The 48,860-nt window shown below is 57.4% G+C and carries 36 protein-coding genes and 5 tRNA genes; 27 read left to right on the top strand and 14 right to left on the bottom strand.

What is annotated here, in order from left to right; genetic code table 11:
* Nucleotides 1-120 precede the first annotated feature (120 nt).
* From DW171_RS07430 to DW171_RS07475, 10 genes are all read right to left on the bottom strand, one after another.
* A tRNA-Ile gene (locus DW171_RS07430) sits at nt 121-197 on the bottom strand.
* Nucleotides 198-201: 4 nt separating this feature from the next.
* Nucleotides 202-277, bottom strand: a tRNA-Ala gene (locus tag DW171_RS07435).
* A gap of 67 nt (nt 278-344) precedes the next feature.
* Nucleotides 345-421: transfer RNA gene (locus tag DW171_RS07440), tRNA-Ile, on the bottom strand.
* Between the two features lie 298 nt (nt 422-719).
* A complete protein-coding gene (gyrA, locus tag DW171_RS07445) occupies nt 720-3,458 on the bottom strand; it encodes a DNA gyrase subunit A (RefSeq protein WP_369832469.1) in 2,739 nt (912 codons plus the stop codon).
* 178 nt (nt 3,459-3,636) lie between these two features.
* Nucleotides 3,637-5,667 carry a DNA topoisomerase (ATP-hydrolyzing) subunit B gene (gene gyrB / locus DW171_RS07450; RefSeq protein WP_118270861.1) on the bottom strand — a complete coding sequence of 677 codons (2,031 nt, stop codon included), beginning with the start codon at nt 5,665-5,667 and terminating at the stop codon, nt 3,637-3,639.
* Between the two features lie 105 nt (nt 5,668-5,772).
* Nucleotides 5,773-6,336, bottom strand: coding sequence for a DciA family protein (locus tag DW171_RS07455; RefSeq protein ID WP_117634713.1), 564 nt, complete (start codon nt 6,334-6,336; stop codon nt 5,773-5,775).
* The gene (locus tag DW171_RS07460; RefSeq protein WP_118270862.1) at nt 6,323-7,429 is read right to left on the bottom strand and encodes a DNA replication/repair protein RecF; all 1,107 of its coding nucleotides are present in this window, start codon (nt 7,427-7,429) and stop codon (nt 6,323-6,325) included. Before DW171_RS07460 ends, DW171_RS07455 begins: the two co-directional genes overlap by 14 nt.
* Nucleotides 7,430-7,438: 9 nt before the next feature.
* A complete protein-coding gene (dnaN, locus tag DW171_RS07465) occupies nt 7,439-8,542 on the bottom strand; it encodes a DNA polymerase III subunit beta (protein WP_099432409.1) in 1,104 nt (367 codons plus the stop codon).
* 238 nt (nt 8,543-8,780) lie between these two features.
* Nucleotides 8,781-10,505, bottom strand: a complete 1,725-nt coding sequence (locus DW171_RS07470) for a DnaA ATPase domain-containing protein (RefSeq protein ID WP_118270863.1) — start codon at nt 10,503-10,505, stop codon at nt 8,781-8,783.
* Between the two features lie 15 nt (nt 10,506-10,520).
* Entirely contained in the window at nt 10,521-11,873 is a 1,353-nt protein-coding gene (locus DW171_RS07475) for an ATP-binding protein (protein ID WP_118270864.1), read from the bottom strand.
* Between the two features lie 345 nt (nt 11,874-12,218).
* Between DW171_RS07475 and rpmH the strand changes: the two genes are divergently transcribed.
* The 9 genes from rpmH to DW171_RS07520 all read left to right on the top strand — a co-directional run bounded on the left by rpmH (nt 12,219) and on the right by DW171_RS07520 (nt 17,258).
* Nucleotides 12,219-12,353, top strand: a complete 135-nt coding sequence (gene rpmH / locus DW171_RS07480; protein WP_019127408.1) for a 50S ribosomal protein L34 — start codon at nt 12,219-12,221, stop codon at nt 12,351-12,353.
* 20 nt (nt 12,354-12,373) lie between these two features.
* Nucleotides 12,374-12,712 carry a ribonuclease P protein component gene (gene rnpA / locus DW171_RS07485; RefSeq protein WP_082435526.1) on the top strand — a complete coding sequence of 113 codons (339 nt, stop codon included), beginning with the start codon at nt 12,374-12,376 and terminating at the stop codon, nt 12,710-12,712.
* Nucleotides 12,709-12,933, top strand: coding sequence for a membrane protein insertion efficiency factor YidD (gene yidD / locus DW171_RS07490; protein WP_117584026.1), 225 nt, complete (start codon nt 12,709-12,711; stop codon nt 12,931-12,933). Before rnpA ends, yidD begins: the two co-directional genes overlap by 4 nt.
* Before the next feature lie 29 nt (nt 12,934-12,962).
* Nucleotides 12,963-13,733, top strand: coding sequence for a YidC/Oxa1 family membrane protein insertase (locus DW171_RS07495; RefSeq protein WP_055251326.1), 771 nt, complete (start codon nt 12,963-12,965; stop codon nt 13,731-13,733).
* 44 nt (nt 13,734-13,777) lie between these two features.
* Nucleotides 13,778-14,347, top strand: coding sequence for a R3H domain-containing nucleic acid-binding protein (locus DW171_RS07500; RefSeq protein ID WP_118270865.1), 570 nt, complete (start codon nt 13,778-13,780; stop codon nt 14,345-14,347).
* A gap of 96 nt (nt 14,348-14,443) precedes the next feature.
* Entirely contained in the window at nt 14,444-15,181 is a 738-nt protein-coding gene (rsmG, locus tag DW171_RS07505) for a 16S rRNA (guanine(527)-N(7))-methyltransferase RsmG (protein ID WP_233539135.1), read from the top strand.
* Between the two features lie 134 nt (nt 15,182-15,315).
* Nucleotides 15,316-16,116: a ParA family protein gene (locus DW171_RS07510; protein WP_055251322.1), complete on the top strand. Its 801-nt coding sequence runs from the start codon at nt 15,316-15,318 to the stop codon at nt 16,114-16,116.
* On the top strand, nt 16,109-17,014 hold the full coding sequence (locus DW171_RS07515) for a ParB/RepB/Spo0J family partition protein (RefSeq protein ID WP_199586908.1): 906 nt from the start codon (nt 16,109-16,111) through the stop codon (nt 17,012-17,014). Before DW171_RS07510 ends, DW171_RS07515 begins: the two co-directional genes overlap by 8 nt.
* Nucleotides 17,004-17,258 carry a hypothetical protein gene (locus DW171_RS07520; RefSeq protein WP_099432405.1) on the top strand — a complete coding sequence of 85 codons (255 nt, stop codon included), beginning with the start codon at nt 17,004-17,006 and terminating at the stop codon, nt 17,256-17,258. Before DW171_RS07515 ends, DW171_RS07520 begins: the two co-directional genes overlap by 11 nt.
* 198 nt (nt 17,259-17,456) lie before the next feature.
* Here the strand turns inward: DW171_RS07520 and rlmN are convergent, their stop codons facing one another.
* Nucleotides 17,457-18,509: a 23S rRNA (adenine(2503)-C(2))-methyltransferase RlmN gene (rlmN, locus tag DW171_RS07525; protein ID WP_117564011.1), complete on the bottom strand. Its 1,053-nt coding sequence runs from the start codon at nt 18,507-18,509 to the stop codon at nt 17,457-17,459.
* Between the two features lie 85 nt (nt 18,510-18,594).
* Here rlmN and DW171_RS07530 point away from each other — a divergent pair, with 85 nt between their 5' ends.
* Together DW171_RS07530 and DW171_RS07535 are read left to right on the top strand one after the other, a co-directional pair.
* Complete coding sequence (locus DW171_RS07530; protein ID WP_117637917.1) at nt 18,595-19,560, top strand: D-alanine--D-alanine ligase; 966 nt, start codon at nt 18,595-18,597, stop codon at nt 19,558-19,560.
* Nucleotides 19,554-22,448 carry a helicase C-terminal domain-containing protein gene (locus DW171_RS07535; protein WP_118270867.1) on the top strand — a complete coding sequence of 965 codons (2,895 nt, stop codon included), beginning with the start codon at nt 19,554-19,556 and terminating at the stop codon, nt 22,446-22,448. Before DW171_RS07530 ends, DW171_RS07535 begins: the two co-directional genes overlap by 7 nt.
* Here the strand turns inward: DW171_RS07535 and DW171_RS07540 are convergent.
* Both DW171_RS07540 and DW171_RS07545 read right to left on the bottom strand, forming a co-directional pair.
* Nucleotides 22,445-23,362, bottom strand: coding sequence for a YafY family protein (locus tag DW171_RS07540; RefSeq protein WP_117716220.1), 918 nt, complete (start codon nt 23,360-23,362; stop codon nt 22,445-22,447). The genes DW171_RS07535 and DW171_RS07540 overlap by 4 nt on opposite strands.
* The gene (locus tag DW171_RS07545) at nt 23,349-24,371 is read right to left on the bottom strand and encodes a YafY family protein (RefSeq protein ID WP_118270868.1); all 1,023 of its coding nucleotides are present in this window, start codon (nt 24,369-24,371) and stop codon (nt 23,349-23,351) included. The genes DW171_RS07540 and DW171_RS07545 overlap by 14 nt, the downstream gene beginning before the upstream one ends.
* Before the next feature lie 198 nt (nt 24,372-24,569).
* Here DW171_RS07545 and DW171_RS07550 point away from each other — a divergent pair, with 198 nt between their 5' ends.
* Nucleotides 24,570-27,767 (top strand): hypothetical protein, encoded by a 3,198-nt coding sequence (locus DW171_RS07550; protein ID WP_118270869.1) that lies wholly within the window; start codon nt 24,570-24,572, stop codon nt 27,765-27,767.
* Between the two features lie 21 nt (nt 27,768-27,788).
* On the top strand, nt 27,789-28,007 hold the full coding sequence (locus DW171_RS07555) for a hypothetical protein (protein WP_118270870.1): 219 nt from the start codon (nt 27,789-27,791) through the stop codon (nt 28,005-28,007).
* 66 nt (nt 28,008-28,073) lie between these two features.
* Here the strand turns inward: DW171_RS07555 and DW171_RS07560 are convergent, their stop codons facing one another.
* Nucleotides 28,074-31,505: a SpaA isopeptide-forming pilin-related protein gene (locus DW171_RS07560; protein ID WP_118270871.1), complete on the bottom strand. Its 3,432-nt coding sequence runs from the start codon at nt 31,503-31,505 to the stop codon at nt 28,074-28,076.
* 297 nt (nt 31,506-31,802) lie between these two features.
* On the opposite strand from DW171_RS07560, the gene DW171_RS07565 reads away from it, so the two are divergent.
* From DW171_RS07565 to DW171_RS07630, 14 genes are all read left to right on the top strand, one after another.
* Nucleotides 31,803-31,877 (top strand) — tRNA-Gly (locus DW171_RS07565).
* Nucleotides 31,878-32,301: 424 nt separating this feature from the next.
* A complete protein-coding gene (gene purB / locus DW171_RS07570; RefSeq protein ID WP_118270872.1) occupies nt 32,302-33,645 on the top strand; it encodes an adenylosuccinate lyase in 1,344 nt (447 codons plus the stop codon).
* Between the two features lie 1,726 nt (nt 33,646-35,371).
* Nucleotides 35,372-37,294 carry an Ig-like domain-containing protein gene (locus tag DW171_RS10180; protein ID WP_158571036.1) on the top strand — a complete coding sequence of 641 codons (1,923 nt, stop codon included), beginning with the start codon at nt 35,372-35,374 and terminating at the stop codon, nt 37,292-37,294.
* A 347-nt stretch (nt 37,295-37,641) separates the two neighbouring features.
* Nucleotides 37,642-38,478: an ABC transporter substrate-binding protein gene (locus DW171_RS07580; RefSeq protein ID WP_158571037.1), complete on the top strand. Its 837-nt coding sequence runs from the start codon at nt 37,642-37,644 to the stop codon at nt 38,476-38,478.
* Entirely contained in the window at nt 38,475-40,274 is a 1,800-nt protein-coding gene (locus DW171_RS07585) for a diguanylate cyclase (protein WP_118270875.1), read from the top strand. The genes DW171_RS07580 and DW171_RS07585 overlap by 4 nt, the downstream gene beginning before the upstream one ends.
* 113 nt (nt 40,275-40,387) lie before the next feature.
* The gene (locus DW171_RS07590) at nt 40,388-40,651 is read left to right on the top strand and encodes a TIGR03905 family TSCPD domain-containing protein (RefSeq protein ID WP_117735816.1); all 264 of its coding nucleotides are present in this window, start codon (nt 40,388-40,390) and stop codon (nt 40,649-40,651) included.
* Nucleotides 40,651-41,862, top strand: a complete 1,212-nt coding sequence (locus DW171_RS07595; protein WP_117806576.1) for a twin-arginine translocation signal domain-containing protein — start codon at nt 40,651-40,653, stop codon at nt 41,860-41,862. The genes DW171_RS07590 and DW171_RS07595 overlap by 1 nt, the downstream gene beginning before the upstream one ends.
* Nucleotides 41,863-42,015: 153 nt before the next feature.
* Nucleotides 42,016-42,738: a response regulator transcription factor gene (locus DW171_RS07600; RefSeq protein WP_006236208.1), complete on the top strand. Its 723-nt coding sequence runs from the start codon at nt 42,016-42,018 to the stop codon at nt 42,736-42,738.
* Between the two features lie 11 nt (nt 42,739-42,749).
* Nucleotides 42,750-44,315, top strand: a complete 1,566-nt coding sequence (locus tag DW171_RS07605) for a cell wall metabolism sensor histidine kinase WalK (protein ID WP_117877336.1) — start codon at nt 42,750-42,752, stop codon at nt 44,313-44,315.
* 118 nt (nt 44,316-44,433) lie between these two features.
* Entirely contained in the window at nt 44,434-45,312 is an 879-nt protein-coding gene (locus tag DW171_RS07610) for a phosphoribosylaminoimidazolesuccinocarboxamide synthase (RefSeq protein WP_035136481.1), read from the top strand.
* Nucleotides 45,313-45,888, top strand: a complete 576-nt coding sequence (locus DW171_RS07615) for a hypothetical protein (protein WP_117774211.1) — start codon at nt 45,313-45,315, stop codon at nt 45,886-45,888.
* Between the two features lie 88 nt (nt 45,889-45,976).
* On the top strand, nt 45,977-47,257 hold the full coding sequence (locus DW171_RS07620; protein WP_118270876.1) for an aminopeptidase: 1,281 nt from the start codon (nt 45,977-45,979) through the stop codon (nt 47,255-47,257).
* 28 nt (nt 47,258-47,285) lie between these two features.
* Nucleotides 47,286-47,361, top strand: a tRNA-Lys gene (locus tag DW171_RS07625).
* A 193-nt stretch (nt 47,362-47,554) separates the two neighbouring features.
* The gene (locus DW171_RS07630; RefSeq protein ID WP_118270877.1) at nt 47,555-48,352 is read left to right on the top strand and encodes a TraX family protein; all 798 of its coding nucleotides are present in this window, start codon (nt 47,555-47,557) and stop codon (nt 48,350-48,352) included.
* Nucleotides 48,353-48,860 lie beyond the last annotated feature (508 nt).

Raw genomic sequence — 48,860 nt, forward strand, 5'->3', positions numbered from 1 at the left:
AATGGCCTATCCGCTCAATGTGTTCGGCTGAGATCGGAAATCAACCCGGGGCTCTTTTGACTACTCCAGCAGGTAAGAAAAAAGCCCCGAGGAAACCCTCGAGGCTCTTCACAGTTTTGATGGTGGACCTGACAAGATTCGAACTTGTGACCTCCCGGTTATCAGCCGGACGCTCTAACCAACTGAGCTACAGGTCCATCATGGTGGAGGTTAGGGGGATCGAACCCCTGACCTCAGGCTTGCAAAGCCCGCGCTCTCCCAGCTGAGCTAAACCCCCACGGAGACAGTAATAAACACCCCAGCGGCGACTCGGCTCTCGCTGGGGTGTTTATTGCGAAAGAAAGTGGTGGACCTGACAAGATTCGAACTTGTGACCTCCCGGTTATCAGCCGGACGCTCTAACCAACTGAGCTACAGGTCCATCGCGCAAGGGATATATTAGACGAGTCGTTACGCGCACGTCAACAACTTTTTTGAAAATCTTTGAGAGGGGTGGTCGCCGGGCTGACGAGATGGTTTTGGTTTGCTGCTCGGACAGTCCTGCGCAAGACGAAGGCCACATTAAGTGGCCTTCTTTGCGTGCGGAACTCGCGACAAACCAAAACCATCTCGTCAGCCCGGCGACCATGGGGTCCCAAGGTTTTCAAAAAAGCGGTCGGCGCGCAGGTGCGCCGACCGCCGATATATGGGGTCTGATATTTTCTACCAGCTAGGGCCTCTTACTCGTCTAGGAGATCCTCTGGCATGTCGTTGCCGTCGCCTAGGTCGACTGGGGCCTCTTCGGCGTCGGTTGCGGCCTCGGCGCCTTCGCCTTCGGGCTTCTCCTTGGCGGCCGTCATGCGGGCTACGGCGCAGATGCGGTCGTTGTCGTCGACGGTCATCATCTTGACGCCCTGGGTAGCGCGGCCAGTCTGGCTAATCTCATCGGTCTTGACGCGAATGACCGTCGCGCCCTCCGTCACGATGAACAACTCGTGCTGCGGGCCCACCGTCTTCATGGCCGCGAGGTTGCCCTTACGCTCGGTCATTTGGATGGTGTAGACGCCCTGGCCGCCGCGATTCTGCTCCGGGTAGTCCGCGACCGGCGTGCGCTTGCCGTAGCCGCGCTCGGTGATGACGAATAGATCGCCGTTGCCGTTAGTGACTTCCATGCCCAGAACGCTCACGCCGTCCTTCATACCAATACCGCGAACGCCGCTAGTATCGCGGCCGGTGGCGCGCACCTGCTCCTCGGAGAACATGATCGCCTTGCCCGCGGTGGTGGCCAGGATAATCTTGTCGCCCTCGCGCACGCGGCGCACGTTCAGCAGCGCGTCGTCGTCACGCAGGTTGATAGCGATCAGGCCGTCGCGGCGGCTGCGGTCATATGCGCTCATTACGGTCTTCTTGACCATGCCGCTCTTGGTGGCAAACATCAGGTACTCGTCGGCAGGGAACTCGCGGCAGCTGATGACGCTCGCGATCTTCTCGCCCTCCTCGAAGGGCAGCAGGTTGACGATTGCGGTACCGCGCGCCTGGCGCGTACCCACCGGCAGCTCGTGCACCTTCAGGCGATAGACCTTGCCCTTGCTCGAGAAGAACAGCACGTACTCGTGCGTGGACGCGATGAACATCTCGTCGATGACATCGTCCTCTTTGAGGTTGACGCCCGAGACGCCCTTGCCGCCGCGCTTCTGGGCGCGGTAGGCGGCCACCGGGATGCGCTTGACATAGCCGGTGTGGGTGATGGTCACGACCATGTCCTCGTCGGCAATGAGGTCCTCGACGTCCAGGTCCTTCTCGACATGGCTGATCTCGGTGCGGCGCTTATCGCCGAACTTCTTGGAGATCTCGCGCATCTCTTCCTTAATGACGCCCAGGATCTTCTCCTCGTGCGCCAGCAGGTCCTCGTAGTAGGCGATGGCGCGGCGCAGGCCGTCCAGCTCTTCCTGAATCTTGTCGCGCTCCAGGCCGGTCAGGCGGCGCAGCTTCATCTCGAGGATGGCCGTGGTCTGCTCGGGCGTAAAGCCAAAGCGCTCGATCAGGCGGCTGCTGGCCTCGGAGTCGGTCTGCGAGGAGCGGATAATGCTGATGACCTCGTCAATATGATCGAGAGCCATCAGGTAGCCCTCGAGGATATGCGCGCGGGCCTGGGCCTTCTTAAGGTCGAAGCGGGTGCGGCGGGTGACGACGTCGACCTGGTGGTCGATGTAGTGCTGCAGCATCTCGCGCAGGCTCAGGCATTTGGGAACGCCGTTGACGAGCGCCAGGTTGTTGGCGCCAAAGGTCGTCTGCAGCGAGGTGTACTTATACAGGTTGTTGAGCACGACCTGCGGAATGACGCCCTTCTTGAGCTCGATGACCAGACGGATGCCCTTCTGGTTGGACTCATCGCGCATATCCGAGATGCCCTCGATGCGCTTGTCGTTGACGAGCTGGGCGATCTTCTCCTGCAGGGTGCCCTTGTTGACCATGTAGGGAATCTCGGTAAAGACCAAGCGGCTGCGGCCGGTCTTGGTGGACTCCACGTGGGCCTTGGCGCGCACGGTAATGGAGCCGCGGCCGGTCTCGTAGCTCTGCTTAATGCCGGCGCTGCCCATGATGATGGCGCCGGTGGGGAAGTCCGGACCGGGCATGATCTGCATGAGCTCGTCGACAGTGGCGTCGGGATTATCGATCAGGTAGCAGGTTGCCTCGATCGCCTCGGTGAGGTTATGCGGGGCGATATTGGTGGCCATGCCGACGGCGATGCCCTGGCTGCCGTTGACCAGCAGGTTGGGGAAGCGCGCAGGCAGCGCCTGAGGCTCGGCGAGCGATTCGTCGTAGTTGGGCTGCCAGTCGACGGTATCCTTCTGCAGGTCACGCAGCAGCTCCATGGCGGGCTTTGCCAGGCGGCTCTCGGTGTAACGCATGGCAGCGGCGCCGTCGCCGTCGATGTTGCCGAAGTTGCCGTGGCCGTCGATGAGCGGCGTGCGCATGGAGAACCACTGCGCCAGGCGAACCATTGCCTCGTAGACCGCGGAGTCACCATGCGGATGGTACTTGCCGATAACTTCGCCGACCGTCCAGGCCGACTTCTTGTGTGGGCGGTTGGGGTAGATGCCGCTCTCGTTCATCGCGTACAGAATGCGGCGGTGAACCGGCTTTAAGCCGTCGCGCACGTCCGGCAGGGCGCGCGCCGTGATGACCGACATCGAATACTCGATGAACGACTGTTTCATCTCACGGCCGAACTCCGAAATCTGGAGCTGGCCGCCATTGATATCCTCGCCGGCCGAGGCGCCACGGTCGACTTCGCCAAAGCTCTCCTCGAGCTCGCCGTCGTCTTCTTCCTCATCATCATCGGCATCGGGGTTATAGGCGTCCGGATCGCCGTCCTCGCCCTGCTCAGCACGGGCAAGCAGGCGCTTCAGATCGTCGGGCATGCCGGCATCGCCGGCCTCGCCCATACCCTCGTTATTGTTGATATCGTCTGCCACGTTACCTCCTCATGGTTTGCGTGGTCCATTAGTTCCCTACCACGGAGACGGATTACCGGGAATGCCGGATAACCCTCCTAGGTTTTCCAGGTGCCCCAGGTTGCCCTGAAGGATGAGGGCGCACGCCTTGCGTGCGGCGCCCGAAATCCTGAAGGGCAAGATGGGGTGCCTGGGAAAGCTAGGCGTCTAGGAAGCGTGCGTCATGCGCGTGCTTCTCGATGTACTCGCGGCGATAGCCGACCTCGGAACCCATCAGCTCGCGCACGGCGCGGTCTGCCACCACGGCATCCTCGATCGACACGCGCTGCAGGATGCGGGTCTTGGGATCCATCGTCGTCGAGGCGAGCTGCTTGGGGTCCATCTCGCCCAGACCCTTGTAGCGCTGGACGGTATAGCCCTTGCGCTTTTTGGTGATCTTGCCGTCCTTGGCCTTGCCGTCCTCGTCGTTATCGTCGGGGTTCAGGCCCAGACTCTGGATGGTGTCGCGCAGGATCTCGTCTTCGGGCTGGCGGCCGTTGGGATACACGTAGTGGATCTTGTTGCGCACCTTAATGCCAAAGATGGGCGGGCAGGCAACATAGACGTAGCCGGCATCGATCAGCGGACGCATGTACTTGTAGAAGAATGTCAGCAGCAAGATGCGGATATGCGCACCGTCGACGTCTGCATCGGTCATGATGATGATCTTGTGGTAACGCGCCTTGGTGATATCGAAGTCGCCGCCGTCGCCGGCGCTCGTCGTAACGCCGCAGCCGATCGCGGTAATCAGCGACTGGATGGTGTCGCTCGAGAACGCGCGATGGTCACCAACGCGTTCGACGTTCAAAATCTTGCCGCGCAGGGGCAGAATCGCCTGGATGTCTCGGCGACGGCCGTCCTTGGCCGAACCGCCTGCCGAGTCGCCCTCTACGATAAAGAGCTCGGTCAGCTCGGCATCGCGCACCGAGCAGTCAGCGAGCTTACCGGGCAGGGACGCCGTCTCGAGCAGGCTCTTGCGGCGGGTCGCCTCGCGCGCCTTGCGGGCGGCGTTGCGCGCTTTGCAGGCCTGTTGCGCCTTCTTGACGATCTCACGAGCGGGCTTGGGATGCTCCTCGAGGTAATCGGTAAGGCCGTCGGTCACGATCTTGAGCGTGAGCGCGCGCATATAGGAGCTGCCGAGCTTGGCCTTGGTCTGGCCCTCAAACTGCGGATCGGGCAGCTTGACCGAGATAACGGCCGAAAGGCCCTCGCGCACGTCGTCGCCGGTCAGGTTGGCGTCTTTTTCCTTGAGCAGGTTCTGCTTGCGCGCGTAATCGTTGATCACACGGGTGAGCGCGGTGCGGAAGCCCTCAAGGTGCATGCCGCCCTCGGGAGTGTAGATGTCGTTGGCAAACGACATGACGTTCTCGCCGTAGCCGCTATTCCACTGCAGGGAAACCTCGACCTCGCCCATCTTGGCCACAGGCGCGTCCGGGTCCGACTTGCCCTCGATGTAGATGGGCTCCTTAAAGGCCTCGGGGACGTCCTTGCCCTCGTTGAGGAACTTGACGAAGTCGATGATGCCACCCTCGTAGCAAAACTCCTCCACGTGGGGAGTCGCCTCGCGCTCGTCGGTCAGCACGATTTTGAGGTTCTTATTGAGGAACGCTGTCTCCTGCAGACGGTTGTGCAGCGTATCGAAATCGTAGATGCAGGTCTCGAAGATCTCGTCGTCGGGCCAGAAGGTGACGGTGGTGCCCGTCGAATCCGAGGTGCCTACGACCTCCATCTTCTTGACGGTCTTGCCGCGCGAGAACTCCATCTCGTAGGTGTTGCCATCGCGACGAACCTGAACGACCACGCGCTTGGACAGTGCGTTGACGACGGAGATGCCCACGCCGTGCAGGCCGCCCGAGACCTTATAGGCCGAGTTATCGAACTTACCGCCGGCGTGCAGGATCGTCATGACGACCTCGAGCGTCGGGATCTTTTTAACAGGGTGCTCGTCGACGGGGATGCCGCGCCCGTCGTCGACGACCGTGATGGAGTTGTCGGCGTGGACCGTCACCTGGATCTCGGTGCAGAAACCGGCCATGGCCTCGTCGACGGAGTTGTCAACGATCTCCCACACCAGGTGATGCAGACCGCTGGCGCTCGTCGAGCCGATATACATGCCCGGGCGCTTACGAACGGCCTCGAGACCTTCGAGAATCTTAATCTCGCCGCCATCGTAATCGTTTTCGTTTGCCACACGTCCTCCTTCAGTCAAGAAAATGTGTACAGCCTTACTAGTCTATCGTAAAAAAATACCCTCGGGAACGAGGGTATTTGGCTCTACAAGGCCGCCAGATGCGATTTAAGGCTCTTTTTTGCTTTGCACGCCCTTGGCCCACTCGGCACTGGCTCTCATGGCGTTCTCGAGGGCCTCGCGCAGTTTTTGGTCTTCGATGGGCGCCACTTGGCGCTCGATCTCGGTACGCTCGGCCTCACTTAGGTCGGCGTGCGGGGCCGGCGATCGCTCGGTCGTCGCCGGGCGCAGGCGCTCCTTGGCGGCGGGCGGCGTGTGACCGGGCGCGGTGGTTTTGAACACCAGGCCGTCCACATGCGCACCGGCGCGCTCCATGCGCGCGCGGATGATCTCGCGCAACAACGTCATTTCCTGCGTCCACGAGGGCGAGTCGAGATACACCAGCAGCTCATTGGACTCGGGCAGGTAGCGCAGTCCCGTCACATGCCGCCCCTCGCGCGTGCCCGAGCACACCGCGTTCCATGCGCGATAGACCGTGCGCGACTCCTCGGCGGCCTCCATCTGCGCACGGCGCTCAGGGGTCGCAGCCGCCAGGATGCGCTGGCGCTCTGCGTTCAAAAACCCGCTGAAGGCGACCGTTTCGCTCTCGCGCTCGTAATTAGCACGTCTCACCCATGCTCACCACCTTGGCTCGATCAAGCAGGTCATCGGTAAAGTACCCCAGGTTGGTCGTAGTTATGACCGTCTGGATATCATCGCCGATCAGCCGCAGGAAAGCGCCGCGACGTTCGCCGTCGAGCTCGCTCATCACGTCGTCCAGAAGCAGCAGTGGGGCGGTGCCCAGGACATCGCGAGCCACGGCAACCTCGGCCACCTTCCAGGACAGCACCAGCGTGCGCTGCTGTCCTTGGCTGGCAAATGAACGGGCGGAGCGACCCGCCACGGTGAACTCGATCTCGTCGCGATGCGGTCCCACCAACGTCACGCCGCGGCGAATTTCCTCGTCGGCATGCTCGTCAAGGGCGGCCAGCATGCGCTCGTACGCCCAGCCCTTCAGCTCTTCGCGATCCTCGACCTGGGGCAAATCCCCCAGCGTGGACGCATAGGTCACGTTGGCGGTCTCACCTGACGCCACTTGCCCGTAGGCAGTGTGCACATGGCCCGCCAGCCGGTCGAGCAGGGCCAACCGGTGCACGAGCAGGGCCGAGCCCGCGCGGGCAATCGAATCGTTCCACGCGCCGAGCATCTCGCGGCAGCACCAGGTCTCCTTGAGCAAGGCGTTACGCTGGGTCACGCAGCGCCCATAGGTGCTCGCAAGATCGGCATAGCGTGCGCTCAGCTGCATGCCAAAGTCATCGAGGGCGGCTCGGCGCACACTGGCGCCTCGCTTAACCATGTCCAGATGGTCGGGGCAAAACAGCACGCTCGGCAGAACCCCGCGCACACCGGCGGCAGAGCATCTCTTGCCGTTGCGGCTAAACGAGCGCTTACCGTCCTCCGCGCTCAATCCCATATCAAGCACGCGGCCGTCGCCCTCGATCCTCAGCTCGACCTTGCACGAGCCCACGCCGTCATGGACGAGCTCGGCTGCGGTCGGATGCCTAAACGAGGCGCCGCTCGTCAGCAGCTGCAGCGCCTCTATGAGATTGGTCTTTCCCGCCGCGTTGGGTCCCGCAAGTATCGTCACGCCCTCGTCCAGGGCAAGGTGATAGCTATCGAAGCTGCGGTAGTGCGCGACGGAAAGATCGCGGGCGAACATGGTCATGGCGCAGCGCTAGATGCGGACCGGCATGACCAGGTACAGGTAGTTGATCTTGTCGTAGGACTTGAAGATGCCCGCCTGCGAGTAGCTCTTGAGCTCCAGCGTGATCTCCTTCTCCTTGGACAGGGCATTGAGGCAGCCGAAGATGTAGTGGTAGTTGAAGGCGATGGTACCCGACTCGCCCTCGGCCTCGACATCGATCGTCTCCTGCGCAAGGTCCTGGTCATTGGAAATGGAGGACAGGCCCATCTGCCCGTTCTCGACATCGATCTCGAACTTGACGGCGGGGTTGGCGCTCGCGATAACGGCCACGCGCTTGAGGGCGGCGTTAAAGGCGGCGACGTCGATCTTGACGCTCGTCACGCACGAATCGGGGATGAGCTGCTTGTAGTTGGGGTACACGCCCTCGATGCGACGCGACACGTAGGTGGTGTTGCCGGCCTCGAAGACGACCTGGGTGTCGGTAGCCCCGATCATGATGGTCGCTTGGCTGGCCATGATGTTCAGCGCGTCGTTAAAGGCGTCAGCCGGAACGTTGAGCTCAAAGGAGCCCTCGAGGGTCGAGGTCTCGACCTGCGTATCGCACACGGCCAAGCGGAAGGAATCGGTCGCTACCAGGCGTACGGTGTTGTTCTCGACCTTCATGTGCACGCCGCCCAGGATGGGGCGAGCCTTGTCGGTCGAGGTGACGCGCCACACGCGGCCGACCATTTCGGACAAGACATCGGTCGGCAGCTCCACGGCACTCTCGATGGCATAGGCCGGAAACTCGGGGAAGTCATTGGCATCGAGCGTGTTCAGGCGGAAAGAGCTCTTCTCGCAACCAATCAGCACCTGGCGCTCGGACAGCTCAAAGGTAACCGGGGCATCGGGGAGGGTCTTGGTGATATTGGAGAGCATCTTACAGGGAATAACCATCTCGCCCTCTTCTTCGACATGCGCCGCGATGCGATGACGGATCGAGATGGTGTAGTTAGAGGTCTGGAATTCCAAGATGCCGTCTTGGGCCTTAACGAGCACGCCCGACAGGATGGGGAGGGTGGATGCCGAAGCGACACCCTTCATAACGACGCCGATGGCTTGTGTAAGCGAGCTCTGGCTGACGGTGAACTTCATCTTTTAATACCTTTCTATAGATATAAATATCTTAATAATAGTAATAGCACTGACGAAACTGTTGATTACTCCCAAAGACGCAGGTCAGACCCAGAAAGAGAATCGACAGCAACCTGTGTGCAACAGGGGTGGTTTTCCACGTTCAAAACCTGCGCAAAACTTTTCATCACCGCGGGTTGGGTTTTAGACACCTTATGCCCGTGGTTTCGACAAGTTTTCAACAGGTGTCTCTATTTCCCTACGAGCGCAGTGTAATTTTATCGCGCAGCGACTTGAGGTCTTCGGTGACGGTGCGGTCTTCCTGGATCATCTTCTGGACCTTTTTGTAGCTCGTACTGACGGTCGAGTGGTTGCGGTTGCCAAATTCGGCGCCCACCGCCGTGGTCGTCATCTCGCACATCTCGATGGCCAGGTAGATAGCGATATGGCGTGCTTTGGCGATATTGGCGTTGCGACGCGGGCCGATGAGCTCCTCGTGCGTCACGCCGTACTGCTCTTCGATGACGGACTGAACCGTCTGGACGTTGATCTTTTTGGCCGATGTGTCGAAGTACTGGCTGGCGATGGCGTCGATATCGTCAAAGGTGAGCTCCCCGCCCTCGCGCTCGCGGTCGCCCGCCTCGCCGGCGCAGCGCTCGCAAAAGCTCTCGAGTTCGCGGATGTTGGTGCCCGAGACCTCGGCCATGTGTTTAAAGTGCTCGTCGGTCAGGTGCCCGCTGTCGCCCCCATAGGCCGCCAGCAGCGAGTCGTCGCCTGCCTCGGGAGCGGCGACGATGGTGTTCTCGTAATAGCGCTGCAAGATCTTGTATTTCATCTCGTAGCTGGGCTCTGCGACCAGGCAGAGCATGCCGGCGTTGAAGCGGCTGGTCAGACGCTCGTCCATGCTCAGGTCCTTGGGGGCGCGGTCTGCCGCGATGACGACCTTCTTGTTGTTGCGGATGAACTCGTCCATGAGCTGGAAAAAGTAGTCCACGCTCGCGCGCTTGCCGATGATGTTTTGGATGTCATCGATGATGAGCACGTCCACGCCGTGGTATGCCTGCATGATAGGGGCGTTGCTCTTCTTTTGGCGGTCGAACTCGGTCATCAGGTCGTCCAGATATGCCTGGGAGTTGGCATACTTGACCTTGATCTCGGGCGACTTCTCGGCGAGCTCGTTTTTGATGGCAAGCAGCAGGTGCGTCTTGCCCAGGCCCGATTTGCCGTAGATGAACAGTGATGTGCACGTGCCGCGCTCGTCCGCGAGGGCGGCAAACTTGAGTGCCGAGCGATAGGCATGGCTGTTCTCGGGGCCGTAGACAAAGTTCTCAAAGGTAAATTTTGAGTTCGCGGCGAGTGGGGCTCCATCCGTATTCTGCTCGGCCGGCACGGTCGGTGCTGGCATGGGTGAAGCGGGGGTCGCGGCTTGCGTGGACTTAGTCGGCGCTCCGCCCTTCATCTGGTTCATCATGCGACGAAAATCATCGGCCGAGAGCGTGTTCTTGATTGCAATGCCCGAATCCGCGCCCGCCGCTGCGTCGTGAGCGATAGGCATGTGCGTGACGGGTGCGTTCGTTGACGTCGCCGCCGCGGTCGGCAACGGTGCCATGGTTTCACGGGAAACATCGCTGTGCTGGTGCTCGATTGCCGGCACGTCGCCTGCGGAGGCCGCCACCGCCGGGGAAGCAGCGGGAGCCGTGGCGGGCGCCGTCGCGGTAGCGGATTCCGTCGCGCCGCCTTGCGGTGCCACGATGTTGAGCGCGATCGGTGCAAAGGCGATTTCTTCCAGATAGGCCTCAATGGTCGGCTGATGCTTTTTGAGCTGCGCGATGGCAAAGCGCGAGGGGGCCTCGATCGTGAGCGTATCTTCGGTCAGGCTTATGGCGCGCGATTGTCCCAGCATGTTGATGAGGCGTGCATCTTGGCCGTCGCGCTGGCAAAAGGCGATGGCATCCCCCAGGATGATGCTTGCTTCCTCGTCCACTATCTCTCCCGTTCTTTAGCTCTGAGCTCGCACGCGAGCGGCGCCGAGTTCGGTCAGATGGTATTTCTGGCCATGCTTGATGACCAAGCCGGCCTGCGCCAAGTCATTGAGCGTGCGTGACCAAGTGGGGGCCGAGTTTCCAAACGCCCTCGCCAGATCGGTAGCACCGCACGCTTGATTTTGCGCCAGATAGCCCAGCGCGGCGTTGCCGCGATCGCTTACGAACACGTCCGGTTGTGGCTGCGCATACTGATTTGCTGCATTAGGATACATCATTTGAGCTGCTGGTTGTTGAGAACTCTGCATCGGCGGCATTTGCTGTTGAAAACTTTGAGGCCACTGTTGGTAAGGCTGCGGAGGCATCTGCTGGGCCCAGGGGTTGTACTGCTGCTGCGGCATCTGCTGGTACGGCTGCTGGTATCCCTGCTGGTACTGCTGCGGGAACTGCTGGCCATTCCCCAGTGGCGGCATCTGCTGATATGGATATCCCTGCTGGTACGGCTGATAGCCCATTTGCTGGCCGCCCGGTGCCCCCGTCGCCTGCTGCATTGCTGCTGCATCCTGATCCGCCAGCGGCATGGCCTCTGGCACGTTTGGCGGCATCGACATCGATGCCGCCTGGGGCTCTTGTACAGGAAGCATTCCGGGCTGCTGCATCTGTCCCATGCGGGGCTGCATCTGCTGCGTTGCCATGGGCTGCTGCGCAAAAGCTCCCGGCAGGGGATATGTGGGCTGCTCCGTCTCGGGCCGCACGGCAGCGCCGCGTCCGCCGGCGCGTTCGATTTCCTGCACGCGTTTAGGGTTCAGGCTTACCGTAACCACGGTGCCGTTGCCCATGTTGTCCTCGATGGATACGGCACCGCCGGCGTTTTCCAAATACTCCTGCACCATGGGAAACCCTGCTCCGGTTCCACGGATGTAGCGCTTCATCTTGCTGTTTGCGCTGGTAACGCCAAAGTCGAAAGCGCGCTCCTTGTCGTCGATGCCGGGCCCCTGATCGGCAAATCGGATGGTGTCTCCGCCGTCCAGAATCGAGATGATGGGCTCGGCAAAGTGTGCGTGGATAAAGTTTTCGACAATCTCGCGGATGACCATGAGCGAGATGTGGCCACCTTGCTCTTTCATGCACTGGTAGACGGTGTTGGTCGTCTCTTCCAAATACGTGCGGACGTCTTGCGGCTCAATGACGATCACACGCGGTGTCGACAGCATGTCGTCATAGACGGCGATGCGCGCGGCGTACATGGCTTTTGGCGCCTGCGTGGTCGTCTGCTCGCCTTCCTCACGCTCTTCGCGCACGCCGGTGATGTGCTCGTTGTCGGGTGCCGGGTCTCCGGAATCGACCATGGTGTAAAAGTCGTCAGACATGCCGCTCGCAATCTTTCAAAAGGTTTCGAACAAATAGTAGCTCACCGTGCAATGTTTCTCATCTTTCGACAACTTTTCAAAACCTGTTGAAAACTCTGGAAAACGGACGAAAAGTTCTCAACATTGCCAACATGACCTGTTGAAAACTCGATGAAATATCGTGAAAAGTTGCCATGCACCGCTAAATCGAGCTCGGCTTATGGGGGAACCGTGTGAACTGCGCAACCTTTTACCTTTGATTTCTTGACATTTGAACATTGATTTCCCTACAATCTTCAAGCTCACGTGTCTATATCTGCGTCCGCGCCCCCGCGGACACTCGAAATGCAGCAGGAGGAACTTAAGATGAAGCGTACGTATCAGCCTAATAAGCGTAAGCGTGCCAAGACCCATGGCTTCCGTGCCCGTATGGCCACTAAGGGTGGTCGTGCCGTGCTCGCCCGTCGTCGCGCCAAGGGCCGCAAGCGTCTCACTGTCTAGCAGCGATACACACATCTCGCATGAAGACTATTAAGTCTCGGCAAGATTTCGAGCATGTGTTCAGTCAGGGGCGTCGTTTCAATCACCCTCTGATTCGAATGACCATATGTGAATCGGTTGGCGAAGGCGACTCCGGAAGGGTCGCCTTCGTTGGTGCTAAACGGCTCGGTTGTGCTGTCGTGCGCAACCGTTCTAAGCGTGTGATGCGCGAGGCCGCCCGCAGCTGTGGATTTCCCGTTGCGGGTTATGACATCATCTTGTTCGCAACTCCCAAGACGAGGGTTTCTTCGCCTCAGGAGATGGACAATGCATTGCGTTCGCTTATGAAACGCGCCGGCGTTGCCGGGGAGGAGCGATGAGCAATCACGTTTTGCGACGTGTTGCCATCGCTCCTATTCGCATATATCAACAGGTTATTTCGCCCTTATTGCCTGACGCCTGCATTTATTACCCAACGTGCTCGCAATACGCCATCCAGGCGATTGAGAAGTACGGTGTTTTGAGAGGCTGCTGGCTTGCCGTGAGGCGCATCGCTCGCTGCAATCCCCTGCACGTCGGCGGTTATGACCCTGTGCCCTAGCGGGCACTCGCTATCGGAGGAAAACTTACATGTGGGATTGGATCGTTAACATCCTTTTCGAGCTGCTCAAGCTCATCCAGACCTTTGCGGTCGACTGGGGCCTGTCCATCATTATCCTGGTGGTCATCATCCGTCTGCTGCTGACGCCGCTTATGCTCAAGTCGACCAAGTCGACGGCTCGCATGCAGGTGCTGCAGCCCAAGATGCTCGAGATCCAGGAGCGCTATGCCGACGATCCCCAGCGTCAGGCCGAGGAGATGCAGAAGTTCTACAGCGAGAACAAGTTCAACCCCATGGCTGGTTGTCTGCCGCTGTTGATCCAGATGCCTGTCCTGTTCGCCTTGTTTACGTTGCTGCGCAACCTGCCTGACTACTTTAACGACGGCACGTTCTCGTTCTTTAATATTCTGCCCGACCTGACCACCACGCCGAGTGCCTCCTTTGCCGATGGCTTTATGGTCGCGCTGCCTGCGCTGGTCTGCCTGATCCTGTTCGCTGTCCTGACCCTTATTCCGCAGCTCTATATGTCGCGCAACCAGACCGGCCAGCAGGCTCAGAGCATGCGTATGATGGCCGTTGTCATGACGGTCATGATGCTTTGGATGGGCTGGAGCCTTCCCGTTGGTGTTCTGCTGTACTACGACGTCTCGTCTGCTTGGCAGGTTATCCAGCAGATTTTTGTGACGCAGAAGGTCATCGACAAGGCGAAGGCCGATGAGGAGGAGCGTCTTAAGAACGCGCCGCTGCAGGTTGAGGTCACTCGTCGCGAGAAGAAGCCGCGCCCGCACAAGAAGAAGTAGCGGGATATCAATCTAATTTAGGTACCTAACTTTTGGAGTACGTTATGTCTGAAGAGATCATCGAGGATATGCTTGAGGAGGTTGCCCCGCAGGTCGCGGGCGATTATCCCGAGATTGCACAGCGCTATAAGGCCGGTGAAGAGCTGACCGACGAGGAGCTCGACACCATTGCCGATGTCGCGATTTCCATCCTGCGTTCCATCCTTTCGCACTTCGATGCTGCCAGCTCTCCTATCGATGAGTATGAGGGCGACGAGGGCGAGCTGATTTTGGATGTAACGGCTCCCGACCTTGCTGTTCTCATTGGCCGTCATGGTCGCACCCTTGATGCCCTTCAGGTTATGTTCTCATTGCTGGTGAGCCGCAAGCTCGGCTTTAGGTATCCGGTTGTAGTGGACGTTGAGGGATACAAGAGCCGCCGTCAGGACAAGGTTGCATCCATGGCTCAGTCTGCTGCCGAGCGTGCCATCCGCACTCATAAGAGTGTTTCGCTTCCGCCCATGAATGCCTACGAGCGCCGACTGGTTCACATTGCACTTCGTGGCAATGATGCCGTCGATACTCATTCTGAGGGTTCTGACCCTGATCGCCATGTGGTGATTGTTGCTCGATAATCTACTCGAGCTTATGCTAAGGGGACGTGGTTTCCACGTCCCCTTTTTTTGTCAAAAGTTCTCGATACACTGATTTTTGTCAGAAAGGAGCTTTCGTTGTTAGTACTTACTGATCAGCAAGCTGACGAGATGTTGACTCGTCTAACTTCCTATTGCAAAGAGTATTCCTTAAGCGTATCTGATGTTGAGCTGAGGAAATGTATTCAGCATTTGGATTTGGTTCTGGAAACAAATAAGACAACCAATCTTACCCGCATTCTTAATGTAGAAGATGCTGCGGTACTTCATATCCTCGACTCTCTTGTTTTGCTCCCCTATATCAATATGGCTCCTGAGGGAGCTTTGCTCGATATGGGGACAGGTGCGGGCTTCCCTGGTATTCCGTTAACCATAACCACGCATCGTAAAGCTACTTATATTGACTCTGTTGGTAAGAAGGTTGATGCCGTCAATTCTTTTGTTCATGCTCTTGGATTGAAATATGCTCATGCGATTCATGATCGTCTTGAAGAATATGCTCGAAGCCATAAGAAGCAGTTCTCTGTCGTAACCGCCCGCGCACTGGCTCCTCTACCGATTCTTGTTGAGTATGCAGCTCCGTTCCTCAAGGATGGAGGGCTATTTGTTATCACCAAGGGCAATCCTTCGGATGAGGAGCTTGCTTCCGGCATGTCAGCAGCTAAGATTTGCGGCTTCACTTTGCTTCTGAATGTCGCAATCGATTTGCCTGAGGGCTTGGGCCACAGGGAGTTTATTGTATTTCAGAAGAGTCATCCAGCATCCGTTTCATTGCCTCGTGCAAATGGCATGGCAAAGAAGAATCCGCTTGCCTAGATGTTTCACGTGAAACATAATGGATACTAACAACTTGCAGTGTTTCACGTGAAACATGGCGGTTGATATCGAATCGGAATGTTTCACGTGAAACATCCTCCGTTTGACAGCTTTAATACACACCAGGAGGGACCGTGGGATTTCGCGACGTTAAGCGTTCTAAGAACGCAAAAGACACGCGTATCATTGCAATCATCAATCAAAAAGGCGGCGTCGGTAAGTCAACGACGGCTGTAAACCTTGCAGCAGCACTGGGTGAGCAGGGTCGTAAGACACTGATTGTCGATTTTGATCCGCAGGGAAACAGTACCAGTGGATTTGGAATTGAAAAAGAAGACCTTGATCACTGCATCTATGATGCATTGTTGAATGATGTGCCGGCAGAATCGCTTGTTCTTGATACAAATTGCAAAAAGGTATTCGTAATTCCAGCTACGATTCAGCTTGCAGGTGCCGAAATTGAGCTCGTAAGCGCAATTGCTCGTGAAACCCGCCTCAAAGATTTGCTTGAGCCGATTCAGGACGAGTTCGATTTTATTTTCATTGACTGTCCTCCTTCGCTCGGCCTGCTTACTATCAATGCCTTGACCGCAGCAGATAGCGTTTTGATTCCAATCCAGTGTGAGTATTACGCACTCGAGGGCGTTACGAAGCTGCTTGAGTCAATGAAGATGGTCAAATCACGTCTGAACAAGGGCTTAGACACCTATGGCGTGCTTATGACCATGTATGACTCGCGTACTTCTTTGTCGAATCAGGTTGTTGAGGAAGTTCAATCGTACTTTGGTGATAAGGCGTTTAAGACGCTGATTCCCCGTACGGTTAAAATCTCTGAAGCTCCGTCTTTTGGAGAACCGGTAATTACCTATGCACCTCAAAACAAGGGTGCAAAAGCGTATATGAACCTTGCAAAAGAGGTGATCAAGCGTGCCTAGTGCAAAGAAACGTGGCGGATTGGGGCGTGGACTCAATGCTTTGGTCTCTGAGGCCGAGTATGAGACCGGTGGTTCGTCTGCATCTGCTTCAAATGCCGTATCTGAAACAAAACTACCTATTGAGGATATCGTTCCCAACCCTAATCAACCGCGAATTCACTTTAATGAAACTGAACTTCGCGAGTTGAGCGAGTCAATCCAAGAACATGGCGTTTTGCAGCCGCTCTTGGTTCGCAAGCATGGAAACGGCTATGAGATCATCGCTGGCGAGCGTCGTTACCAGGCGTCAAGGCTTGCAGGTCTTGAGGAACTGCCTGTCATCATTAAAGATGTTAATGATGAAGAGATGCTGGCTCTTGCTCTTATCGAAAACCTTCAGCGTTCTGATCTGAATCCCGTCGAAGAGGCTAAGGGCTATCGCCAGCTCATCAATGCTAGCGGTATGACCCAGGAGGCATTGTCGAAGGCCGTAAGCAAGTCGCGCTCTGCAATTACAAACTCGCTGCGCCTTCTCGATCTCCCCGAAGTAGTTCAGCAGATGATTTTTGAGGGTAGACTTACTGCTGGTCACGCACGTGCGATTCTTGCAGTTCCCTATGAGGATGCTCGAATTCGACTTGCAGAGAAGGTTGTTGCGGAGGGCCTTTCCGTAAGAGCGACAGAAAATCTTGCTCCATTGTTTTCTGCCGGAGAGACACCTAAGACGCCGCGGCCTGCAACGCCTCAGTCTTTTAAAAAGGCTGCGCGTGTGCTTCGTCAGGTATTTAATACCAACGTTCGTGTGAAGAGCTCGCGTGGAAAGAATAAGATTGAGATTGAGTTTAAAGACGAGGAAGAGCTCTCTCGTATTCTTGGTGAAATGATTCAGTTTGATCAAGGAGGCCAAGATGAGGAATAAGATTTTTACTGCGATTGCATTGGCGACGACTGTCGCGGCTGGTGCCTTTGCTGGCTATAAGATCGCGACAGACGATGAACTTCGAGGTCGTTTGCTTCGTGGTGCGCAAGATATTGTCGATACTTCCAAGAAGAAAATGGATGTTATGACAGAAGATGTTGCCATGCGCACTGCTCAGGTAACAAAAAATCCTAAGATTAATCAAGGTTGGGTTAGCAACCAATGGGAAAATGTAGGCTATTAGGTACCTAACAATTACCCTGCATATTTTGAGCGGCCCTTGTCTGATTCATGAGACAAGGGCTGCTTATTTTGTCCGTAAACAATGGGGAAGCTAGCAGCGGTCCAAAATTGAGGTCAATAAATGAAACGGCCCCTGTTGCATATCCTGCAACAGGGGCCGTCCGATGTTTCACATGAAACGTTTTGGAGTGCGACTCCCCTATGCGCTCTTCTGAACTTTGAAGCGCTGTTTCAGCTGTCCGCAAGCGGCGTCAATATCGTTACCACGGGAGTTACGAATCGTGGTCTCGATGCCACGGGACTCAAGACGACGCTGAAGATCCTCAACCTTATGAATCGGCGACGGCTTGAGCGGGCTGCCCTCGATGTCGTTAAGTTGAATCAGGTTAACGTGGCACAGCGTTCCCTCGCAGAAGTCGCAGAGTGCCTGCATCTCGGGATTCGTATCGTTGACGCCTTCGATCATGGCATACTCATAGGTCGGGCGGCGGCCAGTCTTCTCGGTGTAGAGCTGAAGCGCTTCGTGAAGGCGAAGCAGCGTGTATTTCTTAACACCGGGCATGAGCTTATTGCGCGTCGACTGGATGGCGGAATGCAGGGAAACGGCAAGAGTGAACTGCTCGGGGATATCGGCAAATTTGCGAATACCGGGAATAACGCCGCTGGTAGAGACGGTGAGGTGACGAGCGCCGATACCGATACCATCGGGGTCGTTGAGGATACGCAATGCCTTGAGAACCTCGTCGTAGTTGGCAAACGGCTCGCCCTGGCCCATGAAGACAACGCTTGTGGCACGCTCGCCAAAGTCGTTGGATACATGAAGCACCTGGTCGACGATCTCTTGAGCGGTCAGAGAGCGCTTGAGGCCGTTGAGACCGGTAGCGCAAAAGGCGCAGCCCATGCCGCAGCCTGCCTGGGTTGAAACGCAGACGGAAAGTTTGTTACGACGGGGCATGCCGACAGTCTCGACGGAAATGCCATCGTGGTACTCGAGCAGATACTTGCGCGAGCCATCTTTGGAAACCTGCTTGGTGAGTTCAGTCGGCGTATCAAAGGCAAAAGCCTCTTTAAGCTGCTCACGGAAAGCCTTGGGAAGGTTGGTCATATCGTCAAACGAACAAACGTTCTTCTCAAAGACCCATTCGATGAGCTGCTTCGCGCGGAAGGCGGGCTGGCCAAGTTCGGCCACGAGCTCGCGAATATCGTTTTGGCTCAAGTCGCGAATGTCCTGAGATTTAGTCCTGGGATTCATGGAAGCCTTTCGATTTTGGGGAAACGTAGAGGGTATCGCTACAATATGGTATCAGCTGCAGAAATTATAGAGGAGGAGTCTGCCCATGCCGGGTAAAAGCCTAGAGAACATGCACGTAGCGGTCTTGGCGGGCGGTCATTCCGCCGAGCGCGAGATCTCGCTCGATTCGGGAAAGAACGTTGTGGTGGCACTGAAAGAAGCCGGCTACACCTCGGTGGAGCTGCTTGACACGGCCGCTGATGACTTTATGGTAACCATGGCGACCGGCGGATTCGATGTGGCATTTATCGCCATGCACGGCGCCGGCGGTGAGGATGGCGCCATGCAGGGTGCCATGGAGACCCTGGGTATCCCCTACACGGCCTCGGGCGTACTTGCCAGCGCCTGCGGTGCCGACAAGGAGGTCTCTAAGCTCCTATACGCCAAGGCGGGCATTCCCATTGCCCCCGGCCTTGCGCTCGAGGTGGGCGATGAAGTCGATATCGATCATATCGTTGAGGTTTGTGGCGAACGCTGCTTTGTGAAGCCGGCCGTCAACGGTTCCAGCTATGGCATTTCCCTGGTCCATGAGCCCTCCGAGCTGCCCGCGGCAATCGCCAAGGCGTTTGAGTACGGCGACAAAGTGCTGGTCGAGAAGTGCATCGAGGGTACCGAGATCACCGTCGGCGTATACGGCGAAGATGACGTACGCGCCCTGCCGATTGTCGAGATTCGTAAGCCCGAGGACTGCGAGTTCTACGATCTGGACGTGAAGTATGTCGACCCTACGGATATCCATCGCATTCCGGCGCAGATTTCACCCGAGAATTACGCTCGCGCTCAGGAACTTGCCTGTGCCGCTCACAAGGCCCTCGGTTGCCTGGGTATCTCGCGCAGCGACTTTATTGTGAGCGAGGACGGCCCCGTTATCCTCGAGACCAATACCATTCCCGGCATGACCGATACGTCGCTGTATCCGGATGAGATCCGCCACACCGACGACATGACGTTCCCGCAGGTCTGTGACAGCCTGATCCGTATGGGCCTTCGTCGAGCGGGCATTGCATGCTAATCGAGGACGCGGTTTCGTCAGGAACGCCGCAGTTTGTCATCGACTCCTATGCCACGCTTGCCGACCGCGCCAAAACGCAGTCCTTCGGCCTTATCGAGGAAGATGTGATTGTCCTCGATACCGAGACCACGGGTCTTTCGGTGCAGGACAACGAGCTGATCGAGATCTCGGCGGCCCGTCTTTCGGGCCGCGAGGTCATCGACCGCTTCGATACCTTCGTGCATCCCAAACAGCTGATTCCCGCCGAGATTACCGAGCTCACGAGCATTACAAATGCCGATGTGGCAGATGCCCCGTCGGCGGTTGAGGCCGTCGCCGCTCTCGCCGATTTTGTCGGTGGCTGCCCGGTGATCGCACACAACGCCACGTTCGACCGCTCGTTTATCGAGTCGGTCAAAGGCGGCGTCAACGTGAGCGATATTTGGATCGATTCGCTGGCGCTGTCGCGCATCGCGCTTCCGCGCCTGGCCTCGCACAAGCTGTCTTTTATGGCCGATCTGTTTGGCTGCGACTCGGTATCACACCGTGCCAATGCCGACGTCGACGCCCTGTGTGGCGTATGGCGCGTGTTGCTCGTGGCGCTCACCGACTTGCCCCAGGGCCTCATGGCGCGCCTAGCCGACATGCATCCGGACGTGCCTTGGTCCTATCGTCCTATCTTCTCATTCTTGGCAGGGCAGAACCCTGGTTCTATCTTCTCTCTCAGCGCCGCTCGTGCTGACGTTCTCAAGGCCGATCGCGCCGACGATCGGGTGGACGCCGATGAGCTGCCGGTTCTCAAGATGCCGAGTCGTGAGGAGATCGAGGCAGACTATGCACCAGGTGGCCTGGTCAATCGCATGTATCCCACCTACGAGCCGCGTGATGAGCAGATCGCGATGGCGCTCGAGGTCCGCGATGCGCTGGTCACGGGCACTCATCGAGTAATTGAGGCAGGCACAGGCGTCGGCAAATCGATGGCCTATCTGGTGCCTTTTGCCGAGGCAGCACGCCGTAACAACATCACGGTTGGTATTGCGACCAAATCGAACAATCTTGCCGACCAGCTCATGTACCATGAGCTGCCAAAACTTGCCGAGCAACTGGACGGTGGTCTGTCATTTTGCGCTCTCAAGGGGTATGACCACTATCCGTGCCTGCGCAAGCTTGAGCGCATGAGCCGCGGCCAGGTCGAGATTACCGCCAAGCGCGATCCGGCGGACACGCTCACGGCGGTCGCGGTCATTATGGCGTACGTCTGCCAATCAGCCGATGGCGACCTCGACTCGCTCGGCATTCGGTGGCGCAGCATCAACCGTCCCGACTTTACGACGGCCTCGCGCGAGTGTGCTCGTCGCCTCTGCCCGTTTTTCCCTGATAAATGTTTGGTCCACGGCGCTCGCCGTCGTGCGGCGCATGCCGATGTGGTGGTCACCAACCATTCCCTGCTGTTCCGCAACGTCGCGGCCGAGGGCAGGATTTTGCCGCCGATTCGTCATTGGGTAATCGACGAGGCCCATTCCATCGAGCGCGAGGCGCGCCGTCAGTGGGCGCGTGTGGTGTCGGCGGACGAATCACGCGTTCTGTTTGAGCGTCTGGGTGGCTCGAGCACCGGCGCGCTAAGCCAGGTTTCCCGTGATTTGGCAACCTCCGAGGGCTCTACGCTCTATCTGGGCCTTACTGCCAAGGCGACGTCGACGGTTGCGCGCGCGAGCATGGCGATTGCCGGCGTGTTCGATGGCGTTCGCGAGCTCGGTCGCCGTGCCCGTGGGGGCTATGACAATGCCAATCTATGGATTGGCCCCGAGCTGCGCGAATCTGACGACTGGCATGATTTCTTACAGTCGGCCTACACTGGCATCGACGCATTGGAACAAGCTGGCAAGAGCGTCGACGCGCTGGTGCAAGCCGTCGCCGCCGACAAGCCAGAGGTTGTTGTCGACCTGGGTGATATCTCGCGCCGCCTGCACGAGCTGGCCGAGAACCTAAAACTCATCATTGATGGTACCGATGAACACTACGTGTATTCGCTGCAGGTCAATCGCAGGCTGCGTGCCGGCGGAGAGTCAATGACCGCAGAGCGCATCGACATTGGCGAGGCCTTGGCAACCGAGTGGCTGCCCGAGGTTCACACGGCTATCTTTGCCTCGGCGACCATGACGGTGTCCAAAAGCTTTGAACACTTTAACCATGCGGTCGGCCTCGATCGCATCGGTGCTTCAGCATCCTCATCGCTGCACTTGGACTCGAGCTACGACTTCGATTCGAATATGGCCGTGGTTGTGGCTGGGGATATTCCCGATCCACGCGACCGCGAAGGCTATCTTTCGGCGCTCGAGCGCGTGCTGGTCGACGCCCATCTTGCCATGGGCGGATCGGTGCTCACGTTGTTCACCAATCGGCGCGACATGGAGGACCTATACGCCCGCGTTGAGCCCAAGATGGCCCGTGCGGGTCTGGAGCTCAACTGCCAGCAGCGCAACTCATCTCCTCGTCGCCTGCGCGACCGGTTTATCAACGAACCGACCTCGTCGCTTTTTGCGCTCAAGGCCTTCTGGGAGGGGTTTGATGCCAGCGGCGAGACGCTGCGCTGCGTCATCATTCCCAAGTTGCCGTTCTCGAGCCCCACGGACCCGCTCTCGTGCGAGCGCAACCTGCGCGAAGACCGCGCATGGGCGCGCTATTCGCTGCCCGAGGCGGTGCTCGAGGTTAAGCAGGCCGCGGGGCGTTTGATTCGCTCGTCGACCGATAGCGGTGTGCTGATCTTGGCGGATCCTCGCCTGGTGACGAAGGGCTATGGCAAGAAGTTCTTAACGTCGCTGCCCACGAGCTCCTACCAGCGCATCGAATCGGCGCAGATCGGGCACTATCTACAGCTGTGGCGTGCACGCCACGAGCGGCGGCGCTAAAGCGGACAGACGAGGGTTTTTGCCATATCGCACAGACGCTTTGACAGGGCGGGGTCATCCAAGATGCGGATGGCTCCGCCCGCTGCGATTATCTGGCTCAGCAGCCAACGCTCGGAGCCGTAATGTACGGTTACCGTTGCCATGTCTGTCCCGCTGCGTTCGATGAGGGTGATGCCGGCCCAGTCCAGATGCTCCGCCATATCGAATGGCATCAAGAGCTTTGCGCTACGCTGCGTCCGGGCAAGGGAATCGTGGAGGGATGCAACGTCCGGTGCGTGAGGCACGACGGAGTCTTCCGTCAAGGCGAGTCCCTCGATTTTATCCATGCGATAGGTGCGCTGCTCATCGACCGCGATGTCCCAGGCAATCAGATATGTTTGGTCGCCGTTTGCTGTAATGCGCAAGGGGTCGACCAGGCGCTCGCGTGGCCGCGCATCGTCCATCGAGCGATACGAGATACGACAGCGAACACCGTCCTGAATGGCGCAGCTCAGCTGCTGCCAGTGCGACCCGTGGTTGACGGTGTCAAAGACGTGCTGGTTATAGCCGAGCTCTTCGGGTAGAAGAGCATGTCGAATTCGAGCCGCCGCCTGGGGCTCGATCCCCAACGATTCAAGTTCGTGGTTGAGCACAGCGCCCTCGGCGGCACTCAGGCGCAGCGGTAGTACACGCCCGGCGTCACCGGTGAGGACCACGCGCTCGCCGTGGCATTCGCAGATGATACGCGCACCCGATTCTCGGTCCGCGAGCGTCGAGACGATCTCGAGAATCTCGTCGAGCGACGCCCCCGTGATGTCAAAGCGACTGCAAATCTCGGTTCGTGTCATGCCGCTCTCGCCGGCGGCGTAGAGGGCCTCCATGATGTCGATGGCGCGCGAGAGCCTCTGCTCGCTGGTGAGTTTACGCACGGGCATGCTCGTGCACCGTCCTTTCAATGAGGTGGTTCCACGCCTGCTTGAGCGATTTGGGGGCCATGGGCCTCATGCCGTCCATGGCGTGGGCCATGCAAAATGAGGCGGCGGCTTCAAGATCGCGCACGTCAACGGTCCAAGTCCATCCCGAATCGGTGTGTGCGAGCTCACCTCGCCCGCGCGTGAGGCCGTTGATCATATCGATCTGCGTCTGCGGGGCGAACGAGAACGTAGCCGCAACGGGCGGGCGGTCGGCAAAATCGAATTCAAAGAACAGGTAGTCGTTGAGATTGAAGTCTGCAGGGATGGCGTAGGCCTTCGAAGGACGCCAAGCGCGAACGATACGGTCGCAGCGGAATGTCCTGATGTCGTCGGTGGCATTGTCGAGGCCGCAGAAGTACGCAACGCCCTCGCGCTCGAACATGCCGTAGACGCAGACGGTACGCTCTTTCTGCTCACCGCGTCCGTTCTGATATAAAAATCGCAGTGCGCATCGCTCGGCAAAGGCGCTCCATACCGCATCGACGGTGGGAGAGCGGCGGATCGGTGCTTCGTCCGCCGTTGTCCTGCCGGTGAGGTAGGCAATCTTGGAACGAATATCGGCAAGCGGCGCGGCAAAAGTGGATGAGCCGGCCGCTATTGTCTGGTCGATAGCGTTGAGCAGGATATCGGCGTCGTCTGCGGTGATGAGGCCGCCTGCCGCAAACGTGTGCTCGCGGTCGATTGTCCATGAGCTTTCCTCGGTCTCCTGCGCGCCGGCGGGGCGAACCTCCTTGATTAAGATGCCGCGTTCGAGCAGTTTGTCACGATCGCGCCGAAACTTGCGCTTATCCGAGTCGATGTTGCCCGAGCCATACCCCAGGTCAGAATCCAAGACGATCTGCTCGGTCGTCAGCGGTTCGGGGGAGCTGTTGAGCACAAAGAAAAGATTGAGGATGCGCTGGGCCGTTTTATCGAAACTGGGCTCCGAATTCCCCTGTTTAATTGTCGCGGTCGTGTCGCTTGCCGTCATAGAGTCCTCGCATGAGAAGGTGGTTTGCTGCCATGATTTTAGTCCGATATGGAGATTAGGCTATATCCTTGTCCGCTCGGGGCGTTAAGATGGCCCGAATTCGGTCGTTTGCGCTCGCTCGGGGTATACTTTCGACTATATACGGTTCTAATGTGCATACATTGGGCCTATTTGTCGGATTATGGATGTGGAGCGCACATGGCGAACACCCAGAACTATATTAACCACCTGCTGCAGAACACCGGCATTACGCCGGCATGCAGCGAAGAAGAGCGCTTGGCTGCCGAGGATATCGCTCAGATCTTCCGCAACCACGGCTTTGATCCCGAGGTTCAGGAGTTCAATGCCCCGGCGCCCAGCAGGCTGGCATTTGCCGTTACCGGTATTCTTGCGTTTGCCGGCGCCCTGCTGATGGGCATCGGCGGCGGCATCGGCTTGGTCGGCACCTTGCTGGCCATTGTCGGCGCCGTTCTTTACGTGCTCGAGCGCACGGGCCACCCCGTGGTTTCACGCCTGGGCAAGACGGGCGTGAGCCAAAATGTCATCGCCTACCACAAGGCCTCGGGCCCGCTCGCGTCTCCGCGCAACCGCCCGGTGGTCGTTGTCGCACACTACGACTCTCCCCGTGCTGAGCTGCTCGCTCGCGAGCCCTATGCTTCGTATCGTGCGCTCATCGCCAAGCTGTTGCCCGTTGCCACGGTTGCCCCTGCTGCCGTTGCCATCTTGCGTATCCTGCCGCTCCCCGGCGCGCTCAAGGTTCTGCTGTGGATTGTCGCGATCCTCGCTTCCCTCGTTGCGCTCGCCAACGCGGCAAACATCATTTCTAACCGCTACATTCTTCCCTATACGTCCGGCGCGGTGTGCAACAAGTCTTCTGTCGCTGCCATGCTCGGCGTTATGAACAACGTTGCTCCCTTCCAGGGCGAAAACGAGTTTCCCGACGATGTTCCGTTCGATACCTATTTTGGGGAGCAGAAGCGTCGTGCCGAGGAGATGGCGCGCGCAGCAGCGGAGTATGCCGCGGCCCAACAGCAAAACGACTACGGCAATACCATCGAGTATGAAGAGCCTACCTACGCCGAGGATGAGTTCGGTCAGCCGATTGCTCCCGACGCTCAGGCCGAGCCCGAACAGGGTGAGGATTTCGACGAGCAGATCGAGGGCTTTGAGGGTGCGTCTGCCGACGAGACGCTGATTGGCGCCATCGTGCCCGAGGATCAGAATCAGGCTGTCCAGGCCGAAGAGTTCAATGACGAGGTTTCCGCTGCCGAGCCGGCGGAGGAGCCTGTCGCGGCCGAGCCCGAGTCCAAGCTCTATCGCAATGCCGCCGGCAACATCCGCTTTGGTTCGGATGCCATCCGTGCGCTCGGGATGCTTCCCGAGTCGTGCACGCTCGATTACGAGGAGGGCGAGGAGCCGACGTTTGAGCCCGAGCCTGCCCCCGTCGTGACTGCACCTGCGCCCGCCGTCACCGTGGATGATGAGTCTGCCGCGGTTACCGCTGCCGTTGCCGAGCTCGAGGCGGTGTCCGCGATCGATCCCGCGGCAGGACTGGACATTTTGGCCCCCGCCGCGCCGGCGCAAGACGTTGCGGACGAGTCTGACGACGATTACGTTGAACAGCCGAGGCGCGTGTCTTACGAGAGCGATACTGATTTCTCGGCCGAGATTCCCGCGGCAACGCCCCATGCCGATATTGCATCCGCGTTCTCTTCGATTGGCACCAGTGCTTCTAACTTCTTTAAGGGTGCGCTTGCAAAGGGCAAGAAATTTGTCGACGATTTCGAGGAGAAGCGCGCTGCCGCACGCGAGGCTGCCGAGCAGGAGGCTATCGCTCAGCAGCAGGCAGCCGAGGCGGCACGTGAGCGCGCGGCGCAAGAGTTCGAGCAGAACGAGGCTATGCAGTCCGTGCCCGTCGACGCTGCCGAAGCTACGACGTCCTTTGAGTCCCAGCAACCGGCGTCCGCGGATGTTGCTGAGGCGACGACGTCTTTCGAGGCTCAGCAGCATGTCGATAGCACCATGTCGTTTGATGCCGCGCAGTTCGATTCCACGATAACGTTTGAAAAGCAAGGCACCGCGATTGCCGAGCCCCTTCCTGTTTCCGATGAGCAGGGCGACGCGGCAGACGATGACGAGCCCATTGATGCTGCCGAAATTCAGGATGCTGCCAAGGACGAGTCCGTCGAGGCCAACTCTGACGAAGAGCAATACGCGGCAGCCGATCAAGGTGATTCAACCGAGGTCGAGCAGGAGGAAGTGCCTGCGGTTTCCGAGACTCCCGAGACGGATGAGTCGAGGCCTTACTCCACGCAGATTTTCACCATGCCGACCCCGAGTGGTTCCGGTGCCACGGTTGCCAATGTCGCTCCCACTCAGGACGAAACGGTCGATTCCCTTATGGCCCAGATTTCCTCCCAAGCATCGCCGCGTCCGCAGATGAATGTTCCCGATCCGGCGTCGGCACCGTCGCCTGCACCCTCCTCGTCTCCGCTGGCTTCGGTCCCCGATCCGTCGCTGCCGTCGATGAAGCAGACAAACGTTGCGTCTCGCACGTCGCTGTTCGACCTTCCCGATCCCTCCGCACAGGTCAACGACCCCTTTGCTACCGCCCAGGGTCCCGAACCCACATCGGCACCCGTTGCGCCTCCTATGCCCGTTGCGTCGGGCGCACAGCCGATCGAGACCATTTCGGCTCCCGCCCCTGCGGCACCCAAGTCTCGCAAGCGCGGCCTGGGCGGCCTGTTCGGTCGTAAAAAGAAAAACGAACAGGACAGCATGAGTGACTGGCTGGGCGTCGAAGACGATTACGATGCCAAGAAGTCCGGTCGCGGCATCGGTTCGTGGGATAATTTCGAGGACGATAACGATGGCTGGAAGGGCGGCGCTACGTCTTCCGACGGCGCTTCTTCCGAAGATATGCTCTCGGCTGTCGCCTCTATGGGTGACGATGAGCTGCTCGGTCACGATATCTGGTTTGTGGCAACGGGCGCCTCGGATTGTGATGGCGCCGGTATGAAGGCCTTCTTGGCTTCGCATCGCGATAAGCTCCGCGGCGTATTCTTCATCAATCTTGAATCCGTCGGCGCCGGTAGGCTTTCGGTGGTGACGGTTGAGGGCGAACAGCAGCTGCTCAAGGGCGATCGCCGCATCATGAACCTGGTCAGCAAGGTGTGCAAGTCGTTCCATGTCGATTGTGGCGCGCTCGAGATGCCCTATGCCAAGACCGATGCCTATGCCGCGCTCGAGGCGAGCCGCCGAGCCCTCACCATCGCCGGCGTGGACGGCACGCGCCTGGCTTGTGCTCGTACCGAGGACGACCTGCCCCACAATGTCAACCCGACGAACATTGCCACGGTATCCGAGGTCGTGACCGAGGTTATCCGCCGTTCGTAGACGGAGCTCTAAGGAGTCAACGTGTTTTCGTATATTAAGCGCCATTGGCCTGTCTACGTGATTTTGACCTTGATTGCCATTGCGTTAGGGTTTGGAGCTGCCTACATCGTGGGCGCGAAGGGCTCGACCCCCGCCTCCGCAATCAGCGAAGAGATGGAGCAAGAACAGAGCACGGGCGCCGATGGGATTCCTGAGTCCGAGCAGGCAATCGTTGATGGTGGATCTTCGTCTGCAGAGTAGATGCGGCGATTTAAATGATTGAAAGCGGGCGAGCCGGGGGACTGGCTCGCCCGCTTTTTCATCGCGCTAGCGGTTCTTTGGGATTGACCTAAGGCGAGCGAACCATAGGGCTGCGGCACCCGAGGTCAGGAGCGCGGTGATGCAAGCGGCGATGGGAGCTGATCCTGTTGCCGGTAGGTCCTGCGGTAGGGTACAGCGTTGAATGACACGGTCCTCGTCATGTGACTCAAGTTTATCGCCGCCGCCGTTGCGGCAAAGATCGACGCGTGCGCTGTTGGTGAGTGCAGTTTGGGGTGTGTAAGCCGACGTTGCCTGCATGTGCACGACTGCGCCCCGAGCATCTGTGCCAAGGATTGCTTTGGCATCGTCAAGGTCGTCGTGCTCATCTTTGAGATCATCGCGGGTCCAAGAATCCGTATCGCTTCGAGTCGTAAAGTCGGCGGCTACCGCACCGTATTCAATGCGAATGCCCGTTACGACGGTATTGGATGCAAGGTCGAGTTCTTTCGCCTCGAGTGTGGCGGATTCCGTGGTCGAGACATCCGCCTTCCAGAGGTGCCAGCCGTCGTAATCGACGAGGCGGCAATCTTCACCCAGACTCTCTTTTACTTCGTCGGACTCAAGCCAAGGATTTTCGTGCCCATCGTCAAGCGTCGCGTTTGCCGGCTCATCGACGTCTGTCGAGTCCAACGGCGTCGTGCGATACCACACGTTGCACAGACCGTTGAGGTCGCCGATGGCGACGGGGGTTTCGATTGAGACGAATCTCGCCGTGCCGTCTTTGGCGCACTCAAGATCATCGGTAATCGTAAACTCATCAACCCAAGTAGCGGAATCGTTTCGAGCATCGATGGTATAGGAGAAAAGCCCATCCGTATTGGTTTGCATCGCGGCGCGGTTTTTTCCATCGCCGTTAGCCAACAGACCCTTCCCGATAGGTTGGACAAGCTCCTGACGCTTGTCGACCTGTCCTTTGATCTCGATGGGCGCATCCTTCATCGAGACGGATTGGACTTCTCCCGTGTCCTTTATTTCAAACGTTATCTCCTCGGCAAGGTCATAGGTCCGCGGAGACATCGTTTCGCGCAACGAGTAGGTGCCGGGTGCAAGATGTTCGATGCGGTGCGGCTTGTCGGATGAGGTCCAGGAGTCTATTTCGGTTTTATCGGGACCAGATAAGGTGAGCTGTGCGCCTTTCACTTCCTGCTCTCCGCTTGCATCGACCTTGGAGATATCAACCTTGGTGTAATCGTCGGATACGTTAAGCCGTGCTTCCACAACGGGTGTTTTCTGGTCGGCATAGGTAAGGTCGACGATATGGTGCGTTCGGTCGAGTAAGAAGCCGGTCGGCGCCTGAGTCTCGACGACCTCGTAGCGTGCGGTGCCAGATCCCAACGGGAGGTCGTCCGCGCGTGCTTCTCCAGTTTCATCCGTCGTGACGGTAGCGACAGTCTCACCGTCGAGCGCGGCAATGCTACCGTCGGGGCGCACGATATCACCTGAGGCACGGATCTCAAAGATGGCGCCCGCGAGGCTGCTGCCGTCCACGGCATCGGTTTTAACGATCCTGATGTTTCCGGTCGCGGCGTGGTCATAATACGAGACGATTGCAACGGGCGTTAGGTTTATATCGGCGGGTATGTTTACCTCGATCTCTCCGCCGACAAGATAGGGCTCTTTGGCCGAGGTTTCGCGTACATAATAGGTGCCCGGCACGAGCGATTCGGGCAGTGTGACGGTGCCGGTCGCGTCAGTCGTAAAGGTGTCCATTACGTTATGTGCTGGATACCAGCATGTTTGTGAGACAGGTTTGTGATTGCTGTCGAGGAGTTGGAAGGTGAATCCGGCTAGGGGAACAGAAGCGCCTGTTTGGGCATCGCGTTTTACAATCTGGAGATGCGTCGACAGAGCGTGGTTGTCCACGATATATTGAAGCTCGGCGCCGTCGGAAATCTGATTGGCCTCGACGGTCCATTCCCCCGCACGTTTAAAACCCTCGGGGACGGTTTCCGGAACCTCACGAACCGTGTAGCCGGCGCGGTCGTATGGGACGGCTCCGTGGACACCGGCTGGTCGCTTGCCTGTGCCGAACCATGCTTCGGGCTGGTCTTTGGTGGAGGCAAAGCCATAGATGTTTGTAGTCAGTGTGCCAACAACCTGCTGAGAGCTGTTACTGACAACCTCAAAGACAACATCTCCTGCCGGCTGCTCCAGGCCGGATTGATCGCTATTGCCGTAGTCCTTGAATTTGGAAATCTCAAGGTCAAACGCAATGGGGATATCGGAAACGCGAGATTCGATCTCGACCACGCCTGAATCGCCGAGTTGGTCGGCTCCAACGGTGTAAGACCAACTGTCACCGGAGGGCAAATAGCCCTCGGGCGCCTTCGATTCATAGATGGTAAAGGTTCCCAGGGGGACATCGGTGAGGGTAGCTCGACCGCTTTCATCGGTCCTGAGAGTTTGTGTCCATCCAGGGGTTGATTGCGATACGCACACGAATTCTGCTCCTGCGAGCGAAGCCCCAACTTGGGGGCCTGCATTCGTTGCGGCGTCGAGCTTTACAATGCGCAAGGTAATGGTGCCGGGTTGTTCATCAATGGTGACGTATCCGCCGTTATCCGTCGTGGTAAAGGCAATGCGATCGTGCAGGGGGATATAACCAGCTGGCGCTGTTGTCTCAACTAGGTAGTATGCCGTGTTGGGCAGAAGTGCTGCCTGCGCTTGACCGTTGCTGTCCATCTGGATGGTGCCGACACGCGCGCCGCTGGCGCTCTCAAAAACATCGAATGTTGCCCCGGTAAACTGATAGGTATTGTTTCCGCTGGTAATAACAGTGTTCGCAGACTGCTTTTGGAAGGAAACAGAGACCGCCGGCAGTACATAGAGCATGTCTTGACGTCTGCTGCCGCTCGATACGGTTCCTAGATAGCGTCGCGCGCGGTGCGGAGCGGCTTTGATGCTTCCTGATTTTGCGCTGTCGTGGAGCCACCGCGCAGCCGCCACGACTTCATCGTCGGCGGTAAAGTGCCCGCTCTTGGTTTTGCCCTGAGCGGTCGTGTAGGAGTAGGTGCCGTCGACATGGGTAGTGCCGTTGAGCATCCATACGGCAAGCTGGGTGGCGGCGCGGGCGCGATCGGGTGAAAGATGGTAACCGCCAAACGACGTGGCGGTAGGATATCCGTGACAAACGATTGCTGCGAACTCGTCGTCGAGCCACACCCAGCCTTGATCAAAGTTGAGCCATGGACCGCCCGGCTTGGTGGGCCCGGGGCGTTCCTGGTTCATGCAGTAGGCAATCGAGGCGTCTTGAGCTTCATACTTGCCGATGAAGAAGGGCCCACAATCATCGCTAATAGTACGGAAGCCGAGCTGGTCGTAGCCATCGACGGCAAATGCGGCTCCCGGTGCCAGGCAGCCGAACAGTAGGAAGAGGAGCAGGAGCAGCGGACCTGTTGCGATTGCGCTGTGGACAGAGTGCGTGGGTGCGTTGGACATGGCTGCTCCTTATCCCTCGTGCGCCGCATGGGGAGGTTGCGACGCGTAGGATGAGGCTACCCCCGAGGTTCATGCGGGTAAGTACCGGAGCCTGACCAAAAGCTTGCCCAATTCCTGACAAATTGAGCTCAAATACAACAATCAGGCAAAAGCGCAGGTAGAAGATAAGGAGAACAGGAGGCCAAAGGTCCTCATCTCCACAATTGATGCGATTTTCAAACGAATCTCCACAGCTAAAACAAGCATCGCCACCCTTGTATCGAACAAGACAACCGCGTTATACTAGCCAACACACAAGCGGGCATCGCCAAGTGGTAAGGCATCAGCTTCCCAAGCTGACACTCGCGGGTTCGAGTCCCGTTGCCCGCTCCAGAAAAAGTAAAAGCACGACACCGTTCCGGTGCCGTGCTTTTTTCAATAAAGCGCCGGGACTCGAACCCGCCAGGGTGCGAGCGTAAAACAAACGCGAAGCGTTTGTAGCGAGCAGGCGAAGGCGCCGGCAGGCGCCTGAAGCCGGTGCGGATTTGCGAAGCAAATACGCGGACGTCCCGTTGCCCGCTCCATCGAGCGCGGGAGACTTTGGGGCGGCCAATTCAACAAAGTCTTCCCCATCGTCTCCGTGAATCCGAGGAGATCGACCGCAGCCGGTGCGGATTTGCGAAGCAAATACGCGGACGTCCCGTTGCCCGCTCCAATTCCAAAATGTTAGGTTAATGCCTGCTGCCCATACTTGCACCTGCGCACGGTACAATGGTTGGGTTACGACCAACGTGCCAATAACCAAAAAGGAGCCGCTATGATCGATCGCTATACCCGCCCGGAGATGGGACACATCTTCTCCCTCGAGAACAAGTACGCCATTTGGCAGGAGATCGAGGTCCTGGCCTGTGAGGCCCAGGCGGAGCTCGGCAAGATCGGCATTTCTAAAGACGAAGCCCAGTGGATTCGCGACCATGCCAACTTTGAGAAGGCAAAGGTCGACGAGATCGAGGAGGTCACGCGCCACGACGTCATCGCCTTCCTGACCAACATGAAGGAGTACATCGACGCCGATGTTCCCGAGGGCGACCCCAAGCCCAGCCGCTGGGTTCACTATGGCATGACCAGCTCCGATCTGGGCGACACGGCTCTGTGCTACCAGCTCACCCAGGCCTGCGACCTGATCATCGAGGACGTCAAGAAGCTCGGCGAGATTTGCAAGCGTCGCGCCTTTGAGGAGCGCAACACGCTCTGTGCCGGCCGCACTCATGGCATCCACGCCGAGCCGATGACCTTCGGCATGAAGTTCGGCTCTTGGGCCTGGGAACTCAAGCGCGATCTGGATCGTCTTGAGGACGCCCGCAAGAATGTTGCCTTCGGTGCCATCTCGGGCGCTGTTGGCACGTACAGCTCCATCGAACCGTTTGTCGAGGAGTATGTCTGCGAGCACCTGGGTCTGGTTCACGACCCGCTGTCCACGCAGGTTATCAGCCGCGACCATCACGCCTATCTCGCCGGCGTTCTCGCCACCACCGCGGCCACCTGCGAGCGCATCGCTACCGAGGTTCGCAATCTGCAGAAGACCGATACGCTCGAGGCCGAGGAGCCGTTCCGCAAGGGTCAAAAGGGCAGCTCCGCCATGCCGCACAAGCGCAACCCGATCACCATGGAGAAGGTCTGCGGTCTGTCGCGCGTCGTGAAGTCCAACGCCCAGGTTGCCTTCGATAACGTCGCCCTGTGGCACGAGCGTGACATTTCGCACTCCTCTGCCGAGCGTGTCGCCCAGGCCGACAGCTTCATCGCCCTCGACCACATGTTCCAGTGCCTCATCCGCGTTATCGACGGCCTGCAGCTGTACCCTGCCCGCATGATGGCCAACCTCAATAAGACCCGCGGCCTCATCTTCTCCTCCAAGGTGCTGCTGGCCCTCGTCGACACGGGCATCACCCGCGAGGACGCGTACGCCATTGTGCAGGAGAACGCCATGGCAACCTGGCACGAGGTGCAGGATTGTGTCTCCGGCCCCACCTTTAAGGAGCGTCTCGAGGCCGACCCGCGCTGCACCGTCAGCCAGGAGAAGCTCGACGAGATCTTTGATCCGTGGGACTTCCTCACCCGTATCGACACGGTCTTTGATCGTCTGGAGCAGCTCGAGTTCTAACTGATCGATTGGGGACGAAGTCAAACCGATCAGTTTACTTTCGGCCTCCGTTGAAGCTCGGCCTTTCAGCCCGAGCCCCGTTGGTAACGCGTTTATCAACGGGGCTTTTGCGTGGGAGCGTCGGGAAAGTCACACTTCAGCGGATGATGGTATATTGCAGAAATGTCGCTTGCCGTTAATTTGCCCCTTCTGGCAAACATTAGCTTGCAAGTGCTCGTTGGGGGGGGGGGTATCCTTAAGCCAATTTTAAGGTGTGGGAGAATGCTGCGTTTTTTCACGAGAGATTGGACTTAGGGGAATGAGAAAAGGGTTTTGGAGGATAGCCGCAGGCATCTGCGTTGCTTTAACGGCGGCAACGTTTGGGCTGACGGTGGCCGCCCCGCATGCGGATGCTGTCATGCTGGAGTCGCAGGATGGTTCCATGGGTGCATCGTTTCTCCCATACGATTCGTCTACAGGCGATGTGTGGTCAGAATTTGATGTCGCTGTTGGACAGACGGTGAAAGGAAGGCTTTCCTTTTTTAATAAAAATCACGAATGGGCGCCCATTGACCCCAGTGATATCGATATCACATCGTCTGATGAGGATATCGCTAAAGTGAGCTATAAATCACGTGATTGGGTGTTGACAATTAGTCCCACCAAAGTCGGCACAACGACTATAACCATGAAGAGCAGGGCTGACGAGAGTTTAAACGGTTCTCTTAAGATTAAGAGCGTGGCTAATGTCAATCCAATTAAGGTGAGTTTCGTATCCTATGACCAATCCGGTGCGACGACAACGACTGCAACGCTGGGTTACACGGATGATTGTCCGCAAAAATGCGGGAACACGCACTATGCATTGCTAGAGGGGACAGTTTACGTTCGCCCCAAGGACGAGACCCGTGCGGCTACATATTTTGAAATAAAGGAAGATCCCTCAAAGGATTCCAAAGTTCAGGCAAGGGTGAATTCGAATTATTATTCATATGGAACTTCTGAGCTAAGCGCTTCTTTGCAACTCGAGGCGTTGGCGAAAGATGCAAAAGAGGCCAAGGTTCTTGTCGACTATTGCAACGGCGAGACCGAGATGAAGAAGCTATGTGATGTTGTAACCGAGAATCAGGAGCCTGGATTCAATGAGCGTGGGAACAAAAAACAAAAGATGCTGGTTGGGGACAGCTCTTATCTGTCTGCCATTCTCAACGTTTCCCCAAATGAAGCACTGAAGGCATGCCAGCGTGCACATTGGGATTCGCTCGTTAGCTCTGTAACCTATTCTCTAGAAAGCAGCGATGTTGTTGAGCTTATCGATGGTGAAAACTCGTTTAAGGCAATAAAGCCTGGCACCGTTAAGGCTCATGCTCGTGATGGCCTTGGCAATGACCATCCCTTTGAGATAGAGGTTGTCGACCCTGCGGAAGTGAGCCTTTCGAAGGCTAAGTTTGTGTCGAGCGATTATACATTTCCCTGTGAGGTCAGTTCAGATAGTATATCCAAAGATTGGCTTTGGCTGGAATGTGACAGGGGGTTTGAATATCCAAAGGGCGTGCTGAGCAAAAGCGCTGAGGAATTGATGGACTCCTATGCCGGTGCAAAGTATTCTTTCACTTCAGATAATCCCGATGTCCTCGAGGTAAAAGGACCGATGTTTAATGGTGGCAGTTACTTGGGGTATTTAGTGCCTCATAGTTACGGCGATGCAACGGTTTCAATGTACTTGGGTGGTCGTCTCTGTGACACGATGACCGTTCATGTCGTTAAGCCTGGCGAGGAACCTGCAAAGACTGCGGTTTCCATTGCGGACAGCTACTCAACCTCCATGGATAAAGGCACGACTCAGCAGCTGAAGGCAAAGGTCTCCCCTGATGACAAGGCCAGCCAGGTTGTTTGGTCCTCTTCCAACGAGAGCGTCCTTACCGTCGATGGCAACGGTCTTGTTACCGCTGTCGGTGACGGTAATGCTACTATCACGGCAACGGTTGATGGAGTCTCTGCAACCACGGATGCAATTACGGTAACCACTCCGGTCGTAAGGGTCTCGAGCGTCAGTCTCAGCGCGTCGAATCTTAAGCTTGCTGTGGGCGGTGAGCCCTCGACGTTGACCGCAACGGTTGAGCCCAACAATGCAACGAATAAGAATGTGTCCTGGTCTTCGAGTGACCCGGAGGTCGCTACGGTTGCGGACGGCGTCGTGACCCCGGTCAAGGCCGGCGCTGCCACGATCACCGTTACCACTGAGGACGGCGAGTATAGCGCCACGTGCAAGGTGACGGTTATTCAACCTGCAACAGGTATCACACTCGATAAGCAGAAGGTCACGCTTGTGGGCGCTGCAACCGAGCAGCTTAAGGCAACGGTCGTTCCCGCGGAGGCTGACCAGACGGTTGTCTGGAAGTCCAGTAACGAGAGCGTCGCTACGGTCGATCAAACCGGCAAAGTGACGTCCGTTTCCAAGGGCACCGCAACCATCACTGCTTCGACCGAAGATGGCGCCTATTCTCAGGATTGCGCGGTGACCGTCTCTAATCCCGCAACGAGTCTTACAGTCGATCAGTCCTCCCTCAACCTTGCGAAGAGTGAAGAAGGTACCGTAAAAGCCTCTCTTGCCGGAGCCCTAGCAGGTGAGGTCGACGAGACCAAGCTCGCTCTGGATGACACGGGTGCCTCGAAGGCATTTAAGGTTGTCGACAACGGCGATGGCTCCTACACCGTCACTGCCCTCAAGACTGGTTCCGGTTCATTCGCCATCACCGCGGGGTCGCTCTCCCAGACCGTTTCGGTGAGCGTGACCAATCCCGCCCAGAAGGTTGAGCTCAACAAGACGAACCTTTCCTTTACCGTAGGCGACGCCTCCGCAAAGCTCTCCGCAACGGTGACTCCTGCAGATGCAGACGATACAACGGTGAGCTGGACCTCCAGCGACTCGTCGATCGCTACGGTCAAAGACGGCGTCGTGACGCCGCTTAAGGCCGGTACCGCCACGATCACCGCTGCCTGTGGTGACAAAACAACGACCTGTACCGTTACTGTGGCGGCGAGGACCATTGCGGGCGTTGCAGGTAGCGACGGAACGGACGTTAGCGTAAGCGCCGAGAACAATGCCGCTGCCGGCATTGCCCAGAACAACAGCATCTCTCTTGTGGTCGAGGAGCCGAAAAATCTTACCGACGCCGCCAATGCTACAATTTCCGGCCTTGAGCAGGGGAGTACCAAGGTTGCCGATAAGCTCGATATCAAGCTTCTCAAGGACGGCGAGGTTATCGAGGACTACGAAGGCATGTCCTTCATCGTCCGTGTCAAGATGACTGCTGCCATGAAGGCGCTCACCAATCTCAAGGTGCTCTACGTTGCCGAGGATGGTTCTACTCAGGCTATGGATACGTGGACCGAGGGCGACTACCTCTGCTTCCGCACGAGCCACTTCTCGACGTACGTGGTGACGGGCGAGGAGGCCAAGGGGGAGCCGACTCAGCCCGCGCGGCCCGCGACGCCGTCCCAGCCCGGTCAGCAGACGACGACCAAGGTAACCAAAAAGTCTGCTAAGACTACTAAGGGTACGCTCGCCAACACGGGCGACCGGGCCCTTGCTGTCGCCTTTATTATGGCTGTTGCCGGCGCTTCGCTGATTGCCTTCGCGCTTATGCGCAAACGTCTCGAGCGTTAGGGCGCCCCTCTCGTTTAAGCGCGACCTTTCAGTCCAAGCCCCGTTGGTAACTCGTTTTACCTACGGGGCTTTTACGTTAAAGACTTCAGCCCGTGTGTCGCGTGCAGTGCGGCGCGCCGGAAACCGCCAGATACGCGGTCGGCGCCAACGGCCTGAACGAGGCAGCGGTCGGGGGTGCATTCGGGAGCAGCTGAGCTTCGAGTAGGGTTGACCTAATTCGACCGCCTGCGGATGCATTTCAGCCATTGGCGCCTTGCCCGTTTTGGGCAAGGCGCTTTTTTTCACTGCCGCACTGGCCCCCTGGTAATAAAATGAACCTTATCTGCTGTTTCGATGAAAAGAGTCGTGTGCCCAGACGTATCAAACGAGGCGCTATCGTCTCGTCCGTGCTCATACTCCTTGTTGCCGTTTGTGCGGTCGCCCTGACGTATGCCGTTCGAAGCAGTTCTACCCCATCGAGTGAATCCGATAAAGATCTCCCGGAACTCAAAATTGGCGTTACGGATAACGATCCCTATGTGTATATCGATACCACGGGCGACTACGCTGGTATCGATATCGATATCGCACGCGAGGCTTGCAAACGTGCGGGGCTCAGGCCGCAATTCATCGACATATTTTGGAATGACCGCGATCGCCTGCTTAAAAACGGCGATATCGATTGTCTGTGGTGCGACTATTCGCCCTGTTATCGCGAAGACGATTATTACTGGACCGAGCCGTATCTAACCGTGACGGTTTCGGTTGCCGCCAAGAAAACGAGTGGTATCAAGTCCTTGGCGTATCTCGATGGCAGCAAGACTGTTGCGGTGATTGCCGGTTCGGTGAGTGAACGCCGATTGCTTGCAGGCGATCTGGAAATCTCGCCGGACGTGAACATCAAATCATATGGCTCTGCCGAACTTTGCAAAGCCGCCCTCGTCAAGGGGTATGTTGACTGTTGGATGGCGGACGCTCGGTCGCTTGATTGCCTTGGCGCTCAGTATCCCGGCCTGTATCGTGTGTTCGCCGACAATGTTATGACGGTTGACCTGGGCGTTGCGTTTAAGGACGGCTATGAGGGGGAGTACGTCAAAAACCTCAATACCGTGCTGTTCGAGATGGATCGAGATGGCACGACTGAGCGCATTGTGGGCAAGTACAAGGCGGGGGCGACGACGGACGGGCAAGGAGCGGAATCATGACAAATGATGAGCGCCGCTTACGCCGAAAGGCATTAGTCACCGCGGCTATCTGCGTTGTGGCCAGCGCTGCTTTGTTGGGTCTGCTGTATGTGGTCGGCACGCATCGCTGTCTCGATAAAACGCTTGGGTTTGGCCAGGAAACCATGGTGTTTTTAAAAAACGCCTGCGAAAAATATGACCGATATGAACAGGGAAGAAAAACCGAGGCGACGCACGATTTGCTCGCCGCGGTCGAATCGTTTGCGACGTTCCTGTCCTCTGATCGCGTTGAGGTTAACGACGATCTTATCGAGCAATTTGTCCATGCCGAGAACCTTTCGGGGCTGATGGTCATGGACTCCGATGGCCATATGGCTGCCCACTACGATATCGACGGTCGCGATCCGCTGATGCTGTGGCGAGAGGAGCTTGCCTGTTCGTCGGTCGCATCGATGTACCGAGGCTCCAAGGTGTCCTACTCGACGGTCGTAGAGCGTCGAGATGTTGACTTTGCCGTGAGTGTTGTTCCGTACGGTGATGGCGTAGCACTGGGGTATCGATCGCTTGCGCCCGAGCCCACCGATGATTATTCGTATACGATCGCCGACGTGCTCGTGAACAACACATTCCATCAGAGCCCAACGGTGTTCGTGATGCGCGATGCACAAATCGTTTCTTCAAACGATTCGACCGTCGATATAGCTCTCGCCCGGCTTCTTGCCGATAGCGGAATTGATTGGAAAGACGAAGGCTTATCACGTGTCGAATATCGGGGAAGTACCTGGTATGCCGTGCGTGCGGCGTATAAGGACTATCGCCTGTTTGCGCTCTATCCCAAATCTGAGGTCATGTCGGGCAGGATTTCATTTATCACTGCCGGCGTACTGGCGTTCCTGGTGTTTTTGGTTGTAGTGCTGTTGGTGCGTATCGTCGCCGATCGTCGCAATTTGGCCGAAAAGGACAAGCAGCTCGGCATCATCAATGCCATCAGTACCACGTATGAGTCGACCCTCCTGTTGCATCTCGACACGCTTGAGATCGAGGGGATTAACATGTCGCCATCGGTGGCGAAGATATTTGCCGAGCACTCCGAGGCATATGACTTTTTTGCAACGGTTTGCCGAGACATTGTGAGTCCCGAAAGTCGCGAGGCGGTCATGGAGCTCTTAGATATAAAGACGCTTCGGGATCGTATGGAGGGCGTGCCGTACTTGGATGCCGAGGTACGAGACTGCCGAGGTACGTGGTATTCGCTGCAGGTTGTTCCACAGCGCCGCGATGAGCGGGGTCGACTGGAATCGGTCGTCGTGGCAACGCATAACATCTCGATGACAAAGCGCGCCGAGGAGCTTTCTTTCCAGGACAAGCTGACGGGACTTCGCAATAGAAATTACCTTGAGTCCCTTGGCGACGACCTGGTGAACGAGTCCCTGCCCGTGAGTGTGATCATGATGGACTGCAATTTCCTCAAGCGTACCAACGATCTCTACGGTCACGAAATGGGCGATGAGCTGCTACGGCGTACGGCGTCTGTATTGAGGCGGGCGGCAGGCGAGAAATTTGTGCCTATGCGCATTGGTGGCGACGAGTTCTTGCTGATTTGCCCTCACACCGATCGCGAATCCGCATGTGAAGTAGTGCAAGATCTTCGCCTCAGCCTTGCTGCTGCGAGCGATGAGGTGCTGACAGTCAGTGCGTCGTTTGGCGTCGCGACGGCAGAGGCGCCCGGTTATACACTGACCGAGATTTACCACATCGCTGACCACAACATGTATCAAGAGAAACGAAAAGTCCACGCTCGGGAAGCAGATTGCTAGTATTGCTACCGCCGGTTTGCGCATTGGGGAATGTTGAATCGGTGCCCGCGATACTTTATCGGTTCGGACGGGGATAATAGACGTCTGAAATTGCTTTACGAGAGGGGAACGCAATGATTAGTTTTGATTACAAGCCTCAGGGCGTATGCACTCGCAATATCCACCTTGACCTGTCCGATGACGGCAACAAGGTGGTGGGCGTCGAGTTTACCGGTGGCTGCAACGGCAATCTCAAGGCTATCTCTAAGCTGGTCGAGGGTGCTCCTGCCGATCGCGTCATCGAGGTTCTCGCTGGTAATACCTGCGGTATGAAAAAGACTTCTTGCGCCGATCAGCTCACGCGCGCTATCGAGGCCGCTCGCGCCGAGATCGCCTAATGAGTATCGCCGACCACGTCAAGAACGGAATATCGCGCCGCGGCTTTGTGCTCGGAGGGGCTGCCGCGGGCGCTGCCACGGTGCTTGCCGGATGCTCAAAGAAAACGGGTACCAGCGACGATGCTGCCGGCGAGCCACAGGTTATCAAAGACGACTCAAAGATCGTCTCGATTACGGATGAGTATGAGGCCGTCGATATCGATCTTGAGCCCATGGCGACATGGACATTGCCCTTGGGTACGCTGCTGTACTACTGCGACGGCGATTACGCCGCGGCGATGATGGCCCCGGCGTCTGCGCTGCATGCCAACACGCTTGGCGTGCTCAACTTGGGCGACGGCTCGCTCACGACGCTCATCGAGGATCCTATCGAAGGTGCGGGGTATTCGTTTTACGATGTCCGCGCCGGCGATGGCGTGTTTGCGTGGGTTGAGATGAACTTTGCCAATTCATCGTGGAAGCTCTACGCTCAAAATCTGTCGGGCGCTTCGCTCTCTGGCGACGTGGTTGAGCTCGATCGGGGTGGCAAGGACTATGATCCGCCACTGTTCACGGCGTTCGGGTCATCAGTCATCTGGTATAAAATGCCTTCGGCAGGCGGCAATAAAACGAGTAGTGATTCGTTTTGCTATCGTCGCTCGCTTGATGAATCCAAGGCCGAGACAATTTGGAAATCGACGGGCCGCTTTGCATCGGCCCCGCGTGCGAGCGACGGCATTTTGACCATCTCGCCGCGTGTCCGCAACGACGAGGGCGTCTACTACGGCATAACGGCAATCGATCTGACCGACGGCAACAACACCAAACGTGCCCAGCTAGTCCTTCCCTCGTCAGTCTCGCCTTTCGAGGCCGTATATATGGGCGATACCTTCGTGTTTTCTATCGAGGCGACCTATAGTGGCGTGGGCAGCCTGGGCAACATGGGCACGTATATCGGTAATGAGGGAGGGCCATACCTCTTTCTGTCCCGCGAGCCGCTCGCATGTGCTGCCGGCAAGAAGAATAAATATCTCGTTAAGGTACAGGCATCGCATTTTCTCATCGACACCTCTGCCAAGACCTATGGGTCGCTGTTGTCGCCCGACCGTGCTTTGGAATATGGCGATTATCCAGCTACGGCGGGAAAATCGGACTCATTCCTTACGTACGCCACGGTGCGCAACAGCCAGGGTATACCCGAGACGGTCACCGCACGCCTATTCTCTCTTTAAGCTTAGAGGGGTTAAAAAGGCGCCAACAGGGGAATAAACGCGTTGTAATTGTGAGTACCGCCCGCCGAGCTGCCGCGTCATAGTGGCATCCGGCGGGCTCAGGTGCGTTAAAATGGGCTTGTTCTTAGCTGATTGAGACAGGGGGGCCGTGTTATGGCTTCAGATGCAAAAAAGATTCTGCTGGTCGAGGATGAGAAGGCAATCCGTGACGCCGTCGCTGCCTATCTCGAGCGCGAAGGCTACTGGGTTGTGGGTGTCGGCGACGGCCAGTCCGCGATCGAGGAGTTCGAGAAGCATCAGTTTGACCTGGTCGTGCTCGACCTTATGCTCCCCAAGATCCCCGGCGAGCGCGTTTGCCGCACCATTCGCGATACCTCGGATGTCCCCATCATCATGCTGACTGCCAAGGGCGAGATCGAGGACCGTATTATCGGTCTTGAGCTCGGCGCCGACGACTATCTGATTAAGCCGTTCTCGCCGCGCGAGCTTGTCGCGCGCGTACGCGCCTTGTTCCGCCGTGCCCATCAGGCCGACGAGCCAGCCGTCGAGGTACTCGACTTCGGCGATCTGGTCATCGATATCTCGGGCCACAAGATTTTGGTCGAGGGCAAGGAAGTCGACCTGACGGCTTCCGAGTTTAAGCTGCTCACCACGCTTGCCCGTCACCCCGGTCGCGTCTACAACCGCATGGAGCTGGTCGAGAAGGTGCTCGGCTACGACTTTGAGGGCTATGAGCGCACCATCGATAGCCACGTGAAGAACCTTCGCGCCAAGCTGGGCGATGATCCCAAGAAGCCCAAGTGGCTCTACACCGTCCACGGTGTCGGCTATCGCTTCGAGGCTCCGGCCAAGACCGATAAGTCGGACGAGAAATAGGGAAATCACATATGACACCTGCGCGCTTTGAAATCGGACAAAAGCACAAGCAGGAGAGCGAGGCGGGTTCCAAGGCTAGTTGGAACACGCCTCGTTCCGATTCACGGCCAACGATGAGCTATCCCTCGCGCATGGCACTTGCTTTTGCTCTGACATCGCTCATGACGGTATTGGTGCTGGTGGGCGTGGTCTCTGTTGTGTGGGGCACGGTCTTTTCGGATTACACGCGCTCCAATATCGTCGAGATCGCCAATTCTGCTGCCGAAAAGCTTGCGACGTCGTATGAGGAAAACGGCAACTGGACTGCGGGCGAGCTGCGCACGGTCGCGACATCGAGTTTGGTATCCGACGACCTGAGTATGCAGGTCGTCAACAAGAAGGGCGTTGTCGTCTATGACGACTCATGGCCTTCGGCAAGCGCGACCGCCGATGTGCGCGAGAGCGAATCGGCGTCGAGCAGCTCGAGCGGTAAAAAAGCATCGCATAGCCCGGTCTCGTCTGCTCCAACCGACTCCGATAGCGTTGCTAACGTCGAGATTGTAACGTCTTCCGGCGAACATGTCGGACAGGTAAAGCTGTGGGCCATCGGCTCCGACGCTCTGCTCACCAAGGCGGACTCTGCGTTTAGGGAGAAGACCTTTAACGCCATGGCCCTCGCCGCAGTTGTTGCAATCTGCATTTCGGTCGTTATCGGATCGCTCGTGTCGCGCATGCTCACCAAGCCGATTCATCGTATTACCAGTACCGCAAAGCAAATCCGTGACGGCGACCTGTCGGCTCGCACGGGACTGCGCGGTGATGACGAGATCGATCAGCTGGGTGAGACCTTCGATGAGATGGCCACTTCGCTCGAGAAGGATATGAAACACGAGAAGCGCCTGACCTCAGACGTTGCACACGAGCTTCGTACGCCGCTTATGGCCATGCTCGCAACGGTCGAGGCCATGCAGGATGGCGTGTATCCCACCGACGATGAGCATTTGGAGACCGTTGCTTCCGAGACGCGTCGCCTGGCTCGTCTGGTGCAGCAGATGCTCGATCTATCGCGCATGGAAAACAGCACGGCTCCGCTCAACCTTGAGCCGGTGGACATGGTTCCTTTCGTGCGTTCCATCGTCAATGCCCAGGAGCGCCTGTTTGTCGACCGCGATCTGCGCCTGCGTTTTGCGGACGAGACCCAGGGTCACGACGATGTCGTCGAGGCCGATCCCGACATGATCACGCAATGTGTTATCAACCTCATGAGCAACGCCATGCGCTACACCCCCGAGGGCGGTTGGGTCGTTGTGTCGGTGCTCAGTGACCGCAAGCACGTCAGCATTGCCGTTTCTGATACCGGCATCGGTATTGCCAAGGACGATCTGTCGCGCATCTTCGGCCGTTTTTGGCGCGCCGATGCCAGCCGCGCCCGTGAGGCGGGCGGCCTGGGCGTTGGCCTCGCCGTGACCAAGCAGATCGTCGAGCGTCACCATGGCTACATATCCGTGGAGTCGGAGCTTGGAAAGGGTACGACTTTTACAATTCATCTGCCCCGCGAGCACACGGCAGACGCGGCATCTACTACAATGGAGCACTAGCTTTTCGCTATTCGGTGAAGGAGGGGCCGCGTCCCTGCCGCTCCGAGTTTGCGAAAACATGCGGGAAAGAACCCGCATTTCTGTCGTATTTAGGTAAGGAGTGACTCACGTGACAACGATGGAGCGTCGTCCGGATTCCCGTGGCAAGGTTCGTGATATTTACGATGCCGGTGAAAACCTGCTGATGGTCGCCACCGACCGCATTTCTGCGTTCGACTTCATTCTTCCCGACGAGATTCCGTTTAAGGGAGAGGTGCTCAATCGCATCTCGGCATTCTGGTTCGATAAGTTTGCCGACATCGTCCCCAACCATCTCGTTTCCATCGACCCGGCGGATTTCCCCGAGGAGTTTGCTGAGTATCGTGACTACCTCGCAGGCCGCGCCATGCTGGTCAAGAAGGCCCAGACGATTCCTATCGAGTGCATCGTCCGCGGCTATCTGACCGGTTCGGGCAAGAAGACCTACGACGAGAACGGCACCGTCTGCGGCATCCAGCTGCCTGAGGGCCTGACCGAGGCTTCCAAGCTTCCCGAGCCGCTGTTCACGCCGTCCACGAAGGCCGAGATTGGTGACCACGACGAGAACATCTCGTTCGAGCGTTGCTGCGAGATCGTGGGCGAGGATATCGCCACGCAGATTCGTGACCTTTCCCTCAAGATCTACAAGGCCGCTGCCGAGTACGCCGCGACCCGTGGCATCATCATTGCCGACACCAAGTTCGAGTTTGGTGTCATCGATGGCAAGGTCACGCTGATCGACGAGTGCCTCACGCCCGATTCCAGCCGTTTCTGGCCTGCTGCCAGCTACGAGGAGGGCAAGATCCAGCCCAGCTACGACAAACAATTCGTCCGCAATTGGCTCAAGGCCAACTGGGATATGACGGGGGAGACCCCGCACCTGCCCGCCGAGGTCATCGATGGCACGTCCGAGCGCTATCGCGAGGCCTTCCAGATCATCACGGGCTCCCAGTTCACAAGCATGAAGGAGAACGCATAAGTGAGTACCCGTAGCGCCACGAACAAGCGCACGCAATCCCACGAGGTTACCGGGGTTGCGCGCAAGTCCGCCGCATCTGCTAAGCCTGCCCGTCAGGCAGCGAGCTCTGTCCGCGTCGTGCCGGCTTCGTCTAAGGCACGCCGCAAAGAGCTCGAGAAGGGCGAGAACCTCGAGGGCCTCTCTAAAGAGGAGAAGCGCGCCCGCAAGGCTAAGCAGCGCGCCAAGGAGGACCGCATCTACACGGTGTCGAATATCCTTCTCAAGCAGGATGAGGACTACACCAAGCGCCGTCGTATCTGGTGGGCCGTGCTTACTATCGGCATGGTACTCGTCGTGGCAATTTGGGCTTCGCTCTACTTCGCTCCCGCTGGCATGGTGTCCAGCCCTGTCCAGATGGTCGGCATCGTTTTGTCCTACGTCGTCATTTTGGGTGACTTTATCTACGACTTCGTTCGTATTCGTCCCCTGCGCAACATGTACCGCACGCAGGCCGAGGGCATGTCCGAGAACAAGCTCAACGCTCTTATTGAGCGCGCGGCTGCCGAGGAGGACAAAAAGGACTCCAAGAAGAAATAGCGTTTGCATGCATACTTATCGCTAAGATATAAGGCGCGTCGTTTTTGCGGCGCGCTTTTTACTGTTCTATAGATAGATGGAGTGGCACATGATTCGAGCTGCCCTGACGGTCGAAGAAGCTCTGGAGGGCATGAAGGCCCTGGAGCCCAAGATTAAAAACTATGCGCGTCTGGTTGTCCGCAAGGGCGTAAACGTCAAGCCCGGCCAGGAGGTTGTCGTTCAGTCTCCGGTCGAGTGCGCGCCTTTTGCCCGCGTGGTGGTCGCGGAGGCTTATGCCGCCGGCGCTGGCCACGTGACGGTCATTTGGGCCGATGATGCCGTGACGAGGCTCACGTACGAGCATGTCGATAAAAGCTATTTTGAGCAGACGCCCGAGTGGAAGCGCATGCAGCTGGATTCCCTGGCCCAGGATGGTGCCTGCTTTGTCTTTATCGAGGGGGCGGATCCTGCGGCCCTCAAGGGCATCGATCCAGCCAAGCCGGCCGCGGCATCCAAGGCGAGGAATACGCAATGCAAAGTTTTCCGCCGTGGACTGGATTACAACATCAATCCGTGGTGCATCGCCGGCGCTCCGGTCGTGGCTTGGGCGCACGAGGTGTTCCCGGGAGACGCCGATGAGGTTGCAATCTATAAGCTGTGGAATGCGATTCTGCACACCGCGCGCGCCGATGGCCAGGACCCAGAGAGCGACTGGGAACTCCATGACGCCGCATTCGAAAAGAACCTGCGTTTTCTGAACGACAATCGTTTCGACTACCTGCATTACGCCGCGGCAAATGGAACCGATCTGACGATTGGCATGACGAAAGGTCACGAGTGGGCCGGCGGCAAGGGCAAGACGCCCGAAGGGCACCCCTTCTTCCCCAACATTCCCACCGAGGAAGTCTTCACTTCGCCCGATCGCATGCGCGCCGACGGTATCGTGTACTCGGCCATGCCGCTCATCCACCATGGCAATAAGGTCGACGATTTTTGGATTAAGTTCGAGGGCGGCCGCGTAGTGGACTACGATGCCCGCGTGGGTAAGGCGACGCTTGCGAGCATTATTGACACCGATGAAGGTGCCGCTCATCTGGGTGAGGTCGCGCTTATCTCCAAGAACACGCCGATCCGTGAAAGTGGCGTTCTATTCTATGACACGCTCTATGATGAGAACGCTAGCTGCCATCTCGCGCTGGGTGTCGGTTTCCCCGAATGCATCGAGGGTGGGTATGACATGTCCAAGGAGGAGCTCCTGGAGCATGGCGTTAACGTCTCGAGCACGCACGTCGATTTTATGATCGGCACGGACGATATCGATATTACGGGCATTACGCCTGATGGACGTGAAGTTGTGATTTTCCAGAACGGCCAATGGAGTTGGGAATAGCCCCAGACCGTGGTACAATGCCACCCGCGGGCCGTTAGCTCAGCTGGCAGAGCAGGGGACTTTTAATCCCAAGGTCCAGGGTTCGAACCCCTGACGGCCCACCATAGAATAGAAAAGCGACTGGCGGATGCCGGCCGCTTTTTTGTTGCCGCGACATGGGTTCGAACCCGAAAGGGCGCGGAGCTGAGTAAACGCGTGAGCGTTTGCCAGCGCAGCGCGCAAGGCGCGAAGCGCCGCAGCGGCCGTCTGCAGAGCAGGCCGAACCTCTGACGGCCCACCCAAAGAAAGGAAAACGAAATGAAAACAGATAGATACGGAATTAGCGGCAGCACATTAAAGATAATAGCGGCCATTTCGATGGTTCTCGATCATGTAAGCAGGATCGTCCTGACCAATGGAATCATGACTCACGCATCGTACAATCAGATATCAGACGAACAGTGGGCGATTCTAAGCGAGGCTTCGGATGTGCTTCATGTTCTTGGCAGAATTGCATTTCCCTTATTTTGCTTTTTGATAGTTGAGGGATTTTTGCATACTCATGACATAAAGAGGTACCTGCGAAATATGCTTGTCTTCGCAATCATTGCGGAGCCCATATACGATTTCGTTCAAACCGGGCAACTATTTGACCTTCGGCAACAAAATGTTATGTGTGAGCTCCTGCTTTGCTTGGTCTTCTTGATAATTCTGGAAAAGATACAAAGCCTTTCAAAATGGAAGAGGTACATCGCAGAAACTGCTCTGATTGTTTTGACAGCACTGGCAGCTGAATACACTAAACTAGATGGCGGTGTGTGTGGCATTCTGCTTGTGGCTGCATTCTATTTATTCCACGACAGCAAGGCCAAGATGTTCTTTGCTGCAGTATGCGCAGTGCTCCTTTCGTCATGCCATATAGTTGGCGGCGGATTTGAGTTTGCTACAGCTAATATATTTAATCCTGATGTTGCTGCCGCGGTCGTTTCGTTGCTGCTTATCAATCTTTATAATGGCAAGCGAGGGCTGAAGCTCAAATATTTCTTCTACATTTTCTATCCGGCTCATCTTGCTCTGCTTTATGGTGTCTCACTTATTGTTTTGAACTGTCTTTAAAAACTCTCAAACAAGTCTCTGAAAGCAGAACTAAATTGACCCTAAGACTGCTTGTGAATTTCCGGAAGACCTGTGAGATACGAGGATAGACAACGAGGGCTGTAGAAAGATGCTTCGAAAGCATGAATGGCAGCGAGAAAATGAGTTCGGAAGAACCCCTCTGGATGCTCCAGCATAGAATAGAAAGCGATCGGCTCCGGCTGGTCGCTTTTTTGTTACCGATGCACGGTTCGAACCCGAACTTCTATATATAGGAACGCTTGGCGAACAAAACCTGCCTTTTACCGACGGGAAACAAATAACCGATGCTTTTGGAGTAAAGTGGCGCTCCAGAGATGACCGATGCCTCAACATCTATAAACCAGCTGGTCACCGCCAATATCAGAAGCTGATGCTTCAGTTATAACCTCAGTGACGTGACTGAGGGACCTATTCATTTGTGAACAAAATATGGAGTGCGCGATTCCCGCCCCCGGCGCCCCTCCGGTCTGGCAATATATCTCCTTGC

Source organism: Collinsella sp. AM15-2, assembly GCF_003471985.1.
Lineage (GTDB): Bacteria > Actinomycetota > Coriobacteriia > Coriobacteriales > Coriobacteriaceae > Collinsella.

What these genes read in the sequence shown, in the direction of transcription:
- DW171_RS07460 (WP_118270862.1), bottom strand. Translation starts at nt 7,429, where the DNA reads ATGACCATGTTCGCCCGCGATCTTTCCGTCGCGCACTACCGCAGCTTC.
- dnaN (WP_099432409.1), bottom strand. Translation starts at nt 8,542, where the DNA reads ATGAAGTTCACCGTCAGCCAGAGCTCGCTTACACAAGCCATCGGCGTC.
- DW171_RS07475 (WP_118270864.1), bottom strand. Translation starts at nt 11,873, where the DNA reads ATGTCTGACGACTTTTACACCATGGTCGATTCCGGAGACCCGGCACCC.
- rpmH (WP_019127408.1), top strand. Translation starts at nt 12,219, where the DNA reads ATGAAGCGTACGTATCAGCCTAATAAGCGTAAGCGTGCCAAGACCCAT.
- rnpA (WP_082435526.1), top strand. Translation starts at nt 12,374, where the DNA reads ATGAAGACTATTAAGTCTCGGCAAGATTTCGAGCATGTGTTCAGTCAG.
- yidD (WP_117584026.1), top strand. Translation starts at nt 12,709, where the DNA reads ATGAGCAATCACGTTTTGCGACGTGTTGCCATCGCTCCTATTCGCATA.
- DW171_RS07495 (WP_055251326.1), top strand. Translation starts at nt 12,963, where the DNA reads ATGTGGGATTGGATCGTTAACATCCTTTTCGAGCTGCTCAAGCTCATC.
- DW171_RS07500 (WP_118270865.1), top strand. Translation starts at nt 13,778, where the DNA reads ATGTCTGAAGAGATCATCGAGGATATGCTTGAGGAGGTTGCCCCGCAG.
- DW171_RS07520 (WP_099432405.1), top strand. Translation starts at nt 17,004, where the DNA reads ATGAGGAATAAGATTTTTACTGCGATTGCATTGGCGACGACTGTCGCG.
- rlmN (WP_117564011.1), bottom strand. Translation starts at nt 18,509, where the DNA reads ATGAATCCCAGGACTAAATCTCAGGACATTCGCGACTTGAGCCAAAAC.
- DW171_RS07530 (WP_117637917.1), top strand. Translation starts at nt 18,595, where the DNA reads ATGCCGGGTAAAAGCCTAGAGAACATGCACGTAGCGGTCTTGGCGGGC.
- DW171_RS07535 (WP_118270867.1), top strand. Translation starts at nt 19,554, where the DNA reads ATGCTAATCGAGGACGCGGTTTCGTCAGGAACGCCGCAGTTTGTCATC.
- DW171_RS07540 (WP_117716220.1), bottom strand. Translation starts at nt 23,362, where the DNA reads ATGCCCGTGCGTAAACTCACCAGCGAGCAGAGGCTCTCGCGCGCCATC.
- DW171_RS07545 (WP_118270868.1), bottom strand. Translation starts at nt 24,371, where the DNA reads ATGACGGCAAGCGACACGACCGCGACAATTAAACAGGGGAATTCGGAG.
- DW171_RS07550 (WP_118270869.1), top strand. Translation starts at nt 24,570, where the DNA reads ATGGCGAACACCCAGAACTATATTAACCACCTGCTGCAGAACACCGGC.
- DW171_RS07560 (WP_118270871.1), bottom strand. Translation starts at nt 31,505, where the DNA reads ATGTCCAACGCACCCACGCACTCTGTCCACAGCGCAATCGCAACAGGT.
- purB (WP_118270872.1), top strand. Translation starts at nt 32,302, where the DNA reads ATGATCGATCGCTATACCCGCCCGGAGATGGGACACATCTTCTCCCTC.
- DW171_RS10180 (WP_158571036.1), top strand. Translation starts at nt 35,372, where the DNA reads ATGACCGTTCATGTCGTTAAGCCTGGCGAGGAACCTGCAAAGACTGCG.
- DW171_RS07585 (WP_118270875.1), top strand. Translation starts at nt 38,475, where the DNA reads ATGACAAATGATGAGCGCCGCTTACGCCGAAAGGCATTAGTCACCGCG.
- DW171_RS07590 (WP_117735816.1), top strand. Translation starts at nt 40,388, where the DNA reads ATGATTAGTTTTGATTACAAGCCTCAGGGCGTATGCACTCGCAATATC.
- DW171_RS07595 (WP_117806576.1), top strand. Translation starts at nt 40,651, where the DNA reads ATGAGTATCGCCGACCACGTCAAGAACGGAATATCGCGCCGCGGCTTT.
- DW171_RS07600 (WP_006236208.1), top strand. Translation starts at nt 42,016, where the DNA reads ATGGCTTCAGATGCAAAAAAGATTCTGCTGGTCGAGGATGAGAAGGCA.
- DW171_RS07605 (WP_117877336.1), top strand. Translation starts at nt 42,750, where the DNA reads ATGACACCTGCGCGCTTTGAAATCGGACAAAAGCACAAGCAGGAGAGC.
- DW171_RS07610 (WP_035136481.1), top strand. Translation starts at nt 44,434, where the DNA reads ATGGAGCGTCGTCCGGATTCCCGTGGCAAGGTTCGTGATATTTACGAT.
- DW171_RS07620 (WP_118270876.1), top strand. Translation starts at nt 45,977, where the DNA reads ATGATTCGAGCTGCCCTGACGGTCGAAGAAGCTCTGGAGGGCATGAAG.
- DW171_RS07630 (WP_118270877.1), top strand. Translation starts at nt 47,555, where the DNA reads ATGAAAACAGATAGATACGGAATTAGCGGCAGCACATTAAAGATAATA.